General features: G+C 70.4%; 48 protein-coding genes and 1 pseudogene (2 of these 49 only partly in view). 22 read left to right on the top strand and 27 right to left on the bottom strand.

What is annotated here, in order from left to right:
• The 6 genes from ABZ833_RS29730 to ABZ833_RS29705 form a co-directional block, all read left to right on the top strand.
• On the top strand, positions 1 to 127 hold the 3' end of the coding sequence (locus ABZ833_RS29730) for a hypothetical protein (protein WP_361052655.1). 305 nt of this gene lie to the left of the window's left edge; the window shows 127 of its 432 coding nt (coding positions 306-432); the start codon falls outside the window, past its left edge; it ends in the stop codon at positions 125 to 127.
• A gap of 1 nt (position 128) precedes the next feature.
• Positions 129 to 1229: a GNAT family N-acetyltransferase gene (locus ABZ833_RS29725; protein ID WP_361052653.1), complete on the top strand. Its 1101-nt coding sequence runs from the start codon at positions 129 to 131 to the stop codon at positions 1227 to 1229.
• A 380-nt stretch (positions 1230 to 1609) separates the two neighbouring features.
• A complete protein-coding gene (locus ABZ833_RS29720; protein ID WP_361052650.1) occupies positions 1610 to 2443 on the top strand; it encodes a glycosyltransferase family 2 protein in 834 nt (277 codons plus the stop codon).
• Positions 2440 to 3474 carry a glycosyltransferase family 2 protein gene (locus ABZ833_RS29715; RefSeq protein WP_361052647.1) on the top strand — a complete coding sequence of 345 codons (1035 nt, stop codon included), beginning with the start codon at positions 2440 to 2442 and terminating at the stop codon, positions 3472 to 3474. The genes ABZ833_RS29720 and ABZ833_RS29715 overlap by 4 nt, the downstream gene beginning before the upstream one ends.
• Positions 3475 to 3529: 55 nt before the next feature.
• The gene (locus tag ABZ833_RS29710; protein WP_361053015.1) at positions 3530 to 4306 is read left to right on the top strand and encodes a polysaccharide deacetylase family protein; all 777 of its coding nucleotides are present in this window, start codon (positions 3530 to 3532) and stop codon (positions 4304 to 4306) included.
• Positions 4307 to 4454: 148 nt separating this feature from the next.
• On the top strand, positions 4455 to 8207 hold the full coding sequence (locus ABZ833_RS29705) for a lipopolysaccharide biosynthesis protein (protein WP_361053014.1): 3753 nt from the start codon (positions 4455 to 4457) through the stop codon (positions 8205 to 8207).
• A gap of 25 nt (positions 8208 to 8232) precedes the next feature.
• Here the strand turns inward: ABZ833_RS29705 and ABZ833_RS29700 are convergent, their stop codons facing one another.
• Positions 8233 to 9657 carry a xylan 1,4-beta-xylosidase gene (locus tag ABZ833_RS29700; RefSeq protein WP_361052645.1) on the bottom strand — a complete coding sequence of 475 codons (1425 nt, stop codon included), beginning with the start codon at positions 9655 to 9657 and terminating at the stop codon, positions 8233 to 8235.
• A 173-nt stretch (positions 9658 to 9830) separates the two neighbouring features.
• Between ABZ833_RS29700 and ABZ833_RS29695 the strand changes: the two genes are divergently transcribed.
• Positions 9831 to 10925 (top strand): DUF5925 domain-containing protein, encoded by a 1095-nt coding sequence (locus tag ABZ833_RS29695; RefSeq protein ID WP_361052642.1) that lies wholly within the window; start codon positions 9831 to 9833, stop codon positions 10923 to 10925.
• 144 nt (positions 10926 to 11069) lie between these two features.
• Here ABZ833_RS29695 and ABZ833_RS29690 read toward each other — a convergent pair whose 3' ends face one another.
• Positions 11070 to 11447 carry a GntR family transcriptional regulator gene (locus tag ABZ833_RS29690; protein WP_361053011.1) on the bottom strand — a complete coding sequence of 126 codons (378 nt, stop codon included), beginning with the start codon at positions 11445 to 11447 and terminating at the stop codon, positions 11070 to 11072.
• Positions 11448 to 11541: 94 nt separating this feature from the next.
• On the opposite strand from ABZ833_RS29690, the gene ABZ833_RS29685 reads away from it, so the two are divergent.
• Complete coding sequence (locus ABZ833_RS29685; protein ID WP_361052639.1) at positions 11542 to 12471, top strand: GNAT family N-acetyltransferase; 930 nt, start codon at positions 11542 to 11544, stop codon at positions 12469 to 12471.
• On the top strand, positions 12452 to 12991 hold the full coding sequence (locus ABZ833_RS29680; RefSeq protein WP_361052637.1) for a DUF402 domain-containing protein: 540 nt from the start codon (positions 12452 to 12454) through the stop codon (positions 12989 to 12991). Before ABZ833_RS29685 ends, ABZ833_RS29680 begins: the two co-directional genes overlap by 20 nt.
• Before the next feature lie 52 nt (positions 12992 to 13043).
• On the opposite strand, the gene ABZ833_RS29675 is transcribed toward ABZ833_RS29680, so the two are convergent.
• Positions 13044 to 14144, bottom strand: coding sequence for a methyltransferase domain-containing protein (locus tag ABZ833_RS29675; RefSeq protein ID WP_361052634.1), 1101 nt, complete (start codon positions 14142 to 14144; stop codon positions 13044 to 13046).
• Positions 14145 to 14252: 108 nt separating this feature from the next.
• Between ABZ833_RS29675 and ABZ833_RS29670 the strand changes: the two genes are divergently transcribed.
• Entirely contained in the window at positions 14253 to 14393 is a 141-nt protein-coding gene (locus ABZ833_RS29670; RefSeq protein WP_361052632.1) for a hypothetical protein, read from the top strand.
• A 45-nt stretch (positions 14394 to 14438) separates the two neighbouring features.
• Here ABZ833_RS29670 and ABZ833_RS29665 read toward each other — a convergent pair whose 3' ends face one another.
• Genes ABZ833_RS29665 through ABZ833_RS29650 form a run of 4 tightly spaced genes read right to left on the bottom strand, consistent with a single transcriptional unit; the run spans position 14439 to position 17917 of the window.
• On the bottom strand, positions 14439 to 14882 hold the full coding sequence (locus ABZ833_RS29665; RefSeq protein ID WP_361052629.1) for a GNAT family N-acetyltransferase: 444 nt from the start codon (positions 14880 to 14882) through the stop codon (positions 14439 to 14441).
• Positions 14879 to 16387, bottom strand: a complete 1509-nt coding sequence (locus ABZ833_RS29660; protein WP_249590847.1) for a tripartite tricarboxylate transporter permease — start codon at positions 16385 to 16387, stop codon at positions 14879 to 14881. The genes ABZ833_RS29665 and ABZ833_RS29660 overlap by 4 nt, the downstream gene beginning before the upstream one ends.
• 1 nt (position 16388) lies before the next feature.
• Positions 16389 to 16937 carry a tripartite tricarboxylate transporter TctB family protein gene (locus ABZ833_RS29655; protein WP_361052626.1) on the bottom strand — a complete coding sequence of 183 codons (549 nt, stop codon included), beginning with the start codon at positions 16935 to 16937 and terminating at the stop codon, positions 16389 to 16391.
• A complete protein-coding gene (locus ABZ833_RS29650) occupies positions 16934 to 17917 on the bottom strand; it encodes a tripartite tricarboxylate transporter substrate binding protein (RefSeq protein ID WP_361053008.1) in 984 nt (327 codons plus the stop codon). The genes ABZ833_RS29655 and ABZ833_RS29650 overlap by 4 nt, the downstream gene beginning before the upstream one ends.
• A gap of 224 nt (positions 17918 to 18141) precedes the next feature.
• On the opposite strand from ABZ833_RS29650, the gene ABZ833_RS29645 reads away from it, so the two are divergent.
• The 3 genes from ABZ833_RS29645 to ABZ833_RS29635 all read left to right on the top strand — a co-directional run bounded on the left by ABZ833_RS29645 (position 18142) and on the right by ABZ833_RS29635 (position 20685).
• Positions 18142 to 18828 carry a response regulator gene (locus ABZ833_RS29645; protein WP_361052623.1) on the top strand — a complete coding sequence of 229 codons (687 nt, stop codon included), beginning with the start codon at positions 18142 to 18144 and terminating at the stop codon, positions 18826 to 18828.
• 158 nt (positions 18829 to 18986) lie between these two features.
• Positions 18987 to 19373, top strand: coding sequence for a peptidase inhibitor family I36 protein (locus tag ABZ833_RS29640; RefSeq protein ID WP_361052620.1), 387 nt, complete (start codon positions 18987 to 18989; stop codon positions 19371 to 19373).
• A 316-nt stretch (positions 19374 to 19689) separates the two neighbouring features.
• Positions 19690 to 20685 (top strand): lytic polysaccharide monooxygenase, encoded by a 996-nt coding sequence (locus tag ABZ833_RS29635; protein WP_361052617.1) that lies wholly within the window; start codon positions 19690 to 19692, stop codon positions 20683 to 20685.
• Between the two features lie 65 nt (positions 20686 to 20750).
• Here ABZ833_RS29635 and ABZ833_RS29630 read toward each other — a convergent pair whose 3' ends face one another.
• The 3 genes from ABZ833_RS29630 to ABZ833_RS29620 all read right to left on the bottom strand — a co-directional run bounded on the left by ABZ833_RS29630 (position 20751) and on the right by ABZ833_RS29620 (position 23765).
• Positions 20751 to 21617 (bottom strand): alpha/beta fold hydrolase, encoded by an 867-nt coding sequence (locus ABZ833_RS29630; protein ID WP_361052615.1) that lies wholly within the window; start codon positions 21615 to 21617, stop codon positions 20751 to 20753.
• 163 nt (positions 21618 to 21780) lie between these two features.
• Entirely contained in the window at positions 21781 to 22449 is a 669-nt protein-coding gene (locus ABZ833_RS29625; RefSeq protein ID WP_361052612.1) for a response regulator transcription factor, read from the bottom strand.
• Positions 22446 to 23765, bottom strand: coding sequence for a sensor histidine kinase (locus ABZ833_RS29620; protein ID WP_361052609.1), 1320 nt, complete (start codon positions 23763 to 23765; stop codon positions 22446 to 22448). The genes ABZ833_RS29625 and ABZ833_RS29620 overlap by 4 nt, the downstream gene beginning before the upstream one ends.
• Positions 23766 to 23898: 133 nt before the next feature.
• Here ABZ833_RS29620 and ABZ833_RS29615 point away from each other — a divergent pair, with 133 nt between their 5' ends.
• Both ABZ833_RS29615 and ABZ833_RS29610 read left to right on the top strand, forming a co-directional pair.
• On the top strand, positions 23899 to 24807 hold the full coding sequence (locus ABZ833_RS29615) for an ABC transporter ATP-binding protein (protein WP_361052606.1): 909 nt from the start codon (positions 23899 to 23901) through the stop codon (positions 24805 to 24807).
• Positions 24804 to 25655, top strand: coding sequence for an ABC transporter permease (locus ABZ833_RS29610; protein ID WP_361052603.1), 852 nt, complete (start codon positions 24804 to 24806; stop codon positions 25653 to 25655). Before ABZ833_RS29615 ends, ABZ833_RS29610 begins: the two co-directional genes overlap by 4 nt.
• A 15-nt stretch (positions 25656 to 25670) precedes the next feature.
• Here ABZ833_RS29610 and ABZ833_RS29605 read toward each other — a convergent pair whose 3' ends face one another.
• Positions 25671 to 26645 (bottom strand): hypothetical protein, encoded by a 975-nt coding sequence (locus ABZ833_RS29605; protein WP_361052600.1) that lies wholly within the window; start codon positions 26643 to 26645, stop codon positions 25671 to 25673.
• Positions 26642 to 30154, bottom strand: a complete 3513-nt coding sequence (locus ABZ833_RS29600; protein WP_361052597.1) for a DNA polymerase III subunit alpha — start codon at positions 30152 to 30154, stop codon at positions 26642 to 26644. The genes ABZ833_RS29605 and ABZ833_RS29600 overlap by 4 nt, the downstream gene beginning before the upstream one ends.
• Before the next feature lie 186 nt (positions 30155 to 30340).
• Here ABZ833_RS29600 and ABZ833_RS29595 point away from each other — a divergent pair, with 186 nt between their 5' ends.
• Both ABZ833_RS29595 and ABZ833_RS29590 read left to right on the top strand, forming a co-directional pair.
• Entirely contained in the window at positions 30341 to 31396 is a 1056-nt protein-coding gene (locus ABZ833_RS29595) for an ABC transporter permease (RefSeq protein WP_361052594.1), read from the top strand.
• A gap of 48 nt (positions 31397 to 31444) precedes the next feature.
• On the top strand, positions 31445 to 32593 hold the full coding sequence (locus tag ABZ833_RS29590) for an AAA family ATPase (RefSeq protein WP_361052591.1): 1149 nt from the start codon (positions 31445 to 31447) through the stop codon (positions 32591 to 32593).
• 93 nt (positions 32594 to 32686) lie between these two features.
• Here the strand turns inward: ABZ833_RS29590 and adhE are convergent, their stop codons facing one another.
• From adhE to ABZ833_RS29545, 9 genes are all read right to left on the bottom strand, one after another.
• On the bottom strand, positions 32687 to 35293 hold the full coding sequence (adhE, locus tag ABZ833_RS29585; RefSeq protein ID WP_361052588.1) for a bifunctional acetaldehyde-CoA/alcohol dehydrogenase: 2607 nt from the start codon (positions 35291 to 35293) through the stop codon (positions 32687 to 32689).
• A gap of 200 nt (positions 35294 to 35493) precedes the next feature.
• Positions 35494 to 36579: a S1 family peptidase gene (locus ABZ833_RS29580; protein WP_361052585.1), complete on the bottom strand. Its 1086-nt coding sequence runs from the start codon at positions 36577 to 36579 to the stop codon at positions 35494 to 35496.
• 275 nt (positions 36580 to 36854) lie between these two features.
• Positions 36855 to 37787, bottom strand: a complete 933-nt coding sequence (locus ABZ833_RS29575) for a slipin family protein (RefSeq protein ID WP_361052583.1) — start codon at positions 37785 to 37787, stop codon at positions 36855 to 36857.
• 157 nt (positions 37788 to 37944) lie between these two features.
• On the bottom strand, positions 37945 to 38844 hold the full coding sequence (locus ABZ833_RS29570) for a S1 family peptidase (RefSeq protein WP_361052580.1): 900 nt from the start codon (positions 38842 to 38844) through the stop codon (positions 37945 to 37947).
• Between the two features lie 257 nt (positions 38845 to 39101).
• On the bottom strand, positions 39102 to 39920 hold the full coding sequence (locus tag ABZ833_RS29565; protein ID WP_361052577.1) for a DUF1684 domain-containing protein: 819 nt from the start codon (positions 39918 to 39920) through the stop codon (positions 39102 to 39104).
• Positions 39921 to 39989: 69 nt separating this feature from the next.
• Positions 39990 to 40961, bottom strand: a complete 972-nt coding sequence (locus ABZ833_RS29560; RefSeq protein WP_361052575.1) for an ABC transporter substrate-binding protein — start codon at positions 40959 to 40961, stop codon at positions 39990 to 39992.
• 36 nt (positions 40962 to 40997) lie between these two features.
• A complete protein-coding gene (locus ABZ833_RS29555; protein WP_361052572.1) occupies positions 40998 to 41759 on the bottom strand; it encodes an amino acid ABC transporter ATP-binding protein in 762 nt (253 codons plus the stop codon).
• A complete protein-coding gene (locus ABZ833_RS29550) occupies positions 41756 to 42631 on the bottom strand; it encodes an amino acid ABC transporter permease (protein ID WP_361052569.1) in 876 nt (291 codons plus the stop codon). The genes ABZ833_RS29555 and ABZ833_RS29550 overlap by 4 nt, the downstream gene beginning before the upstream one ends.
• The gene (locus ABZ833_RS29545) at positions 42628 to 43485 is read right to left on the bottom strand and encodes an amino acid ABC transporter permease (RefSeq protein ID WP_361052566.1); all 858 of its coding nucleotides are present in this window, start codon (positions 43483 to 43485) and stop codon (positions 42628 to 42630) included. The genes ABZ833_RS29550 and ABZ833_RS29545 overlap by 4 nt, the downstream gene beginning before the upstream one ends.
• 447 nt (positions 43486 to 43932) lie before the next feature.
• Between ABZ833_RS29545 and ABZ833_RS29540 the strand changes: the two genes are divergently transcribed.
• Positions 43933 to 44892 carry an ABC transporter substrate-binding protein gene (locus ABZ833_RS29540; RefSeq protein ID WP_361052563.1) on the top strand — a complete coding sequence of 320 codons (960 nt, stop codon included), beginning with the start codon at positions 43933 to 43935 and terminating at the stop codon, positions 44890 to 44892.
• A gap of 91 nt (positions 44893 to 44983) precedes the next feature.
• Here ABZ833_RS29540 and ABZ833_RS29535 read toward each other — a convergent pair whose 3' ends face one another.
• The gene (locus ABZ833_RS29535) at positions 44984 to 46246 is read right to left on the bottom strand and encodes a DUF5685 family protein (RefSeq protein WP_361052560.1); all 1263 of its coding nucleotides are present in this window, start codon (positions 46244 to 46246) and stop codon (positions 44984 to 44986) included.
• Between the two features lie 289 nt (positions 46247 to 46535).
• On the opposite strand from ABZ833_RS29535, the gene sepF reads away from it, so the two are divergent.
• A complete protein-coding gene (gene sepF / locus ABZ833_RS29530; RefSeq protein ID WP_249590824.1) occupies positions 46536 to 46979 on the top strand; it encodes a cell division protein SepF in 444 nt (147 codons plus the stop codon).
• A gap of 13 nt (positions 46980 to 46992) precedes the next feature.
• On the opposite strand, the gene ABZ833_RS29525 is transcribed toward sepF, so the two are convergent.
• Positions 46993 to 48189: an acyl-CoA dehydrogenase family protein gene (locus ABZ833_RS29525; RefSeq protein WP_361052556.1), complete on the bottom strand. Its 1197-nt coding sequence runs from the start codon at positions 48187 to 48189 to the stop codon at positions 46993 to 46995.
• Between the two features lie 107 nt (positions 48190 to 48296).
• On the bottom strand, positions 48297 to 49967 hold the full coding sequence (locus tag ABZ833_RS29520; protein ID WP_361052553.1) for an MFS transporter: 1671 nt from the start codon (positions 49965 to 49967) through the stop codon (positions 48297 to 48299).
• A 230-nt stretch (positions 49968 to 50197) separates the two neighbouring features.
• On the opposite strand from ABZ833_RS29520, the gene ABZ833_RS29515 reads away from it, so the two are divergent.
• Both ABZ833_RS29515 and ABZ833_RS29510 read left to right on the top strand, forming a co-directional pair.
• The gene (locus tag ABZ833_RS29515) at positions 50198 to 51358 is read left to right on the top strand and encodes a glycosyltransferase family 39 protein (RefSeq protein WP_361052551.1); all 1161 of its coding nucleotides are present in this window, start codon (positions 50198 to 50200) and stop codon (positions 51356 to 51358) included.
• Between the two features lie 236 nt (positions 51359 to 51594).
• On the top strand, positions 51595 to 52611 hold the full coding sequence (locus ABZ833_RS29510) for a phosphatase PAP2 family protein (protein WP_361052548.1): 1017 nt from the start codon (positions 51595 to 51597) through the stop codon (positions 52609 to 52611).
• Positions 52612 to 52726: 115 nt separating this feature from the next.
• Here ABZ833_RS29510 and ABZ833_RS29505 read toward each other — a convergent pair whose 3' ends face one another.
• Positions 52727 to 52951, bottom strand: coding sequence for an I78 family peptidase inhibitor (locus ABZ833_RS29505; RefSeq protein ID WP_361052545.1), 225 nt, complete (start codon positions 52949 to 52951; stop codon positions 52727 to 52729).
• A gap of 418 nt (positions 52952 to 53369) precedes the next feature.
• Here ABZ833_RS29505 and ctaD point away from each other — a divergent pair.
• Positions 53370 to 55028 (top strand): annotated as a pseudogene (gene ctaD, locus ABZ833_RS29500) (cytochrome c oxidase subunit I); the annotation flags it as partial.
• Here the strand turns inward: ctaD and ABZ833_RS29495 are convergent.
• Positions 54943 to 56013, bottom strand: coding sequence for a YafY family protein (locus ABZ833_RS29495; protein ID WP_361052543.1), 1071 nt, complete (start codon positions 56011 to 56013; stop codon positions 54943 to 54945). The pseudogene ctaD and the gene ABZ833_RS29495 sit on opposite strands and share 86 nt — an antisense overlap.
• Before the next feature lie 64 nt (positions 56014 to 56077).
• Positions 56078 to 56778, bottom strand: the 3' portion of a protein-coding gene (locus ABZ833_RS29490; RefSeq protein WP_361052540.1) for a hypothetical protein. Its footprint extends 175 nt past the window's final position; only the last 701 of its 876 coding nucleotides appear in the window; its start codon lies beyond the right edge, outside the window; its stop codon occupies positions 56078 to 56080.

Here is a 56778-nt window from a genome sequence, read left to right as displayed (position 1 = left end):
GCTGGCGCTGCACCTGTGGTCGGTACGCGGCGGGGTCGCCGCCCTCACCGTGATCGGCTCGCTCATCTATCTGCTGGTACTGGTACGGCGGCTGCGAAGTCGTACCCCGACGAGGCGGACCTCCTGACGTGGACATCACTGTGCACCGCCCCGGAGAACTCACCGCCGCGGACCGGTTGGCCTGGACAGCACTGCAGTCCAAGGCCCACCTGAACGGCTCGCCCGAGCTGGCCAATCCGTTCCTCTCCCCGGAGTTCACCCTTTCGGTGGGCCAATGGCGGCGCGGGGTGCGGATCGCGGTCGTACGCGAAGCCGGTGAGCCCGCGGCGTTCTTCCCGTTCGAGAGATCCATCACCGGCATCGGCCGGGCCATCGGCCTGGGTGTCTCCGACTGCCAGGGCCTGGTGCACCGGCCCGGCTTCACCTGGGACGCACGGGAGCTGTTGCGGGCCTGCGGGCTCGCGATGTACGAGTTCGACCATCTGGCCTGTGGCCAGGAGCCGTTCGAGGCAGGCGCCTCCGGCTCCTTCGCCTCCCCCGTCATGGACATCGACCAGGGGTACGAGGCATATCTGCGCCAGCTCAAGGCGAAGTCGCCGAAGTTCGCCCGCACGACACTCGCCAAGGAGCGCAGGCTCAGCCGCGACCACGGCACCGTTCGCTACGTGCACGACGAGCGCGACCCGGCGGCCCTGCGCACCCTGATGGGGTGGAAGTCGGCCCAGTACCGCAGGACCGGCCGCAGCGACCGCTTCGCGCACTCCTGGATCAGCCAGCTCGTGCGGCAGCTCTTCCACACCAGGTCCGATCAGTTCGCCGGCATCCTCTCCGTCCTGTACGTCGAGGACGTGCCGGTCGCCGCGCACTTCGGACTGCGCTCCGAGCGGGTCTTCGCCCAGTGGTTCCCGGCCTACGACCCGGCGTTCGCCAAGTACTCGCCCGGCCTGATCCTGCATCTGCGCATGGCCGAGGCGGCCGCCGCCGACGGCATCGCGTACATGGATCTCGGGCGGGGCCAGAAGCAGTACAAGGACTCCCTCAAGACGCGCGAACTCACCGTGTCCGAGGGGTGGGTGGCTCTGCGCCATCCGGCAGCGATCGGACACCGGGCGCGGCGCGCTCCGGTACGGGCACTGCGCAACACCGTCTTGTCACGTCCGGAATTATTCGAACCGGCCGACAAGCTGCTGAAACGCATGGGCCAAATTCGATCAAGAAAGAAGGAATAAGGGGGCGGAGCAAGGAACGGGGCACTCCATATGTGTCCACCAAGACCGGCCAAATCATCAAAAGGGTGAGGCCACGTTCCAGGTCTTGCCATACGGTCTCAATCATCAATACCGTCGTACATCCACCCGCATCGGTCCATCACGCAGTGCGATCTAGGGGAGGGCTCAAGATCGCGGTGGTACCGGCACGGGGCGCGGTAGGGGGGTGCCGTGCTCGGCGACTGAATTCTTGCCGGGTCACGTCCCGCGCGATGCCAGCTCACTCGGCATGCACGGAGATCCATTTCGTCATGCGCAAGTGAGAACCCCCCTTTCGAACCGGATACATAGCCGGACCGCCCGGGGGTGGGCGATCCACCGGACGAGAGGGATCAGACTCAATGAGTTCTTTTGTGCGCCCGGCCGCAGAGCCCGGGCAAGACCCGTTAAACAAGCCGATGCTGTCCGGAAACTACCGGGCGATTTCCACGCACCTGGCGATCACACCGCCGGTGAGTGTCGTGATTCCCGCGATGAACGAAGCGGAGAACCTTCCCTACGTCTTCAAGACACTGCCCGACTGGATCCACGAAGTCGTCCTCGTCGACGGCAATTCCACCGATGACACGGTGGCCGTGGCACGCGAGCTGTGGCCGGACGTGAAGGTCGTAAGACAGCTCGGCAAGGGCAAGGGCGACGCCCTGATCACCGGATTCGAGGCGTGCACGGGCGACATCATCGTGATGGTCGACGCGGACGGCTCCGCCGACGGGCACGAGATCGTCAGCTATGTCTCCGCCCTCGTCTCGGGCGCGGACTTCGCCAAGGGATCGCGGTTCGCCAACGGCGGCGCCACGGACGACATGACGCCGATCCGCAAGCTCGGCAACCACGTCCTGTGCTCCGTCGTGAACGCCAAGTTCGGCGCCCGCTACACCGACCTGTGCTACGGCTACAACGCCTTCTGGAAGCACTGCCTCGACAAGATCGACCTCGACTGCACGGGCTTCGAGGTGGAGACCCTGATGAACATCCGGGTGGTCAAGGCCGGGCTCAAGGTGCAGGAGATCCCCAGCCACGAGTATCTGCGCATCCACGGCGTCAGCAACCTCAGCGCCGTGCGCGACGGCCTGCGGGTCCTGAAGGTGATCCTCACGGAGCGCTCCAACCGCCGCGGGCAGCGCCGCCGCACGCGCGGGGTCCCCTTCCGCACGCGCCAGGGAGAGGTGTCTTGAGCGTTTCCGGACGCCACGGGGGAAGCACGGTCGCGGGCATCTCCGTCGTCATCTGCGTCTACACCGAAGACCGCTGGGAGGACATCCTCGCGGCGGTCGCCTCGGTGCGGGCGCAGTCACTGACGGCACGGGAGACGCTTCTCGTGGTGGACCACAACGCCTCGCTGCTCGACCGGCTCGCCAAGGAGTACAAGGAGACCGAAGGGGTGCGGGTGCTCGCCAACGCGGGCCCCCGCGGCCTCTCCGCGGGCCGCAACACCGGCATCGCCGCCTCCAGCGGCGAGGTCATCGCGTTCCTCGACGACGACGCCGTCGCCGAGCGGGACTGGCTGCACCACTTCGCCGAGGGGTACGCCGACCCGAAGGTCTTCGCGGTCGGCGGGCGCACCATGCCCGTCTGGGAGTCCCGGCGCAGGCCCGCCTGGTTCCCCGAGGAATTCGACTGGGTCGTCGGCTGTACGTACAAGGGGCTGCCCGAGGGCCGTGTGCGGGTGCGCAACGTCCTGGGCGGCAACGCCTCCTTCCGCCGTACCGCGTTCGAGGCGGCGGGCGGCTTCGCGACCGGTATCGGACGCGACGGCGACAAGCGTCCGCTGGGCTGCGAGGAGACGGAGCTGTGCATCCGGCTCACCCGGGCGAGGCCGGACGCGATCCTGCTCATCGACGACCGCGCGGTGATCCACCACCGCGTCCCCGCGGCGCGGGAGCGCTTCCACTACTTCCGCACCCGGACGTACGCGGAGGGCCTCTCCAAGGCGCTCGTGGCCCGAAGCGTCGGTGCGGACAAGGGACTTGAGTCCGAGCGGCGCTATGCCACGCGCGTCCTGCCCGCCGGTGTCGGGCGAGGGCTGCGTGACGCGCTGCTCGCCCGGCCGGGCGGCGCGGGCCGCGCGGGAGCCATCGTGGCGGGCGTGGTGACGGCGGCCGGGGGGTACGTCCTGGGCAGCGTCCGCGCGCGCAGGGGAGGCGCCACTTTCTCGGTCGTGGAGATCGAGAAGGATGCGGACGGTGAGAAGGGGGCTGCCGCATGAGCACGGCACCGATCGGGCGAGGGGGGCCGCCGTGAACGCTCCCGTCCCGATACTCATGTATCACTCGATCGCGCATGAACCGACCCTGGAGACACGGGAGTTGTCCGTTTCTCCAGGGGCGTTCACCGAGCAGCTCGAGCTGCTCGGTGAGCGCGGGTTCACGCCGCTGAGCACGGCCGGGCTCGCCGCGATCTGGCGCACCCCCGGCCGGACGCTGCCCGCCAGACCTGTCCTGATCACCTTCGACGACGGCTACGAAGGCGTGCACCGGCACGCCCTGCCCGTGCTCGCCAAGCACGGCTTCGCCTCGACGCTCTTCGTCTCCACCGGCTGGCTGCGCGGCGCGCACGACACCGGGGGCGGTCTCGACGTGATGCTCGGCTGGGACCAGGTGCGCGAACTGGCCGCCACGGGCACGGAGATCGGCGGGCACAGCCACACGCATCCGCAGCTCGACCAGCTGGACGACGACGACCTCTGGTTCGAGCTGCGCCGCTGCAAGGAGATCGTCACCGACGAACTCGGCACCGCCCCCGCCTCCTTCGCCTACCCGTACGGCTATTCGAGCCGCCGGGTGCGCCGGATGGTGCGCGGCGCCGGATTCGCCCAGTCGCTCGCGGTCGGCAACGGCCTCGCTCGGCGCACCCAGGGGCCGTACGCCCTCCAGCGGGTGACCGTGCGCCGCTCCACCGGCATCGAGGAGTTCGAGCGGCTCGTCGAGGGCCGCGCGATCGCCCGCAATTTCGCCAGGGACCGCGCCCACACCAAGGGATACGCCGTGGTCCGCAGAGCCCGACAGGCCCGCCGGAAGGCAACTCGTACCCGTGTCTGACACGTCGACCGCCCAGGCAGACGTCTCTGGGACTCCGAGCACCGAACAGCAGCCGCCGTCCGGCAAGTCGGGCAGGCCGCGCAGATTGCGCCTGCCCGGCGGCGGCTCCGGCGGTGGGAGTCCGCTGTTCCGCAATGCCTACGCCCTGATGCTGAACACCGGCATCTCCGGCGTGCTCGGCCTCGGGTTCTGGCTGGCCGCCGCTCGGTACTACTCCGAGTCGGCCGTCGGCCAGGGCTCGGCGGCGATCGCCGCCATGAAGTTCCTGGCGGGACTCACCGCCCTCACGCTGATGGGGGCCCTCGCCCGCTTCATCCCCGTCGCGGGACGCGCCACGGGCAGGCTCATCTTCCGTACCTATGCGGGAAGTTCACTGGTCGTGGCGTTCGCCGCGCTGATCTTCCTGTTCACGCTCGACCTGTGGGGACCCTCGTACAAATTCCTGCACGGACCGCTGAACGGCCTCGGCTTCATGGCCGCGGTCGTCGCCTGGTCCCTGCTCACCCTCCAGGACGGGGTGCTCACGGGGCTGCGCAGCGCGCTGTGGGTGCCGGTCGGCAACACCATCTTCTCGGTCGTCAAGCTGGGGCTGCTTATCGCGTTCGCCGCGGCGATCCCGACGGCCGGCGTGTTCGTGTCGTGGGTCGCCGCGATCGCCCTGTCGGTCATCCCGCTCGGCTATCTGGTGTTCCGGCGGCTCGTGCCACGGCACGTGAAGGCCACCCAGGACAAGGCGCAGCCGCCGACGCTGCGGGAGATCGGCCGCTTCCTGGCGGGCGACTACACCGGCTCGCTCTTCTCGCTCGCCGTGGTCTATCTCGTACCGGTGATCGTCGCCTCACAGGTCAGCTCGGTCGACAACGCGTACTTCTACATCACCACCACGATCGGCGGCACGGTCAATCTGCTCGCCATCAACATGGGGGCCTCGCTGACCGTCGAGGGCGCGCACGACCCGGCGCGGCTCGCGGCCAACACCCGGGCCGCGCTGCGCCGCATGGCGCGCATCATGCTGCCGGTGTGCGCTCTGCTCTTCATCGGCGCGCCCTTCATCCTGCGGGTCTTCGGCCAGGGGTACGCGGACGCGGCGACGCCGCTGCTGCGCTGGTTCGCGGTGGGCGCGGCGCTGCGGGTCGTCATGGAGACGTACTTCGCGGTGCAGCGCGCGCAGAGCCGTACGTCCGGGATCGCCTGGATGCAGGGCCTGTTGTGCGTCCTCGTGCTCGGCCTGACGCTGATCCTGCTGCCGCGGATGGGGCTCACGGGCGCGGGCGTCGCCGAGATCTCCAGCCTCGCGGTGATCGTGGCGATCGCGGCGCCGAAGCTGTACCGGGTGGCGCGGGGGGTGCCCGCCTCCGCGTCGGACGACGGCGGTGCGCCGGACGGCGACCTCGCCGATCTGGGGACGCCCGAGGCACCGCACCCGGCCGCCGCCCAGGAGCCGGAGCAGAAGAAGGAGCGGCGCGGTCCCGCCTGGGCGCTGCGCGAGACACTGGACTCGGAGACCCTGCAACTGGCCGTGCAGACCGACTTCGAGCATCCGGAGCGCAGGCCCGACATGCGTCCCGGACCCGGAACACCGGCGTCCGGAACGCCCGTGTCCGGGACGCCCGTGTCCGGAACACCGGCCTTCGGGAAGGCCGCTTCCGGCGGGTCTGCTGCCGGGAAGCCCGCTTCCGAGAGGTCCGCGGGCACGGGGGACGAGGGGGACGACATGGAGCACCGGCCGACCTGGGCGCTGAGAACACCGCTCAAGCCACGCGAGACGGGACCGTCCTCACCGATCCCCGCCTCCGTCTCCTCCGCCGTCACCGCGCCCGCCGAGGAGGCGGGCACCGACGCACGCGCGGTGGAGCCGTCGACCGGGTCCGCCGCCCCGCCCGAACCGCTCCCCCGCCGCCGCACCCTCTTCATGGCGCTGCTCCTCGCCTTCGCGCTCGCCCTCTACTGGCTGCCCGTCGTGGGCTTCGCCGAGGCGGACCTGGACGCGATGGGCGGCCTCGGGCTCATCTCCGTCCTGCCCGTGCCGACCCTCCTCGGGGCCGCGCTGCTCGCCGTCGTCTTCGCCTCGCTGCTCTGGGTGGAACGGCCTCACAAGGCACTGCTCCTGGTGACGCTGGTCGCCACGGTGGTGTGCCTGCACGCGCTGCCCGCCGTACTCGAGGACGAGCCGCGGTTCGCGACGGCCTGGCAGCACCTGGGCTTCATGGAGTACATCGACAGGACCGGCTCCGCGGTGCCCGACCTGGACGCGCGCTGGAGCTGGCCCGGGTTCTTCGCCGCGGCCACGTTCGTGGCCAAGGCGTGCGGCGTCTCGGACATGACCGAGGTCATCCGCTGGTGGCCGCTGGCCATGCAACTGCTCTATCTGGCACCGATGTTCCTGCTCGTGCGCTCCATGCGGGCGTCCTGGCGCGCCAAGTGGGCAGGCCTGTGGATCTTCGCCCTGAGCGGCTGGGTCGGCCAGGACTACTTCTCCCCGCAGGGCTTCACGTACCTGCTCTACCTGGTGTTCGTCGCGGTGCTCCTGGTGTGGTTCCGCGCGCCCCACGTGCTGTGGGCCAAGCGCCGCCCCGGCGAGCTGGAGGTCGAGCCCGTCGACCGGCGCCAGCGCGCGGTGCTCCTCGTGGTCCTGGTCGCCCTGTTCGCGGCGACGGTCCCCGCGCACCAGCTCACGCCGTTCGTGATGCTCGGTGTGCTCGCCGCGCTCGTCCTGGTGGGCCGCTCGGAGCTGCGCGGCCTGCCGATCCTCTTCGCGGTCTTCGTCGCCGTGTGGGTGGGCTTCCTCGCGGAGCCGTACTGGTCGGGGCACTTCGACGAGCTGTTCGGCGGCATCGGCGGCGTCGGCGGCAATGTGTCGTCGTCGGTGTCCGGGCGGATCGAGGGCGGCAGCTCGGCCCACAAACTCGTCCTGTACGCGCGCGTGGCGCTGGCCGGCGGCGTCATGGCCCTCGCCTGCTGGGGCTGGTGGCGTCGGCGCGACCACAAATACACGGAGCGCTCGCTGCTCGTCCTGACCTTCGTGCCGTTCCTGGGCTTCGGCATGCAGTCGTACGGCGGCGAAATGGCCCTGCGGGTCTTCATGTTCGCGCTGCCGGGCGCCGCGCTCCTGGCCGGGCTCGCGCTCTTCCCGCGCGCGGGCATCACCGCGAAGGAGCGGGACCGCGACCGGGTGAGTCTGGCGCCCCTCGCCGCGCTGATGGCGGGACTCGTCCTGATGGGCGGCTTCCTGGTGGCGCGCTGGGGCAACGAACCCTTCGAGCGGACCCGGGCCGGCGAGGTCGCCGCGATGGAGTACGTGTATGAGCACGACGACCCGACGGTGCGGCTGCTGTGGATGAGCGACGACACCGTCAACAACGTGACGCCCGCGATGCCCTGGGGCACGCGGGACATGGAGAAGGTCCAGTACGTCCCGACCCTCGCCCCGGCCGACCCGGTCCTGGTCTCCAGCCTGGTGAAGGCCCTCAAGGACGCGGGCCCCAACTCGTATCTGATGATCAACAAGAGCCAGACGGTCTATCTTCAGATGGACGTGGGCTACTCAAGGACCTGGGACTCCCGGCTGATCACTAACCTCGACAACCGCCAGGAGCTGAAGAAGGTCCTCACGAACGACGACGCGACCCTCTACACGCTGCGCAAGCAGCCGAACGGCGCGGTCGAGAAGGCCGCTCCCGGCCCGATCGGCCCGCAGGTGACGTGGACTCCCTGGTCGGTGATCGGAGCGCTCGCGGCGATCGCCGTGATCCTGCTGCTCGCCACCCGTGAGGTCGTGCGGGTGGCGGTGGAGCCGAGCGTGCGGCAGCTGCGCTGGCTGCAGAGCAGCTTCTGGTTCTCGCTGCCGCTGCTCGCCGTGCTGCTCGCCTCGCTGATCCAGCGGTTCCTGACGATGGCGTGACGTGGGTGGTGGTGGCTGGGGCGGATCACCGCTTCAGCCACTTCACCCCGTACCCCTTCAGCTCGAACCGCTGCCCGTCGATCTTCGCGTCGATCGTGCGGTCGAGGGTGTTCACGACGAGCACCGTCTCCTTGTCGGCCAGGACACGGACGTTCGGTACGTCGTCGTCGGCGACGGAGACCTTCTCGAACTCCGTGCCGGGCCCGAACTCCTCGTTGAACCGGGAGAGCATCTTCAGCATCGGCAGCTCCGTGCCGCCGTCCTCGAGCTCGGTGGAGCGCCACAGGCAGCCCGCGCAGTCCTCGCCCCTGTTCTGCGGGTTCCAGTAGAAGCCGCTGCTCGCGCCGCCGCGGGCCATCGCCATCAGGCCGGACGCCTGGACGGCGACGCGGTGCGGCTCGGACCAGTCGTCGCGGTCGTCGTTGCTGTCGCCCGGTTCCACGTAGTACTCGGCCCACCACAGCGGAAGGTCGCCGGTGCGTGACCGCACCCACTTGCCGACCGCCGTGAGCTTGTCGGTGGCCTTGAACTCGTCGGGGAGCATCTCGTCGTCGACGGTGTAGCTGGAGCCGTCCACGACGACGAAGTCCGCACCCGTCTTGTTCTTGTTCCAGTAGTCGAAGGCGTCGAGGACGCGCTGGTCCATGCGGCCCCAGGCGCCCTTGACCTCTCTCGACGCCCCCTCGGTCTGGCGCGGGTCGACGCTGTCCATCACGAGGTAGGGACCGCCGACCATGATGTCCTTGTTGACCTTCTTGAGCTCTTTGTAGACCAGGTTGTAGAGCTCGGTGTAGCCCTCGTAGTCCCAGCGGGCCTTCTCGCTGTTCCAGAAGCCCTTGAATTCGTTCCAGACGATGAAGTGACGTACGTCCGGATAGCGTTTGGCGACCGTCGCCGCGAGCTTCGCGTAGTCCTTGTAGTGGGCGCGTTCCGGGGCGGTCTCCAGGGCCTGCTGGCTCCAGTCGGTGCTGTCCGCGCCGGGCTTGCCGCCCTTCATCCAGTCCGGGGCGCAGCACAGGGTGACGACCGGCGTGGCGTCGGTGGCGCGGATGAAGTCCATCCGCCGGTCCATCGCCTCGAAGTCGTAACGCCCCTTGACCGGCTCGGGGTTGCTCGCGCCCCAGCCCATGATGTGCTGGATCTGCGGCAGCGCGCGCGGCTGCTCGGCGAGCATCGTCTCGGCGCGCCGCGTGGCGGCGTCCGTGCCCTCGTCCGCGCTGTACTGGGTGTGGGTGAAGCCCCAGCCGACGGCCGGCTTGGCCTCGTCGGGCGGGACGGCCGGAGTGCCGTGCACCTTGTCCCCGTCGCGCGTGGTGCCCTCGGTGCCCGTGCCGTCGCCGGGGAGTGTGGTGATGACGGTCAGGATCAGGGCCAGTGCGGCCAGAGCAACGCCGAGCAGCGCGGTGAGCCGCCACCGCTGTGCCCCCGAATTCCACCCATGACGTCCCATCAAGGGCAAGAGTATCCGTGGCAGTTGGCGGTAGCACGGGTTCCGCGTCACGGTATTGCGGCACCCCGGCGGCTTCCGCGGGCGCACGCGGCGCGTTTGCGCACCTGAACGGAGTACGGCGGAGTACGTAAACCGGGATGCACGAGGGCACTTGTGTGCCGGATCATGGCGGCATGTCTGCGAACCCTCAGGACACCCTGCCGATCCGGCTCAACGTCGACGACAGCGACTCTCCGTCGGATGTCGTGGACGCCCTCTTCCTCGGCCGTTTCGCCACCGGCGAGCAGCCCTTCTCGCACAGCTCCAACATCGACCGCGTCAAGTCGGGCTCCACGCTGCTCCCGCCGGGTGCGACGGTGCTGCGCGCCGCCCGCGACGACGACCGCAGTGCGACGCTGGCCGAGGGCGACGGCTGGACGCTCCTGATCTCCCGCTGGAACCGCGGCGCGGACGTCACGGTGACGGCGACGACCGCCGACCTCGCGGAGAAGGTCCTGAAGCAGGCGACGGACGGCGCGCAGGACGAGCCCGAACCGCAGCCGGACAACGTGACCATGGGGTTCTGGTACGTCTCCCCGAGGCGCGGCCCGCACCGCACCACCCGGCAGATCGCCGCCGGTACGTGGGAGGAGGTGCGGGAGAACTACACCGCGCCGGTCGCCGAGGCGATGGACTCCCTGATGAAGACCACTCCCGAGGACATCTCGGGCCGCCTCCTGCTGCTGCACGGCCCGCCGGGCACGGGCAAGACGTCGGCGCTGCGGACGCTCGCACGGTCCTGGCGGGACTGGTGCCAGGTGGACTGCGTCCTTGACCCCGAGCGGCTGTTCAGCGACGTCGGCTACTTGATGGACATCGCGATCGGCGAGGACGACGGCACGGCGAAGGGCCGCTGGCGGCTGCTGCTCCTGGAGGACTGCGACGAGCTGATCCGCGGGGAGGCGAAGCACACCGCCGGGCAGGCGTTGTCGCGGTTGCTGAACCTGACGGACGGGCTGCTCGGGCAGGGCCGCAACGTCCTGGTCGGCGTCACGACCAACGAGGACCTGGAGCGGCTCCACCCGGCGGTGGTCCGGCCCGGCCGGTGCCTCGCCCGGATCGAGGTCGGCAGCCTGACCCGCGCGGAGTCGGTCGACTGGCTCGGCACGGACGAGGGGGTCTCCCGCGAGGGCGCGACGCTGGCCGAGCTCTACGCGTTGCGGCGCGGGACCTCCCCCACGTCGGTCCCGGACCCCCGGGAGGGGGCGGACGCGGGGCTTTACCTGTAGCCCGGGGGCGGGTGTTCAGCCCGCAGCCGTCCAGGCCCCCGTTGTGGGCAGGCGTTCCGCAGGGCGGAACAGGTGGGCACAACGCGAAGCTGCCGGGTGCCGAATCAGCAGGGCGTCACGTACCGCCCCGCCCGGGAGCAGCAGTCACCCCGAGTCCCCGTAAGCCGCCCGCAACGCATCCCTCGCAGCGGACAACGCCGCATCCTCGGAGAGCCCAAGCCGCCGAGCCCGCTCGGCAAAAGCCTGGGCGGCGGCCGAAGCCTCCCGCGCCGCCGCATCACCGGCCGCGGCCACGAACGTCCCATGACGCCCCCGCGTCTCAATCACCCCGTCCGCCTCAAGGGCCCGATACGCCTTGGCCACCGTATTGGCGGCAAGCCCCAGCTCCTGGGCGAGCCCCCGCACGGTCGGCAGCTTGTACCCCACCGGCAGCGTCCCGCCCCGCGCCTGCTCGGCGATCTGGGCCCGCACCTGCTCGTAGGGCGGCACGCCACTCGCCCCGGCGGCGCCCCCGCCGTCCATCTCGATCTCGATCTTCAACGTCACGCGGCGATTGTCCCGCACCCCCGGAAAATAAGAGGCACCCCGACGCGCCACGCGCGTAGCGTGCGGCCCCATGACCGTCCTAGTCCGCGCCCTGCGCCCCGGCAGCCGACCCGATGCCGAGGCCTTCGCCGTCGTCCGCCGCGCCTGCGTACCCGCCATGCTCGCCACCGCCGATTCGATCCAGTTCGACCTGGCGCACGCCCATCCCGACTCCCGCTACCGCCAGTTGGTCGCGGAGGCCGACGGAGAGATCATCGGCACGGCGCAGGTGGGCATCGCCCACGACAGCCCCGACCCGGGCCAGGGCTTCGCCAACGTCTACGTACTCCCCCAGCGGCGCGGTCTTGGCGCGGGGTCGCTGATCCTGCGGACGGCGGAGGAGTACCTGGCGGCGGAAGGCGCCACCACGGTCTTCTCCTGGGTCCTGGACGAGCCCGCGAACCGCGCCTTCGCGGCCGCACGCGGCTACCGCGCGAGCCGCTCGGCCCACTTCCTCCGCCTCGACCTGGCGGGCGGCACCCTGCCGCCGCGCCAAGAGCTGCCCGCCGGAGTGGAGTTGCGTACGGGAGCGGAGTTCGGGGAGGACCCGCGCGCCCTCTTCGACCTGGACGCGGAGACAGTGGCGGACGAACCGAGCGATGTGGCGGCGGAGTTCACGGACTACGAACACTGGCTCGCCGAGACCTGGAACCACCCCTTGGTGAACCGCGAACTGACCTCGGTGGCGATGGTCGACGGCCGGCCCGCGGCCTTCACGCTGGCCCGCACGGACGACGCGTCGCGCTACGCGAGCGGCATGACCGGCACCGGACGCGCCTTCCGGGGGCGCGGCCTTGCCAAGCTCGCCAAGAACGACTCCCTGCACCGGGCGCGGACCGTGGGCTGCACCGAGGCGTTCACCGGGAACGACGCCGGCAACGAGCCGATGCTGGCGATCAACAAATGGTTCGGCTACGAGATCTGCGCAACGGAGGTACGCCATGTCCGAGACCTCGGATGACACGGCAGTGGACAAGACGGCCGACAAGGTGGACGTCATCTTGATGAAGGCGGGCCGGACGAAGATCCGCTACCCCGCGGAGGTCGTCGCGGACGACGGCACCGTGGTGACGGTCCGCGCACCGTGGGCGGCCGCCGGGGTACGGGACTTCGGCTTCGTACGCTTCGAGCCGGGCGACGTCTTCACGGAGCACTACTGGCGTGACCGCTGGTACGCCGTGAAGGAGGTCCGCACGTCCGCGGGCGTCCTGAAGGGCTGGTACTGCGACGTCACGCGCCCCGCGGTACGGGACGGCGCGACGCTCACGGTGGAGGACCTGGACCTGGACCTGTGGTGCTCGGCGGACGGCGAGACGATCCTGCGCCTGGACGAGGACGAGTTCGCGGAGAGCGGCCTGTCCGAACGCGACCCCGAGGCCGCCTCCCAGGCCCTGTCCGCCCTGAACACCTTGGAACACCTGGCCCGCACCGGAGCCTCCCTCGCCCCGTCCTCCCCCGGGACGGACCCCACCGCACCGTAAGGCCACCGGCTCGGCCGGGCCGGACACTTCCGGCCCGGCCGACCGGGAGAGCTCAGCCGTCGGCCCGCGGCCCGAGAGCAACCGCCCTCCCGGCCCCACCCGCCTCATACCCCACCGCATCCCCCTCCTCCTGCCAGTGCAGAACGAACCGCTCCCCCACCCGCCATGCCTCGAGCCCTGCCCTGCAGTACGCCACCATGTCGTCCGGCAGCGCGTCCGCCCTGTGCCAGCTCAGGTCGTCGCACTTGTCCGGCTCCGCGTTGAAGGGCTCGCCGCCCGCGCCGTACGTCGCTTCGAAGAACCAGCCGATGCGGGGATTCCCGCCGGGTCCCCGGTGTTGGATGACCAGTTCGGCGCTCACGTCCTCGGGGGTGAGGTCGAGGCCGATCTCCTCCTTCGCCTCGCGGATCACCGCCATGCGGACGTCCTCTCCGGGCTCGACGTGGCCGGAGGGGGTGTTGAACAGGCCGTCGCCGTAACCGGTGTTGGCGCGGCGGGCGAGGAGAACCTCCTCACCGCGGCGGAGAATGAGGTGGACGTCCACCACCTCCTTGTGGCGGCGGGGCCCGGCGACGTGCGCCACGATCGCGTACCGCTCGTCCTCCACTCTCTTCCCCCACAACCGCTCGTCGCCCGACAGGCGTTCGGAGTGGAGACGGCCCGTCATCGGGGTCAGTGCGCTGATCAGGCGGGACGCGGGGATGCCGGCAGGGTTCGTCGTGCCCCATACGCCCTCGATCAGGATCAGGCGTCCGCCCCGCCGCAGCAGCCCGCACCAGCGGCGCAGCGTCGCCTCCAGGTCCGGCAGCGTCCACAGCACGTGCCGGGCCAGAATCACGTCGAAACGGCGCCCCTCCACCGGAGGCTCGGCCGCGTCGCCGACCAGCACCTCCGCCTCGTGCCCTGACAGCTTCTCGCGGGCCCGTTCCACCATGTTCGGCGACAGGTCCACCGCCGTGACGCGATGCCCCCGCCCTGCCGCCAGCAAGGAGAGGCTTCCGGTGCCGCAGCCCAGGTCAAGCACGTCGCCGGGGGCCTGTGGCAACCAGTCCCCCAGGCGCTCCGCCCACGCCTCCCGGACCACCGCGTCCCGCAGCCCGTGGTCCGGCTCGTCGTCGAAGGTGGCCGCCTCAGCGTCCCAGTCGATACTCATCCGGCGATGGTGACACTCGCCACTGACAATCCGACTCGGATGAGAAACCCTCCCCGCAGAGGTCTACAGACGTCCCACCTTGGACATCGGTAGTACAGGGAGGCAGCCATGCGCCGTGTGACCGTGCACAAGACCGTCGGTAAGCCCACCAATCGCCAGATCCGGGAGAAGTACGAGTCCGAGGACCGCCCCCGCGAGCGCCCGGAGGTCCGCAAGGACGTCCAGCGGACCTGGTGGCCCGATGGGTGAGGCCTGCCGCCCGCAGGGCAGGAGAAGTCCGCACGGCACGAACCGCTAGAGGCTCTTCCTGTAGTGGTAGCGGTCGTAAGGGCCTTCCACCCTGCGCTCCACCATCTCGTAGCCGTACCGCGGGTAGATCTTCTGGTTCTCCCACATCATCGCGTTCGTATAGAGCCTGATCTCCGGGAGACCGAGTTCCCGCGCCCGCTCGTCCACGAACGTGAGCAGGCGACGGCCCACCCCTTGGCCCGCGGCCTCGGGGTGGACCGCGATGCTGTCCAGGAACAGGTGGTCCTCGTGCGGGACCAGGACCAGGACACCCACCACCGGATTTCCGGTGACATACACCCGTCCGGCCGCCACCTCCGCCGCATGGTCCGCCTCCATGGGGACGGGCACGACACCGATGCGCTCGATGTAGGGGCGGTACGCGGCGTCCGTCACCGCCTTCACGGCGGGGACGTCGGCGGCGGTGGCGAGGCGGATGTCGGCTGTCATGCCTTTACGTCTACGTCAGTCCTCCTGCCCCGCACCAGCAGTTTCTTCAGGAGCGGCCAGAGCACGATCAGCGCGATGATCACGTACACCGTGATCGAGAAGGGCGTGTCGAACAGGCCGCTGACGCTGCCGTCGCTGATCTGCAGGGCGCGGCGCAGTTGCTGTTCCGCGTTCGGGCCGAGGATGACGCCGATGACGGCGGGCAGGACGGGCAGTCCGTAGCGTCGCATGCCGAAGCCGATCAGGCCGATGATCAGGAGGATCACCAGGTCCAGGGCCTCGCCGCCGACCGCGTAGGCGCCCACTGCCGCGAAGAAGAGGATTCCCGCGTAGAGGTAGGGCCTGGGGATGCGGAGCAGTTTCGCCCAGACCGGGGCCAGGGGGAGGTTCAGGGCCAGGAGCAGGACCATGCCCACGAAGAGGGAGGCGATCAGGCCCCAGACCAGGTCCGGTTCGCGCTCGAAGAGGAGCGGGCCCGGCTGGATCCCGTACTGCTGGAAGGCCGCGAGCATCACTGCCGCGACCGCCGTCGTGGGCAGGCCCAGTGTCAGCATGGAGACGAGCGTGCCCGCCGCCGATGCCGATGACGCCGACTCGGGGCCCGCCACTCCCTCGATCGCACCCTTGCCCCACTCGTCCTTGTGCTTGGACAGGCGCTTCTCGGTGACGTACGAGAGGAAGGTGGGGATCTCCGCGCCGCCGGCCGGGATCGCGCCGAACGGGAAGCCGATGAGCGGGCCGCGCAGCCAGGACTTCCAGGTGCGCTTGACGTCGGCCTTGCCGAGCCAGGGGCGGCCGACCGGGATCGCCTCGCCGCTGGTGCGCCGCAGGTGGGCCGCGACCCACAGGGCCTCGCCGATCGCGAAGAGGCCCACGGCGACGATCACCACGTCGATGCCGTCGGCGAGTTGGAGCGAGCCGAAGGTCAGGCGCTGCTGTCCGGTCATCTGGTCGAGGCCGACCAGGCCGAGGGTGAGGCCGATGAGGAGCGAGGCGAGTCCTCGTACGCGCGAGGAGCCGAGGACCGATGTCACGGCGATGAACGCGAGCACCATGATGGCGAAGTAGTCGGGCGCCCCGATGTCGACGGCGAGGTCGGCGACCGTCGGTGCGAGCGCCACCAGGAGGATCGTGCCGATGATGCCGCCCGCGAAGTGCCCGATGGCGGCGGCCGCGAGCGCCTGTGCGCCGCGGCCCGCCTTGGCCATCGGGTTGCCTTCCATGGCGGCCACCACCGCGGCGCTCTCACCTGGGGTGTTCAGGAGGATCGAGGTCGTCGAGCCGCCGAACATCGCCCCGTAGTAGATGCCCGCGAACATGATGAACGCGCCGGTCGGCTCCAGGCCGTAGGTCACGGGCAGCAGCAGGGCCACCGCCATCGCGGGGCCGATGCCGGGCAGGACGCCGATCGCGGTGCCCAGGAGCACGCCGACGGCGGCCCAGAGCAGGTTCATGGGGGTGAGGGCGGTGCCGAAGCCGTCCATCAGGGAGTTGAAGGCGTCCATGTCACAGCACTCCCATCAGTGGTCCGCCGGGGAGCGGCACCCCGAGCAGGTTGTTGAAGACGACGTACGTGATGAGGGAGATCCCTGCCGCGATGAGCGGGTCGCGGTCGAGGTGACGGCTGCCGAGGGCGTACGCGGCGCCCCAGAAGAGCAGGGCGCCCGCGATGGGGAAGCCGAGCGGTTCGATGAGGACGGCGGCGCCGAGGAAGACTCCGGCGAGGAGCAGGACGGTGCGCCAGTCGGCGGGTTCGGACAGGTCGATGTCCTCGCCGCCCTCGGCTTCGCCGCGGCCGCCCCGCAGGACGTCGATGGCGAGGATCACGGCGACGACGAGGAGTCCGATACCCACGGCGATCGGGACCGTCTTGGGTCCGATGGGGCCGCGCTGGGCGATCTCGACGTCCATGGTGAGCGCGTCGGTGAGGACGAGGGCGCCGAGGGCCAACAACATGACGCACACGCCGAGTTCGGAGTGCTCGCGCAGCCAGGCGCGGCGGCTGCTGCCGTTGCCGCTCTCCCCGGGCGGAGTTTCGGTGGTCGTCGTCGTCACAGTCCCAGCTCCTTCAGCACGGACACCACGCTCTTGTCCTGGGCGGCCAGGAAGTCGCCGAACTTGTCGCCGGTGAGGAAGGCGTCGTCCCAGCCGTTGGTCTTGAGGGACTTGCGCCACTGGGGGGAGTCGTGGAGCTTCCTGACCAGGCCGGTGAGCTTCTTGCGTTCCGCGTCGGAGAGGCCGGGCGGTGCGACGATGCCGCGCCAGTTGGTGAAGTCCACGTCGTAGCCGGACTCCTTGAGGGTCGGCCCGTCCAGGCCCTTGGCCCGCTTGGGCCCGGTGGTGGCGAGGAGCCGCAGCTCGCCCGACTTGATCTGGTCGAGGTACTCGCCGACGCCCGAGACGCCGAAGGCGACCTTCTTGCCGAGGATCGAGGCGAGGAGTTCGCCGCCGCCGTCGAAGGGGACGTAATTGACCTTCTTCGGGTCGATCCCGGCGGCGCGCGCCATCAGCATGGGGGCGAGGTGGTCGGGGCCGCCCGGGGATGAGCCGCCGCCGACGGGGAGCTTGCCGGGGTTCTTCTTCCAGGCGGTGACCAGCTGCTTGATGTCCTTGTACGGCGAGTCCTTGGCGACCACGACGACGTCCGGCTCTTCGGTGAGGCGGGCGATGGGGGTGGTGTCGGCGAGGGTCTTGGGCGAGTCGTTGGAGCGTGCGGCGCCCACGACGCCCAGGCCCATGGACATGGCGAGCTTGCCGTTGCCGTGCTCGCCGACGAGGCGGCTGAGGCCGACGGTGCCGCCGGCGCCGGGGAGGTTGAACACCTCGATGTTGTGGGTGAGTCCGGCGTCCTCGGCGTTCTTCGCCGCGGTGCGGGCGGTGATGTCGTAGCCGCCGCCCGGCGTGTTGGGGACCATGATGCGCAGGCCGGGGATCTGTGTGCCGGTCTCGGCGTCGCTGCCCGTGGAGAGCAGCGGCGGCCCTGCGAGCACGAGCAGCGCGGCCCCGAGCAGGGCAAGGGGTGTGCGCAGACGCACGTGTGCCACCACCTGTCGGTACGTAGTCATTGCTGGGGATACGTCGTCATTGCTGGGGAGTTGATGCGGCCGGGTTCCCCGTGGGGGCGGGAACCCGGCCGCCGTCCGCGGGGACGGGGATACCTGTGAGGTGGCCCACATGTTGCCTGCGCGTTAAGAAGCTGTCTCTCTTCCGGAATCAACGGACGTTGTGGTCGTTGTGGTCGCGCCCTTAGCCTGCGGCGATGACAAGGGTGCTGGTCGTGGACGACGACTTCATGGTCGCCAAACTGCACAGCCGTTATGTGTCCGCGGTGGACGGATTCTCGGTGGTGGGAGTGGCGCACAGCGGTACGGAGGCGCTGGCGGCGGTGGAGCGGCTGCGCCCCGATCTCGTACTTCTTGACGTCTATCTGCCCGATATGGACGGCATCGCGGTGCTGCGGGAGTTGCGTGCCGTGGAGGAGCGCGACCGGGACCGGCAGCCGCTGGACGCGCTGTTCATCACGGCGGCGCGGGACGCGGAGATCGTGCGGGCGGCGCTGCGGGCCGGTGCGCTGCATTACCTGATCAAGCCGTTCAACCAGGCGGCGCTGCGCGAGCAGTTGCTGCACGTGGCGGCGGTGCGGGCCCGCCTTGACGGCCTGGACGAGGCGCGCCAGGAGGACATCGACCAGATCTTCGGCCCCCGCCCGCCGGGCTCCCGGGAACTCCCGAAGGGCCTGGCGGCCCACACCGCCGACCTGGTCGAGCAGACACTGCGGCGACACCCGGGAGGCCTCTCCGCCTCGGAGTGCGCGCAGGAGGGCGCACTGTCACGGGTGAGCGCGCGCCGCTACCTGGAGTTCTTCGCGGACACGGGCCGGGTCGAGGTGACGCTCCGGTACGGGGGGACGGGGCGGCCGGAGCGGCGGTATCGGTGGGTGCGGTAGGGGGGCGGGCGGCGGGGCAACCACGGACGAAGTAGCACATCAACCCCCCGTCGTCACCCTCGGAGCACTGGGGTGTGCAGTGCCTGTGGCCAGGCCCTACCGTGCGACGGCGCGTTCAGCATCCAGCGCTCCAGCACGCAACCAAGGGGGAGAGCACCTTGAAGCTACGCACGCTACTGGCGAGCACAAGCGTCGCAGTCCTGAGCGGAACTCTGTTCATCGCGCCGTCCGCGTCAGCCGACTCCACCGTCCCGCGCTTCGGCACCGCCCAAGACCCCTGTCCACTGGGGCACGTCTGCTACTACTCCGGCTACAACCAGTCCGGTGACTGGTGTGGATCGTCCGGCGACCGACCGGACTCCATATGCGGACTTCGCTACTCCTACTTCAACAACGGGCGCCAGCAGACCGATTACGACCACGTGTACGTCTCCTTCAAGGAAGGAGGCAAGAAGTGCCTGCACTACGGACCGGACGAGGGCAAGGGAAACCTGAACGGCGGAAAGACGATCAAGTCCTACTACTGGGGCCCTGAGTGCCCCTGAGCACCGACCGAGTACCGCCACGCGCCGCGCTGCGTCCCGGACCCCCACGGACCGGCCCGTAGCTCACGTACTGGTCAAACCGGGTCGCGCACAGGCCCAGCCTCAGCCCCCGGTTAGCCCTCCCTTAACCGCACCATAAAGATCGCCATCACCCCCTCCCAGCAGGCGAATCCGGGGATTTCAGCGGCTAGCTTTCTCGTCGCCGGGCCGGTTACGAACCGTCGGCGCCGCACGCAATCGGGGGGCGGCACCGGCCGTTCGCAACCGTCTCGTGTCCCCCACCCCCCCCCAGAACCGCCGCTGAGGAGAACCACTCATGACCGCACGTCGCAAGGTCGCCGCGATCGCCGCCGTCGGGATCGCCCCGCTCGCCCTGACCGCCCTGTCGGCCGCCCCCGCCGCCGCGCACGGTTCGATGACGGACCCGGTGAGCCGTGTCTCCGCGTGCTTCCAGGAAGGCCCGGAGTCGCCGACGTCGGCTGCCTGCAAGGCTGCCGTGGCGGCCAGTGGCACGCAGGCCTTCTACGACTGGAACGGCGTGAACATCGCGAACGCCGCGGGCAAGTCGAAGGAGATCATCCCCGACGGCAAGCTGTGCAGCGCGGGCAACGACAAGTACAAGGGCCTCGACCTGCCGCGCGCCGACTGGCCGTCCAGCAAGATGTCCGGCGGCAACCACACCTTCCGCTACAAGGGCACCGCCCCGCACAAGGGCTCCTTCGAGCTGTACATCACGAAGGACTCGTACGACCCGAGCAAGCCCCTGAAGTGGTCGGACCTGGAGGAGAAGCCGTTCGTCGACGTCGCCGACCCGAAGATGGAGAACGGCGACTACGTCTTCGACGGCAAGGTCCCGGCCAAGTCGGGCCGCCACCTGATCTACTCGGTCTGGCAGCGCTCGGACTCCCCCGAGGCCTTCTACACCTGCTCCGACGTCGTCTTCGGCAAGGACAGCGGCGGCACCGAAGCCGCGGCTCCGGCCCCGACCGCCTCCGCGCCCTCCGAGAAGGACATCGCCGCGGGCGCCGAGAAGTCCACCGTCGAGCACCACGGCCACGGCGACAGCGACGCCAAGACGGGCGCCGAGGCCTCCGAGGCGGCCCCGGCCGCGGGTGACGACACCGCCGCCAACGAGCCCGAGGTGAACGGCGGCGCAGAGAAGCCCGTCGCCGCGGCCAACGAGAACCTCGCCGAGACCGGCGGCGACAGCAACACCCCGTACATCGCGATCGGCGGCGCCGCCGCCCTCGCCATCGGTGCCGCGGCCATGTTCGGCACGGCCCGCCGCCGGACGGCGCGCCACGGCCGCTGAACCGGCTGAGCATCGATGGGCCGCCGCCTTCCCGTGCGTCAAGGGAGGGCGGCGGCCCTCTGCCGTCAGGAGAAGCAGGTGCTCGGCGTCGCGTGCGCCGGGTCGAGCGCGTTCGCGACCTCGTGGTGCGCGACCCGGTCGAGGATCCCTATCGCCACGTGCTCCGACAGGTCGACGGGGCACAGGTCCTGGACGGTCACGTTGCGTACGCCGGGGCCGTTCAGGAATTGCGTGCGGTACGGGGTGACCACCTCGTCGTACTTGGTGGCGATGACGGTGTAGCGCACGCCGGGGACGGTGTCGCCGCCTTCGTTGAGCTTGGTCAGGAACGGTGATCCGGCCACCTGGTCGGCCAGGCTCGGGGTCTTGGTGGTGAGCAGGTCCTCGATGCCCGGGAAGTAGGGCAGCAGTCCGGTGAGGCCGAGCAGGGTCGTGCCGTGGTTGTCGGGCGCGAGTCCGACCAGGGCGTTCACCTTCTGCGCCCCGCCGAGGAACTTCAGGTAGTAGCGGGGCATCATGCCGCCCTGCGAGTGGCCGACGAGGTCGGCCTTCTCGGCGCCCGTCGAGGCGAGCACCTTGTCGACGAAGCCGTCGAGCTGCTCGGCCGACTTGTCGATCGGGCCGAGCCCGTTGAAGAACGGCACTCCGGGCAGCTGGCCGTAGTCGAGGGAGTAGACGCAGTAGCCGCGCCTGACCAAGTACGGCGCGAGGACGAGCCAGTTGTCGATGGAGTTGCCGAAGGTGCCATGGACCAGGACCACGGGGCGGGGGTGGGCGGCCGACGGCTTGCAGCCGTAGTCGTTCCAGCCGCTCGACGAGGCGGTGGCGGCGGCAGGTGCGGCGGACGCCGTGGCGGCGGGGGTGAGGGTGAGCGCGCCCGTCATGAGAAGGGCGGCGGCAAGCGCTCTGAGCGCTCGTCTCCAGGGCAGCATCGTGTGATCTCCTTGCGGCTCAAGGGAGTTGCGATGAATGAGCCCTGTGATCCGGATCACGAGGATGCCGTGCACACGCCAAATTAAGGGCCGGTCGTAGAAGTGTGAAGTTACGCGTCAGTAAAACTTCCAGCAATCACTGGCACAGTCCCCCCACAACCCCCTACCGAGGAGGCTCCACCAGCCCCAACTCATAGGCGATGATGACTAGTTGGACCCGGTCACGGGAGTCGAGCTTGGTGAAGAGCCGCGCCACGTGCGCCTTGACCGTGGCCACGGTGATGACGAGCTCGGCCGCGATCTCCGCGTTGGACAGGCCGCGGCCGACCAGCGTCAGCACCTCGCACTCGCGGTCGGTGATGCCGCCGGCCGTCCGCCGCACCGAAGGCGTGGGCTCGGGCCGCGCCGCGAACTCCTCGATCAGGCGCCGGGTGACGCTCGGCGCGATCAGGCCGTCCCCTGCGGCCACCACATGGATCGCCGCGAGGATGTCCTCCAGTGCCATGTCCTTGACGAGGAATCCGCTCGCGCCCGCGCGCAGCGCCCCGTACACGTAGTCGTCGTCATCGAAGGTGGTGAGGACGAGGACGCGCGTCGCCCCGCCGTCGGCCGTGATCAGACGGGTGGCCTCGATGCCGTCCATGCCGGGCATGCGGATGTCCATGACGACGACGTCGGGACGTACGTCCCGCGCCAGCCGGACCGCCTCGGTGCCCGTCCCCGCCTCCCCCACCACCTCGATGTCGGCGGTGTCGGCCATCAGGACGCGCAGGCCCGCGCGGACGAGGGGCTGGTCGTCGGCGAGGACGACTCTGACTGCGGGCTCGGTCATCGGATCTCCATCGGCGGCAGGGGCAGCAGGGCCGTCACCCGGAAGCCGCCCTCGGGGCGCGGTCCCGCGGTGAACCGGCCGTGCAGCAGGGCGACTCGCTCACGCATGCCGACGAGGCCGAACCCGGTGCCCGCGGGCAGACCGCCCCGGCCGTCGTCCTCTATCTCCAGGGACAGCTCGCCGTCCCGCCGCTCGACGGTCACCCGGCAGGTGTCCGTTCCCGCGTGCCGTACGACATTGGTGAGGGCCTCCTGAAGGATGCGGAACGCGGCCAGGTCGATGTCGGCGGGCAGCGGGCCGCTCTCCCCCCGCCTGCGGATCTCGGCGTGGACTCCGGCGTCCCGCGCCGAAGCCGCGAGGCGGTCGACGTCGGCGAGCCCGGGGGCGGGTTCGCGGGGCGGCGGCGCGGAGGTGTCGCGGGGTGGCGCGGAGGTGGCGCGGGCCGAGTCCGGCGTCCCGCCGGCGGCCCCCGGCTCCGACTCCGGCCTGCGCAGCGCGACCAGCGTCCTGCGCAGCCCCGCGAGGGTCTCCCTGCTGGTGGCCTCGATGGTGGCGAGCGCGTTGCGGGCCTCCGCGGGCTGGGTGTCGATGACCCGGCTGCCCACGCCCGCCTGGATGGCGATGACGCCGATGCTGTGCGCGATCATGTCGTGCAACTCCCTTGCGATGCGCAGCCGTTCGGCGGTGACGGCACGGGCCGTGGCCTGGGAGCGCAGGGCCTCGGCGTGCGTGCGGCGCTCCCGGGCCGAACTGCCCGCCATCCAGGCGGCGATGAGAAGGACGGCTACGAGCACGGCACTCTGGCCGCTGTCGTCGGCCCAGGCGGACGACGAGCAGTTGCGCATCCCGTACTCGCCGGGAAGGCACCCGGTGTCGGGCGGGAAGCCGAAGAGGGAGCCCATCTGTGCCGTGAACGCCAGGACGGCGGCGGTGACCGACGTGCGTCGCGGACGGGCGGCCGCGAGATAGCCGACGGCACAGACCCCGGCGAAGACCTGCAGATAGCTGACCTCCGACGTCCGCATCTCCATCGTGGCCGCGACCCCGCCCAGGAGCAGCGAGGCCAGGGCCGGCAGCGGACGGCGGCGCAGCAGCGAGGCGACCACGGCCGCGAGCACGAGCGACGCGAGGACCATCAGGAGGTCGAAGCCCTGCTGTCCGTCGGAGAACGTGACGTACGTGACGGCGGGGAAGAGAACGGCCCCGCTCCAGGCCAGACCCGTGCGTACGGCAGGCCACCGCCGCCCGGGGACGAGCGTGCGGCTGCCCTTGTTCCGGCCCTTCGCGGACAGCTCCTGACCTGGTGTGACGTCCATGCGCCGATCGTATGCGGCCGCCGCTCGCGGGGGTATTGGCCCGCGGTCGTACGCCCAGGGGCTACCGAGCCGCCGGCGGGTGTGGCCGATGGCCCGATGCCGGGCGGGCCCGGCCCGCGACACCGTGGTCCGCGTGATCGAAGTCAATGAGCTGACGAAGCGGTACGGCACCAAGAACGCCGTACACAACCTGAGTTTCACCGTGCGCCCGGGGCAGGTCACCGGGTTCCTCGGTCCGAACGGCGCGGGCAAGACCACGACCTTGCGGATGCTGCTCGGCCTGGTCGGACCCAGCGGCGGCAGCGCCACCATCGACGGCCGCGCCTTCGCCTCCCGGCCGCGCGGCCTGCGCCATGTCGGCGCGCTCCTCGACGCGGGCGATGTGCACGGCGGCCGCACGGCCCGCGCCCATCTGCGCGCGCTGGCCCGCTGCAACGACATCCCCCGGAGCCGGGTGACCGAGGTGCTGCACGAGGTCGGCCTCACCGAGGTGGCGGGGCGGCGCGTGGGCGGCTTCTCGCTCGGCATGCGGCAGCGCCTGGGGATCGCCACCGCGCTGCTCGGCGACCCGCCGGTGCTCCTCTTCGACGAACCCCTCAACGGCCTCGATCCGGAGGGGGTGTTGTGGGTGCGCGGGCTGTTCCGGCGCCTGGCCGCCGAGGGCCGCACCGTCTTCGTGTCCAGTCACCTCATGTCCGAGATGGAGAACACCGCCGACCAGCTCGTCGTCATCGGCCGCGGCGAACTCATCGCCGCCGAGAGCGTCACCGCCTTCGCCGCCCGCGGCACCCGTCTGAGCGTCACGGTCCGCACGCCCGACGCCCCCGCCCTGACGGAGCTCCTGACGGCCGAGGGCGCCTGTGTCCAGGCGGACGGCGAAGCCCTCACCGTCACCGGCCTGCCCGCCCCCCGGATCGGAGACCTCGCCTTCCGGCACGGGATGCGGCTCCACGAACTCGCCACCCGCTCCGCGTCCCTGGAAGAGGCGTTCATGGAACTCACCGCCGACAGCGTCGAATACCTCGCGGGAGACCCCCGATGACGACCGTCGCCCTCCCCTCCGTCACCGGGGCCGCCGAACCCCGGGCCCGCTTCCGCCACCTCGTCGCCGCCGAGTGGATCAAGCTGTGGTCGCTGCGCTCGACCTACTGGGTCCTCGCGGTGGGTGCGCTGGCCGTCACCGGGATCAACGTGAACTCCGCGCTGTCCAACCTCAGCTGGCTCTCGCGTCAGGATCCGGCCGTCCCGGCCGGGCAGGGACCGGAGTTCGACACCCTGTCGAGCGCGTTCGTCGACCCCGCCTGGCAGATCCTGATGGTCGTCGCGGGAAGCGTGGGCGCTCTCACGGTCTTCGGCGAGTACACCAGCGGCCTGATCCGGACGACGTTCACGGCCGTCCCCGACCGGCGTGCGGTGATGCTGGCCAAGGCGGTCGTCATGACGGTGGTGATGTCCGCGCTCGGCACGATCGTCTCCGTGGCCTCGTTCGGCGTGACGCAGGCGATCCTGCGCGAGCACGGGGGTCTGTCCATCGGCGATCCGGGCGCGCTGCGGGCCGTCGTGGCGTCCGCGCTGCTCGTTCCGTTGAGCGCGCTGGTGGGCATGGCCGTCGGTGCGCTCGTCCGGCACGCCACGGGCAGCATCGTCACGTCCCTCGTGACGCTGATCCTGGTCCCCGCCTTCCTCCAGGGCGACACGTACCGGTGGGTTAAGGAACTCGGCAACACGATGCCGGTCACGGCGTGGAACGCCCTCATCGAGAATCCCTCGATGGGCTTCCCGCAGGGCAGGTACCCGGCGTCGGTCACCGAGGCGTGGATCGTGTTCGCGGCGTGGCCGGTGGCCGCGGTGGCCGTCATGGTGGCGGCCGTGCACCGCAGGGATCTGTGACCCCGGAGCACGGTGCTACGCCGCCAGCGTCCCCGGCACGATCGCGCCGGGACCGAACTTCGCCCGCGCCCGGTCGGCCACCGCCTCGATTCTGCGGGCCCTGTCGTCCACCGGGTCGAACATCAGCTGGTGGGCGGCGTGTTCGGCGGGGCCGAGCCCTTCGGCGCGCAGCGAGATGCCGCGCACCCGGGCCCGCTGGAGGCCGAGCGCGTCGTACATGCGGTACGCGGATCCGGTCAGCGCGCCGGAGTGCGCGGTCGGCTCGGGCAGCGTACGGGTGCGTGTCGTGGTGGAGCGGTCGGCGTACCGCACGGTGAGGGTCAGGGAGCGGCACACCTGGTCCTCGTCGCGCATCCGCGCACCGAGTTCGTCGGTGAGCGAGAGCAGCGCCCTGCGGTGTCGCGCGGGGTCCAACTCGTCGCGGGCGAAGGGGCGTTCAGAGGCGAGAGAGCGGGCGGCGGCGTTCGGCACGACGCGTGCGCGGTCGATGCCGTGCGCCTTCTCGCGCAGCTCGCGGCCCGCGCGGGCGCCGACGAGGCGCTGCAGGGTGGACAGCGGCGCGGCGGCCACCTTGCCGACGGAGTCGAGGCCGTACGAGCAGAGGGTGCGGGCGGTGGCGCGGCCGACCCCCGGCAGTTCGGCGACCGGCTTCGGCCCGAGGAACTCCGCGACGGCGTCGGGCTCCGGGCCCACGGCCAGGGTCACCCCCGGTGCGGCTCCCCGCACGGCCATCCGCGCGAGCATCGGTCCAGGACCGGCGCCGATCACGCAGTCCACCCCGTACAGGGCGAGCGCCCGTACCCGTATCACCGAGGCGAGTTCGACGGCGTCGCGCCCGAAGTAGCGCATCGCTCCCCGTACGTCGACGAGCGCGGCGTCGGGCGGCAGGGCCTCGACGACAGGGCTGAACTCGCCGAGCAGCAGGAGCAGTCGGGGCAGGGCAGCCTCGTACATGGGCGGCAGGAGGAACCGTACGCACAGGGTGCTCATCCCGCGCTCCCCGGGCTCTGGTGCCACAACTTCCGCCCTGTGGCCGCCCGTTCGCCGGGCGGCTGGAGGTCGGCCCAGGGGTGCATCTCGTACCCCGTGGACATCCGGATGCGACGGCCGCCGTCCGCCGGAGTCGAGGAACCGCCGTCCGGATGCGGGGCGCCGCCGTCCGCCGGGGTCCCGCCGCTCTCGCTCTCCCCCTCGGGTCCCGGCTCGGCAAGGCGCGCGCCCACCGCGTCGAGTCCGCCCTCCTGGCGCAGCTCCACCAGTTCCGCCAGGTTCCATGCGGCGGCGCCGACCACGCTGAGGCTGCGCGGGCCGCGCCGCTGCACCACGCCCCGGACCAGGAGCAGCCAGGAGTGGAAGACGGTGTGCGCGCACCGTTCGTGGGCGTCGTCGAAGAAGGCCAGGTCGACCAGGCCGGTGCCGTCGTCCAGGGTGGTGAAGATGACCCGCTTCCCGGAGCGGATCGGCGGGGTCTGGGTGGCCGCCTTGGCGCCCGCGACCAGGACGGTCGCCCCGTGTTCGGCCTCCCGCAGGCGGCGGGCCGTCAGGACGCCGAGCTCGCGCAGGAACTCCGCATGGTCGCCCATGAGATGGCGCGAGGAGTCCATGCCCAGGACGCCGAGCTCGGCGCTGAGCCGTTCCGCGTCGTCCAGGTCGGGCAGCCCGGCGGGGGCCGTCTTCCGCCCGCCGGACAGCGGGAGTTGGGCCCCGGAGGAGCCCCGCGAGCCCCGCCGCAGCTCCGTCAGGTGCAGTTGCAGGTCACGGCGGTTGGCGCCGAACGCGTCGAGCGCGCCGACCTGCGCGAGCCGCTGCGCGACCGGTTTGCCCGGCCTTGCCCGCTCCCAGAAGTCCAGGAGCGAGGCGTAGGGCTGGGCGTCGGCGATCCGCGCCGCCTCGGCCTCGCTGATGCCGTGGACGTCACAGAGCGCGAGGCGCAGGCCCCACCGGTCCGGAGCGCCGGGAGAGCCCTCCGAACCCGCAGAACCGGACACCAGTTCGATACGGTGAGCGACCGCGGACCGGTTCACGTCCAGCGGAAGGATCGGCACCCCCCGCCGCCGCGCGTCCGCGAGCAGCAGCCGCTTCGGGTACATGCCGGGGTCGTGCGTGAGCAACCCGGCGTAGAACGCGGCCGGGTGATGGGCCTTCAGCCACGCCGACTGGTAGGTGGGCACGGCGAAGGCCACCGCGTGCGCCTTGCAGAAGCCGTACGAACCGAAGGCCTCGATGATCTCCCAGGTCCGCCCGATGGTCTCGGCGTCGTACCCCTTCGCCGCCGCCTGCTGCGCGAACCAGAACCGGATCCGCCCCTGCGATTCGGGGTCGGAGAGACCGCGCCGCACCCGGTCAGCCTCGCCGCGTCCGCAGCCGGTCATGATGTCCACGATCTCGATGATCTGCTCGTGGAAGACGACGACGCCGTACGTCTCCTTGAGCGGCCCCGCCAGGTCCGGGTGCGGATAGCGGATGGGCGCGCGGCCGTGCCGGGCCTCGATGAAGGGCCGCACCATGTCGGCGGCGACAGGACCAGGCCGGAAGAGCGAGATGTCCACGACCAGGTCGTGGAAGGTCGCGGGCTGAAGGCGCCCGACCAGGTCACGCTGGCCCGGCGACTCGATCTGGAAACAGCCCAACGTCTCTGCGGACCTGATGAGTTGATACGTCGCCGGATCCCCCGGCGGCACCGCGTCCACGTCCACCCGCGCGCCCGTGGCCCGCTCGACCTCCCCCACCGCGTGCGCCATCGCCGACTGCATCCGCACGCCGAGCACGTCGAGCTTGAGCAGCCCGAGGTCCTCCACGTCCTCCTTGTCGAACTGGGACATGGGGAAGCCCTCGCCGCTGGTGGGCACGACGGGCGTACGTTCGAGCAGCGAGGCATCGGAGAGCAGCACACCGCACGGGTGCATGGCGATCCCGCGCGGCAGCGCGTCCAGGGCCTCGACCAGCTCCCACAGGCGCCCGTGGCTCTCCGCCTCCCCCGCCACCTCGCGCAGTTCGGGCAGTTCCTCCATCGCCGAGCGTGCGTCCCGCGCGCGGATGTGCGGGAAGGCCTTGGCGATCCTGTCGATCTCGGCCGGGTCCATGGAGAGGGCGGCGCCCACGTCACGGATGGCGTGGCGGACGCGGTAGGTCTCGGGCATGGCGACGGTCGCGACCCGCTCGGTGCCGAAGCGGCCGATGATCGCGCGGTAGACCTCCAGGCGGCGGGCCGACTCCACGTCGATGTCGATGTCCGGCAGGACGGCACGCCGCGTGGACAGGAACCGCTCCATGAGCAGGCCGTGCTCGACGGGATCGGCGTGCGCGATGCCGATGAGGTGGTTGACCAGGGACCCCGCGCCGGAGCCGCGCGCCGCGACCCGGATCCCCAAGTCGCGTACGTCGTCGACCACTTGGGCCACGGTGAGGAAGTAGGAGGCGAAGCCGTGGTACGCGATGACGTCCAGCTCGTGGTGCATCCGCTCCCAGTAGCCGTGGGCGCCCGGGGAGCGGTCGTACCCCCGCAGCACCATCCCCGCCGCCGCCCGCGAGGCGAGCACGCGCTGCGCGGTGCGGCGCCCCGCGCCGACGAGGTGCGGCTCGGGGAAGCGCACGGAGCCGATGCCGATGTCGTCCTCGGGGTCGACGAGGCACTGGGCGGCTGCCGCCTGGGTCTGCTCGACCAGGCGGTGGGCGGTGTCGCGGCGGAAGCCTGCCGCCTCCACGATCCGCTCGGCGTTGCCCAGCATGGCGTCGGCGCCCTTCAACCACCGCTCCCCGCCGTCGAGTTCCTTGGTCGGGTCGACGGGGACGAGGCGGCGCGCGGCGTCGAGCACGTCGGCGACCGGGCCGAGCCCCGCGTCGGCGTAGCGGACGGCGTTGCTCAGGACGGGGCGCACCCCCTGCTCGGCGGCGAAGCCGACGGTGCGCGCGGCGAGGCGCAGCGAACCGGGTCCGGTGCCTTCGCGGCCGTGCCACACGGACTCCAGGCGCAGCGCGTCTCCGTAGCGCTCGCGCCAGGGGGCCAGGAGGCGGGCGGCCCGGTCCGGGCGTCCGGCGGCGAGCGCGCGCCCCACGTCGGAAGCGGGGCCGAGCAGCACGGTCATGCCGTCGCCGTGGTTCTCCTCCCACGGGAGCACGGGCTGCCCCTCGCCGCTCCGGTGCGCGGCGGTGATCAGGCGGCACAGCGCGGCCCAGCCGGTGGCGCCGTCGCGGGCGAGGAAGGTCACGCGCGGGGTCGACTCGTCGATGAAGGCACCTCCGCGCACCGGGGTCCGCCGCCGCGCACCGCTCGCGGGCGCCGGCTCCCCCACCGCGAGCTCGGTGCCGAACAGCGGCCGCACCCCCGCCTTCGCGCAGGCCTTGGCGAACCGGACGGTGCCCGCGAGGGTGTCCCGGTCGGTGAGCGCGAGGGCGTCCATGCCCCGCTCGGCGGCGCGCTCGGCGAGCCGCTCCGGGTGCGAGGCGCCGTAGCGCGGGGAGAACCCGGAGACGGTGTGCAGATGCGTGAACCCTGGCACACGCACCTCCTGAAACCCTGAACCGATCCGACCTCACATCCCCCGCCTCCACCATAGACCAAGTTTCGAACGTACGTACGACACTCGATCCGCACCCGATCCGGCATCCGGGTCGGCCCGCACCCCTCTTCGCCCATTCGGCCCCGCCCACCTGCGGGAACGACAGGGGCCACGGAGCGTGGGGGCATGAGTTTCACCGATGAGTTGAAGAGCGCCGTCACCCCGCGAGCAGCCCTGCTGGTCATCGGTGTACTGGCCCTGCAGCTGCTGTTCATCGCCTCCTACGTAGGGGCCCTGCACGACCCCAAGCCGAAAGACGTGCCCTTCGGAGTCGTCGCTCCGGGGCCCGCGGCCAAGGAGACCTCGGACAAGCTCGGGAAACTCCCCGGTGAACCGCTCGACCCGCGCGTGGTCGAGGACGAGGCCGAGGCCCGGCACCAGATCATGAACCGCGACATCGACGGCGCCCTGATCGTCGACCCCCGGGGCACCACCGACACCCTGCTGGTCGGCTCGGGCGGCGGCACCGTCCTCGCCACCGCCCTTGAGAAGATCGCCACCGAGGTCGGCATGGCCGAGAAGCGGGGGGTCAAGACCGTGGACGTGGCCCCGGCGTCCACCAAGGACTTCGACGGGCTCTCGTCCTTCTACCTGGTCGTCGGCTGGTGCGTCGGCGGCTATCTGTGCGCATCGATCCTGGCGATCAGCGCGGGCTCCCGGGCCGCCAACGGCCCGCGCGCACTGATCAGGACCGGCGTCATGGCGCTCTACTCGATCGCGGGCGGCCTCGGCGGCGCGCTCATCATCGGGCCGATCCTGGGCGCCCTGCCCGGCAGCATCATGGGCCTGTGGGGCCTCGGCTCGCTGGTCGTCTTCGGGGTCGGCATGATCACGCTCGCCCTGCAGTCACTCACCGGCATCGTGGGCATCGGCCTCGCCGTCCTGCTCGTCGTGATCGCGGGCAACCCGAGCGCGGGCGGCGCCTTCCCGCTGCCGATGCTGCCGCCGTTCTGGAAGGAGATCGGCCCCTGGCTGCCGCCGGGCGCGGGCACCTGGGTGGCGCGCTCGATCGCGTACTTCAAGGGCAACGCGATCACCGGACCGATGCTGGTGCTCGCCGCCTGGGCGGTCGTGGGCACCGCCGTCACCCTGGTCATGTCCGCGCTGCGCGGGGACCGCCAGCCGGGCCAGAAGCCCGCGATGCAGGACACGGAACCGGACGGCGGCGCCCACCGCGGGTGACGGCCCGCTCCCCCGGCCGTTGTCAGACCCGGGTGCGAGGCTTGAGCGATGATCACCACCCTGGCAGTCGAGAACTACCGCTCCCTGCGCAAACTGATCGTCCCCCTGGACCGCCTGAACGTAGTGACGGGCGCGAACGGCACCGGCAAGTCCAGCCTGTACCGCGCACTGCGGCTGCTCGCGGACTCCGCGGCCGGCGGCGCGGTCGCGGCCCTGGCCCGCGAGGGCGGCCTGCCCTCCGCGATGTGGGCGGGCGAGCGCAAGGCGGAGCCCGCCGCCCTGCGCCTGGGCTTCGCGGGCGACGAGTTCGGGTACGCGGTCGACTTCGGCGTCCCCCAGTCCAGCGGCGCGGGCCCCGGCGGCGCCCCCTCCATGTTCGGCCTCGACCCGGAGATCAAGCGCGAGTCCACCTGGGCCGGACCCGTGCTGCGGACCGCCGCGCTGCTCTGCGACCGCGCGGGGCCCGCCGTGCGCACCCGCACCGCCGACGGCGGCTGGCACCGCACCCAGGGCATCCGGCCCTACGACAGCATGCTCAGCGAGTTCGCCGACCCGCAGCTGGCCCCCGACCTGCTCAGGCTGCGCGAGCTGATCCGCTCCTGGCGGTTCTACGACCATGTGCGCACCGACGCCGACGCACCGGCCCGCGCCGCCCGCATCGGCACCCGCACCCCCGTCCTCGCCCACGACGGCGCGGACCTCGCGGCCGCCCTGCAGACCATCCGGGAGATCGGCGACGACCGTGCGCTCGACGAGGCGGTGGACGACGCCTTCCCGGGCAGCAGCGTGCGGATCGTCGACAACGGAGGGCGGTTCGAACTCCAGCTGCACCAGCGCGGGCTGCTGCGCCCGCTGGGCCCCGCCGAACTGTCCGACGGAACACTGCGCTACCTGCTGTGGACCGCGGCCCTGCTCACGCCCCGGCCGCCGTCCCTCCTCGTCCTGAACGAACCGGAGACGAGCCTGCACCCCGACCTCCTGCGCCCGCTCGCGGACCTGATCCTGACCGCGACGAAGGACACGCAGGTCGTCCTGGTGACCCACGCCCGCCCCCTCGCCGAAGCCGTGGCCAAGGGGGCGGTGCGCCACCGGATGGACGTCAACTCCATAGAGCTGGTGAAGGAGTCGGGCGAGACGACGGTGGCAGGCCGGGAGAGCCTCCTGGACGAGCCGCTGTGGTACTGGCCGAAGCGCTGAGCCGCGCCCCTTAAGGGGCGCGGGGCTGTGACATATGCGGCTCCGCCGCGTGGGCGCGACAAGCCACACACAACCCGCGGACGGCAAACCGGATCAAGCACCCGCCCCGTTGCCGTAGTACGCCTGCCGCATCAACCGCTCCATCTCATCGATCATCGGCATCCGCGGGTTGGCAGGCGCACACTGATCCGCGTACGCGTTCATCGCCTGCTCCGGCAGCGCCTCCAGGAAGGCGGCCTCGTCGACACCCTCCTCCTGGAAGGAAGCGGGGACACCGCACTTGGCGCGCAGTTCCTCGACGGCGGCGGCATAGGACTCCACCCCCTGCTCCGGGGAAGCCGCCGCCAGGCCCAGCATCCGGGCGATCTCCTGGAACCGCTCCGGCGCCCGGTAGACCTCAGCCTTCGGCCAAGGCGTCGCCTTGGCCGACACCGTGCCGTTGTGCCGGATGACGTGCGGCAGGAGCAGCGCGTTGGTGCGGCCGTGCGAGACGTGGAAGGTGTTGCCGAGGGTGTGCGCCATCGCGTGCACCAGGCCCAGGAAAGCGTTGGCGAAGGCCATGCCCGCCACGGTCGAGGCGTTGTGCATCTTCTCGCGCGCCTCGGGGTCCTTCGCCCCGTTCACGACACACCGCTCCAGGTTCTCGAAGATGAGCCTGATGGCCTGGAGGCAGAGCCCGTCGGTGTAGTCGTTCGCGTACACCGAGACGTACGCCTCGGTGGCGTGGGTCAGCGCGTCGAAGCCGGAGTCGGCGGTGACCGTCGCGGGGAGCCTCATCGGCAGGGTCGGGTCGACGATCGCGACGTTCGGGGTGAGGGCGTAGTCGGCGAGCGGGTACTTCTGCGCGGCCTTCGGGTCGGAGATGACCGCGAAGGGGGTGACCTCGCTGCCCGTGCCCGATGTGGTCGGGACGGCCACCATCTGCGCCTTCTCGCCCAGACCCGGGAACTTGAAGGCCCGCTTGCGGATGTCGAAGAACTTCTCCTTGGTGTCCGCGAACTCGATCTCGGGGTGCTCGTACATCAGCCACATGATCTTGGCGGCGTCCATCGGCGAGCCACCGCCGAGCCCGATGATCGTGTCCGGCTCGAAGTCCCGCATGCGTGCCGCCCCGGCCTGCACGGTCGCGAGCTCCGGGTTGGGCTCGACGTCGTCGATGACCTGGACGGTGACAGCTTCGGGGCGCGCCGCGAGGATGTCGGTCACCTTCTGGACGAAGCCGAGCGTCGACATCGTCTTGTCCGTCACGATCGAGACCCGCCGGATGCCGTCCATCTCGCCCAGGTAGCGCAGGGAGTTGCGCTCGAAGTAGATCTTCGGCGGGACCTTGAACCACTGCATGTTGGTGTTGCGCCGTCCGATCCGCTTGACGTTGATGAGGTTGACCGCGGAGACGTTGTTCGACACCGAGTTGTGCCCGTAGGAGCCGCAGCCGAGGGTGAGCGAGGGCAGGAACGCGTTGTAGACGTCGCCGATGCCGCCGAAGGTCGAGGGCGCGTTGACGATGACGCGCACCGCCTTGACGCGCCTGCCGAACTCCTCGGCGAGCTCCTCGTCCTCGGTGTGGATGGCGGCGCTGTGGCCAAGACCGTTGAACTCGACCATCCGGGCCGCCAGTTCGAGGCCCCGCTCGGTGGACTCGGCCTTCAGCGCGGCCAGGACCGGGGAGAGCTTCTCGCGGGTCAGCGGCTCACCCTCGCCGACCTCCGCGCACTCGGCGACGATGACCGACGTGCCCTCGGGGACCTCGAACCCGGCCTGCTCGGCGATCCACCGCGGGGACCTGCCGACGACGGCCGCGTTGAGCTTCGCGCCCGAGCAGTCGGCGCCGAAGGCCGTCGTCCCGAAGACGAACTCCTCCAGCTTGGTCTTCTCGGCCGCCGTGACGACGTACGCACCGAGCCGCTCGAACTCCGCGATCCCCTCGTCGTAGATCTCCTTGTCGAGGATCACGGCCTGCTCGGAGGCGCAGATCATGCCGTGGTCGAAGGCCTTGGAGAGCACGATGTCGTGCACCGCGCGCCGCAGCTTGCCGCTGCGCGTGACGTACGCGGGTACGTTGCCCGCGCCGACGCCGAGCGCGGGCTTGCCGCAGGAGTAGGCGGACTTGACCATGGCGTTGCCGCCGGTGGCGAGGATGGTGGAGACGCCCTCGTGGTTCATCAGGAGGCCCGTCGCCTCCATCGAGGGCTCCTCGATCCACTGCACGCAGTCCGCGGGGGCGCCGGCCTCGATCGCGGCGTCGCGCACGATGCGGGCGGCCTCGGCGGAGCAGCGCTGGGCGCTGGGGTGGAAGGCGAAGACGATCGGGTTGCGGGTCTTCAGGGCGATGAGGGCCTTGAAGAGGGTCGTCGACGTCGGGTTGGTCACCGGGGTCATGGCGCAGACGACGCCGACCGGTTCGGCGATCTCGGTGATGCCGTTCAGCTCGTCGCGGGAGATGACGCCCGCGGTCTTCAGGCCGCGCATCGAGTTGACGACATGCTCGCAGGCGAAGAGGTTCTTGACGGCCTTGTCCTCGAAGAGCCCGCGGCCGGTCTCCTCCACGGCCAGCTTCGCAAGGTCCCCGTGCCGGCCCAGTGCGGCGAGTGAGGCCTTCTTGACGATGTGGTCGACCTGCTCCTGGTCGTACGACGCGAACCGGCCGAGCGCGGTCAGCGCCCTCTCGACCAGTCCGTCCACCATCTCGCTGGCCTCCATGGCGGGGCTCCTTCACTGAGACGTTTTCGCTTATGCCTCAATTGCACACCCGCACATCCCGCCCCAGGCGCCGAAAAGGGCCTCTGGGGGCAGGCCGAAGGTCCTTTTGTGAAAACTTTCACAAGGCTCGCGGAAAGGGGCCGGTCCGCCCGTCGGCGGACCGGCCCCAAGTCCCGCTGCCCCCTGCCGGGGGCCTGTCGTCAGCCGATTTCCGCACCGAACGCGGAGAGCGCCTCGGGAACCGGCTGGAAGAACGTCTCCCCGCCGGCGGAGCAGTCACCGCTGCCGCCCGAGGTCAGGCCAAGGGCGGTGTCGCCCGCGAAGAGCGCGCCGCCGCTGTCGCCGGGCTCGGCGCAGACGTCGGTCTGGATGAGCCCGTTGACGATGTCGCCGTTGCCGTAGTTCACGGTGGCGTCCAGGCCGGTGACCGAGCCGTCGTGCAGCTTCGTGGTCGAGCCGCTGCGCTGCACCTTCTGGCCCACGGTCGCGTCGCCGGCCTTGGTGATGGCCTGCGTCGAGCCGTTGTAGAGGTTCACCTCGCTCGGGTGCGCGGTGTCGCCGCTGTACTTGACGATGCCGTAGTCGTTGTCGGGGAAGCTGGAGCCCGCGTTCTCACCGATGACCGGCCCGCCCTGCTCCTCGGACCAGCTGGTGATCGACTCGGTGCAGTGGCCCGCGGTCAGGAAGTGCGGCGCACCGTCCTTGACCACGTTGAAGCCGAGCGAGCAGCGGCCGCCGCCACCCCAGATGGCGTCGCCACCTGCGATGAAGGGCTTGAACTCCCCCTTGCTGTGCTGGAGTTCGGCCTTGGAGCCGAGCCCCTTCACGACCGCGCCGAGCTTGTCGAGCTGAGCGCCCTTGACCGTGCGGTCCGCCGTGACGACGACCTTGTTGGTGGCCGGGTCGACCGCCCACGAGGTGCCGGGGATGGACGCCTTGTCGCTGAGCGTGGAGCGCGCGCTCTTCAGCTCGGCGAGGGAGTTCTCGACGATTCTCGCCTTGGCGCCCGCCGACTCGACGGCGTCGGCCGCACTCTGGTCGAGGACGTTCACGACGAGGTTCTTGGCCTTGGCGTCGTAGTACGTACCGGCCGCGTCCAGACCGAGGTCCTTGCCGAGGGACGAGGCGAGCTTTCCGGCCTTCGCGACCGAGAGGGTGTCCGGCGTGGGGGTCGGGGCACTCTCACTCGCGTTCGCAGTCTGGAAGGTGATTCCGGCGGCGATCAGTGCGGTGATGCCCGCACCTGCCACGGCTGCACGTCGCTTGGATATGCGTCGGTGCTTCAAGTCACGTCCTCCTGTGGGGGGTCGGCCCGTTCGGTGTGGGGACCTGGGGACCGGAAGGCGTACCGGCACGGAGTCGCACACGCTGCGATAGCCGCGTCCATGCCAAATGGTGCGGCCCACTATCCCGATACCGCCTGGTAGCACACAAGGTCTACTTCAGGACGCGCACGCGACGGTCACCGCGCACCCCCCGCGTCTTCACCGGCGCCGGTCTCACCACGTCGGTTCCCGCTGCAAACACCGCGTGCGAGCGGGTGATCGGCAGCGGGTAAGGACTAGTCCTGTCCGGTTTTCGACGCTCCTGGCGCGTCCGGCTCTCCGGCTTCCGAATCCGCCGTACCGAATTCCGGGAGTGCGACAGCGGGAGAACCGGACACGGCGGCCGGTGGTGTCATTGACTCGGACACGGCGGCGGGCGGCTGCGGCTGCGGCTGCGCCGGTGGCTGCGCCTGCGTGGCCCGCTCCAGGAAGCGCAACAGCTCCACGGGGAAGGGCAGTACGAGCGTCGAGTTCTTCTCGGCGGCGACCGCCACCACCGTCTGCAGGAGCCGCAGCTGGAGGGCGGCGGGCTCCTCCGCCATCTCGTGCGCCGCCTCGGCCAGCTTCTTGGAGGCCTGCAGCTCGGCGTCCGCGTTGATCACGCGGGCCCGCCGCTCACGGTCCGCCTCGGCCTGCCGGGCCATGGAGCGCTTCATCGTCTCCGGGAGCGACACGTCCTTGATCTCGACCCGGTCGATCTGCACGCCCCACCCGACGGCGGGCGAGTCGATCATCAACTCCAGGCCCTGGTTGAGCTTTTCCCTGTTGGAGAGCAGATCGTCGAGATCGCTCTTGCCGATGATCGAGCGCAACGACGTCTGCGCCATCTGCGAGACCGCGAAGCGGTAGTCCTCCACCTGGATGACGGCGTCGGTGGCGTCGATCACCTTGAAGTAGATGACCGCGTCCACGCGCACCGTGACGTTGTCCCGGGTGATGCCGTCCTGCGCCGGGACCGGCATCGTCACGATCTGCATGTTCACCTTACGGAGCCGGTCCACGAACGGCACGATCATCGTGAACCCGGGCCCGCGCACCGAACGCTGCAGCCGTCCGAGCCGCAGCACGACACCCCGTTCGTACTGTTTGACCACACGCGCCGCGGCCATCACATAGACCGCTCCGGCACATCCGACGGCCACTCCCGTCGCCACCAGCTCCTCGACCATGCCGGCCCCCCAGGGTCCGAATTGGGCGTGTTGGGCGTGCACTTCGAAGGTAGCGCCGCACGGCGCACAAAGGGAGACGGGAGACAGGAGAGAGCCCCCGCCCGGAACTCCGGGCGGGGGCTCTCCTGCTGCTGGCTGCAGGTCGGCCGTACGTCGGTCAGTAGACGCTCACGCCGTACGCGCTCAGCGCTTCGGTGACCGGCTGGAAGAAGGTCGTGCCACCCGATGAGCAGTTGCCGCTGCCGCCCGAGGTGAGGCCAAGTGCCTTGGTCCCCGCGTAGAGCGGGCCGCCGCTGTCGCCGGGTTCGGCGCAGACCGTCGTCTTGATCATGCCGTAGACGATGTCGCCGCCGCCGTAGTTCACGGTCGCGTTCAGGCCGGTGACCCTGCCGCTGTGGGTACCGGTGGTCGAGCCGCGCCGGGTGACGTTCTGACCCACGGTGGCGTTGCCCGCGCTGGTGATGTCCTGGCTGCCGACCGTGCCCGACTTGGTGATCGACGTGTTCGAGTACTTGACGATGCCGTAGTCGTTGGTCGGGAAGCTGGATCCCGTCGTGGAGCCGAGGACCGTGGTCTTCGCCGAGTTGGCCCACCAGGTGCCCGCACCGTCGGTGCAGTGACCGGCAGTGAGGAAGTAGTAGGTGCTGCCGCTGCGGACGTTGAAGCCGAGCGAGCAGCGCCAGCTGGACGCGTAGATGGCGTCGCCGCCGGAGATCAGCTTGCTGAACTTGCCGGGAGTGCGCTCGACCTTGAGGGCGCCGGCGGTGCTGCCCGCCGCCTCCTTGATCTTGGCGATCTCGGCCTGGGAGACGGTGCTGTCGGCGGTGACGACCAGACGGTTCGTCGCCTTGTCGACACTCCATGCGGTGCCTGCGACATCCGCGTCGAGCACCGCGCCACTCGCCTTGGTGAGCTGCGCCGAGCTGAAGGTGGTGACGTCATTGGCGTTCGCAGCGGGGACGGCGAGCGCGCCGACGGCCACAAGTCCGGTGGCCACGGCGAGCAGACGAGTACGTCTCGCTATGCCGCTGCGGGGGGTGGTGCGCTTGTTCCTCACTTGTTGTTCCTCCCGGGGGGAAGTCAGTGGGCCCGTGTGGGTTGGGGCCCGTGAGGCGCAGCCAATGAGCAAAAGGCAAGCCGGATTCCGGATACGCCGTGCTCCTGACAAGCGCTGCTCGGGAGTATTCGGGCCGGGGACACCGCGCACAAGGGCGCCTTTCGGCCGTCAGCCGGATACACGGCAGCCGGCCCCGGCGGCTGTCGTACCTGTCGTACGCCGCCGGGGCTTGGGTCATCGGCTCTGTTTCTGACGTGTCAGCGGTCGATAAGGTTCCGCTCTCCCGCGGCGATCTCGGCGTCAAGGGTGTTGCCCGGGGGCGGGAAGGGGCAGATGAAGTGGTCGGCGAAGGCGCACGGCGGCAGCAGCGCGCGGTTGAAGTCGACCGTCGTGCGCCCCTCGGCGTCCGGCGCGGCGGGCCGCAGGAACCGGAAACGGTAGCTGGACACCCCACCGGTCGCATCGCCGAACACCGCCCACAACGAGCCGTCACCTTCGACGGACACCTGGAGCGTGTGGTCCTTTCCGGCCAGGCGGAAGGCCAGCTCACCGCCGAGGCCGAGCCCCCGCTCCACCCCGTCCGCGTTGCCGACCCGGACGGTGCGCACTCCATCGACGGTGCTTTCGGCGGCGTACGGCGTGAAGCGCCCCGGCACCGCCCAGCGCGCGTCGTACTCGGTGGCCTCGATGCCCTGGAAGGCGCGGCGCGTGGCGGAGTCCGGGTCGAAGTCGCGTACCGCCCAGAGCCCTTCGCGCCGCAGCACGACGAAGCGGCGGTCGCCGTGCCCGACGCGGGCCGCGGCGACCGGCCCCGGGTCGGCGGCGAGACGGGCCTCTCGGGTGAAGAGCTGCCCGTCGAGGGTGAGCCCGTCGCCGGTCTCCGCGGTCAGGACGATCTCGTCGCCCGCCTCGGTCCAGCGCCCGGGGATGTCCGGAAGCGATCCGTCCGGGTAGTCCGCGAGCCAGTGCGTGCCGGTGAGGGAGAGCGGGCCATAGGGCGCCGACACCGTCTCCGTCCGCTGCTCGTGCCAGTGCTTCCAGTCGCGTGAAGCGTCCGTCGTTCCGTCCGTCGTCATGTGATCAACCCTTTCATACCGGTATGTGCGGCATACGGTCATCCCCCTGCGGCTTTCCGCTGACGGTCCCTACGGCTTGGGCAGACCCTTGGGGTTGATCTGCGACTCCTTCACGGCCTCGCTCGTCAGATCCCAGCGCGCCAGGACCTTGGCGTAACTGCCGTCCTTGATCACGTGGTTGAGCGCGGCGGCGTACGCGTCGACGAGCCCGCTGTCCTTCTTCGTGGTGGCGGCGATCTCGCCCTGGATGCTCGGGCCGCCGCCCGAAAGGGTGCCGATGATCTTCGTCTGCCCCGACGACGCGACGTGGTAGGCGGCCGACGGATTCGGGCCGAGGTAGGCGTCGATGCGGCCCGACTGGAGGGCCAGGTAGTAGTCGGAGTCCTTCTGGAAGTACTTGATGTCGACCGGCCCCCGCCCGGCCTTCTCGTTCTGCTCGCTCCAGTCGACGAGGATCTTCTCCTGGTTGGTGCCGGAGGAGACCGCGATCGCCTTGCCCGCGACGTCGGCCGGCTTCTGCGCCGTCCAGTCGGCGTCCTTGCGGGCCTCGAAGGCGATGTTGTCGTGGCGGTAGGTCGCGAAGTCGTACTTCTCCTTGCGCTCCTCGGTCACCGTGACGTTCGAGAAGACGCCGTCGAACTTCCCGCTGTCCAGACCGACGAAGAGGTTCTCCCAGGAGACCTGCTCGAACTTCGGCTTCAGGCCGAGCGTGTCGGCGACCAGGCTCGCGATGTCGACCTCGGAGCCGATCCGCGTCTTGTCGTCGGTGGCGTAGAAGCCGAGCGGCGCGACCGAGTCGGCGCTGCCGCCGAGCCGCAGCGTGCCGCGCTCGCGCACCTTGGCGGGCAGGAGTTTCGCGAGCGCGTCGACCTTCTTGCCGCGTACGCGGTTCTGGTCGGGCCCGATGTTGATGTTGCCGACCTTCTTGGTGCCGGGCTCGCCTTTGCCGGTCGCGGCGTCGCTGTCCCCGCCGCAGGCGCCGAGCAGGGGCATCAGGGCCAGGACGGCGACGGAGGCGGAGAGGGTACGTCGGGAAAGCATGCGGGAGCTCCTGGAGAATCTTGGGGCGGGGAGGGGCTAGAGAACCTTGGAGAGAAACGCGCGGGTGCGGTCGTGCCGCGGCCGGTCGAGTACGTCGCCGGGGACGCCCTGCTCGACGATGAGCCCCTCGTCCATGAAGACGACCGTGTCGGCGACCTCACGCGCGAAGCCGATCTCATGGGTGACGACGATCATCGTGGTGCCCTGGCTCGCCAAGTCCTTGATGACGTCGAGGACTTCTCCGACAAGTTCGGGGTCGAGGGCCGACGTCGGCTCGTCGAAGAGCAGCAGCTTCGGCTCCAGGGCGAGCGCACGGGCGATGGCCACGCGCTGCTGCTGCCCGCCGGAGAGCTGCTTGGGGTAGGCATCCGCCTTGTCGGCGAGCCCGACCCGGTCGAGCAGGGTCCCGGCGTGGGCGACGGCTTCCTTGCGCGGGCGCTTCAGCGCCGAGACCGGTGCCTCGACGATGTTCTCCAGGACGGTCAGATGCGGGAAGAGGTTGAAGTTCTGGAAGACGAAGCCGATCTGGGTGCGCTGCTTGAGCACGTCACGTTCGCGCAGCTCGTACAGCTTGTCGCCGGAGCGCCGGTAGCCGACGAGCGCGCCGTCCACGCTGATCCAGCCCTTGTCCACCTTCTCCAGGTGGTTGATGGCGCGCAGGAGCGTGGACTTGCCGGATCCGGAGGGCCCCAGGATGACGGTGACCTCGCCCTTGCGGACCTCCAGATCGAGGCCCCGCAGGACTTCCAGGGATCCGAAGGACTTGTGTACGGACCGGAGTTCGACCATCGCGCTCATCGCGATGCCCCCTTCGAGAAGTGACGTTCGACGTAGTGCTGGAGGACGGAGAGGGCGGTGGTGAGCAGGACGTACCAGGCGGTGGCGACCATGAGGAGCGGCACGACACGGCCGTTGCGGCCGTAGATGACCTGGACCTGGTAGAAGAGCTCGCCGATCGCCATCACGGAGACGATCGAGGTGCCCTTGAAGAGGGAGATGATCTCGTTGGCCGCGTTGGGCAGGATCGAGCGCATCGCCTGCGGCAGGACGATGCGGCGGATCTGCCGCAGCCGGGGAATGCCGAGCGCGGCCGCCGCCTCCAACTGGCCGCTGTCGACGGACAGTACGCCCGCGCGCACGATCTCGGCGGCGTACGCGGCCTGGTGCAGGGCGAGTCCGAGGACCGCCGCGCTCATCGCCCCGACGAGCCCCATCGTGTCGAAGGAGAAGAACCCGGGACCGAACGGGATCCCGAACTGCAACTCCTTGTACAGATAGGCCAGGTTGAACCAGAACAGCAGCTGCACGATGAGCGGGATCGAGCGGAACGCCCAGATGTAGGCGAAGGCCACCGCCTTCAGGAAGGGGCTCGCGGAGAGCCGCATGAAGGCGAGCACGATGCCGAGCGCGAAGCCGAGAGCCGTGCCGTAGAAGGTGAGCTGGAGGGTGACCCAGACCGCCTTGAGGATCACGTCGGCGGTGAAGAACTCGGCGAACACCTCCCATTCCCAGCCGGAGTTGGTGGTGAGGCCGTGCGCGAACTGGGCCACGAGGACGGCCGTGGCGACGACGGCCGCCCAGCGCCAGGGGTGGCGCACGGGGACGACCTTCAGCGCGCCGAAGTCGTCCTTCACGAGGTCACTGACCGGCTCGCGCTCCGTCACGCTCATCGGGTGCGCTCCGAACCGCGCGCGTAGTGCCGCTCCACGTAGTACTGGCCGACGCTGAGCAGCGAGGTGATCACGACGTACCAGATGGTGGCGACCAGGAGCAGCGGGATGACCTGGTAGGTGCGGTGGTAGACGAGCTGCACGGAGTAGAGCAGGTCCTGCACCGCGATCACGCTGACGATCGAGGTGCCCTTGAGCGTGCCGATCAGCATGTTCCCGGCGGGCGGCACGATGGAGCGCATGGCCTGCGGGAGGACGATCCGCCGCCATCTGCGCCACCGGCTGAGCCCGAGCGCCTGCGCGGCCTCGATCTGCCCCCGGTCGACGGAGAGGATGCCGCCGCGCACCACCTCGGCGGCGTACGCGGCCTCGTGCAGGGTGAGCCCGATGACGGCGATGGTGATCGGCCCGAGGAGGTTCACCGTCTTCACGCCGAAGAGGTACGGGTACAGCGCCCCGATGTTGAACCAGAACAGCAGCTGCACCAGGATCGGCATCGACCTGAAGAGCCAGACGTAGCCCCAACTGACCCCGCGCAGAACGGGGTTGGACGAGAGTCGCCCCATGGCGAGCACCGCGCCGAGCGCGAAGCCGAGCGCCATGACGACGGCGGTGAGCCAGAGCGTGAGCCACAGGCCGCGCAGCACGGACGCGGAGGTGAAGTAGTCGCCGACCACGTCCCACTGGAACGCTTCGTTGCGGACGACCGAGTTGACGGCGAGCGCGAGGAGCACGAGGACCGCGGCGGCGGCCACCCACTGTCCGGCGCGGCGCTGCGGAACGATGCGCGGGACATCGGGAGGTGGGTCGTGAGGAGGGGCGGTCGCGGCTTTGGCGAGCGTGTCGGAAGACATGGCGAAGGCTCCGTGGATACGGGAGGTGATGCCTTCACACGGACCGAGCCCCTCAGCACGATCCGCCTTGAGAGTAAGGGGCGGTTCACGCGGCCTGTCAAGGCCGTCCAGGATGTGAGCGTTACGTCTCAGGGCAGTTGACGCGCAAACGGATGCCTGTTCCACTTGCCCCATGCATTCGCAGCAGTGGCTGGTCACGCGCTCCCACATCGACTTCGGTCGAGTGTGGTCCGCGTCGTGTTCGACGACTCTCTGAGCCGACCCCCTGCGCGCTGAGCCCTTCTCTGTTCCCGGGTCTCTCCCGCCTTGCATCTCCCGTGCGCTCGCGCGCCGTTGACCTCGCCTTCACACGCGTACGCCGCTGCTGTACCGCCATGAGCAGCGGCACCCCCTCCCCTCGCACGTCCGCTTCGCCCTGCCCTGCTGCCTGATGGAGACCGTCACGCCATGAGCAAGCCCCTGTACTCCCGCCGCATCCCTGCGGCCTTCGCCCTGATCACCGCCGCCACGCTCACGCTCACCGCCTGCGGCTCCGGCGACTCCGCCGACACCACGGGCGGTGCGGCGCCCGCGGGCAAGAGCAACAAGATCCCCACGCAGGACGTGGTCTCCTCGGTCAAGAAGGACGCGGCGGCCGCGAAGCTCCTGCCGGCGGACGTGCGCGAGCGGGGCACCCTCAGTCTCGCGACCGCCGTCGGCGGCAGCCCGCCCGGCAACACCTACCTGGAGGACGGGAAGACGATCGTCGGCCAGGACGCCGACTTCGCGGAGGCCGTCGCCAAGGCGCTCGGCCTGAAGCTGAAGCGTGAGGCCGCGAGCTTCGAGGCGATCCTGCCCGCCCTGGACAGCGGGAAGTACGACCTGGGCACCGGGAACTTCGGCGTCACGGAGGAGCGGCGCAAGACCATCGACTTCGTCACGTACATCAACGACGGCCAGGGCTTCGCCGTCCGTGAGGACAGCAAGCTGAAGAAGGTCACCGACTTCCGCCAGCTGTGCGGCCTGAACGTGGCGACCGGCGCGGGCACCACCTTCGAGGTCACCCTTGAGGACAACAAGCACGTGTGCGAGGACGCGGGCAAGAAGCCGTACAGCGTGAAGACGTACGCGGAGCAGGGCGCGATCTGGGGCTCGCTCCAGCAGGGTCGCACCGATGTGGTGATGTCCACGATCAACGGCCTGCGCTATGCGGTCGAGCAGCAGGAGGGGCTGAAGTTCCTCGGCGAGTACCACCGCCTCGACGTCGGCTTCGCCTTCAAGAAGGGCACGAAGCTGGCGCCGGCCTTCCAGGCAGCGGTGAATCAGCTGATCGAGGACGGCACCTACGACCGCATCCTGAAGAAGTGGGGCACCAAGGACTCGGCGATCAAGGAGTCCCGGATCTCCCCGCCGGAGATCAAGGACTGACTGCCCATCAGGGTGGGCGCCCCGAAGGGGCGCGGGTAACTGCGCGACCAGCCACGATGAGCCCGCAGACGAAGCAGGAACCGCCGGGTGCCTAGAGGCCGCAGTCGCAGCACTGGCAGCACTCGCAGATGCCGCAGCAGCCGCAGTCGCCGCAGTTGTTGCAGCAGCCCTCGCGCTTCTTGCGGGACCAGGGGCCCTCGTACGAATCGGCGCAGCACAGCTTGCAGGTGCAGCAGAGCCCGATGGCGACCGCGCACCCTGCCCAGAACCCCCGCTTGCCCGGCTTCGGCGGCTGCGGCTCGAAGGCGGGCCCGCCACCGGGCCCGCCAGGACCGCCCGGACCGCCGGGCACCCCGCCTCCGTACGGATTGCCACCTCCGTACGGGGACTGCGGGCCGTACGGACCGCTGGAGGGAGGTCCGTACGGCCCGCCCTGGTCCGGCGGCGGCCCGAAGGAACCGCCCTGATGGGCCGTCACCTCGTGGGCGTGCCCGCAGGCGTCGGTCCCGAAGGCGCGGTCCACCGAGCGCCCCAGCTCGTGCGCGAGCAGCATGTGGGCGAGCTTGCCGTCGGTGAATTCGGCGTCGCGCAGCGCGAGGCGTATGCCGTGCAGCGCGTCGTCGGCCAGGCGCCGGGCCTCGGCGAGGCCGGTGCCCGTGGCCGTCAGCGGGTTCCACGCACCCGACGCGGCGTCAGCTTCCTTGTCCTCCACGGCATCCAGGAGGTGCGCGAGCCTGCCGAAGAGCCGCCCCGCCTCGGCGAGCGGCTCGGCGTTGCCCGGCCTGCCCGCGATGACGGCGGTGTGCGCGAAGGCCGCGGCGGTCGCGGTCTCCGTCGGCTCGGTGACCGTGAGCAGGGAGGTGCCGGGGCCCGCCAAGGTCTCGATGCCGACCTGCCGTTCGACGGCGTCGAGCAGGACCGCCGTGTCGAAGCCCACATCGGCGCCGGTGCGCGCACCCGCCCTGTCCCAGCTCTGTGCCACTTTCCGGGCAGCGGCGGCCACCGGCCTGCGCGCCAAGAGGCCGTCCCCGTCGACGACGTGATCGCGCACCTTCGCCGACGCGAGCACCAGCGAGACGGCGGCGGCGAGCCGCGCCCCCTCGCCCTGCGCGACGGACGCGGTGCGCATCCCGCGCAGCGGACAGGGTCCCGCGGTGCGCCGCCAGCCGGTCGACTTGGCGGCCTGAGCCTCCGTCAGAACCGAGATGATCAGGCCGTCGTAGTTGGTCACGACCCGGGCGAACTGCCCGTGATCACTGCGCAGCGCGAGGCAGAGCCCGCACAGATGCGCCATCCATTGCGTCTTGAGCCCCTCACCGAGACGATGACTGCAGGGCCTGACGATTCCGAACATGCGACTCCCCCGTGAGCCTGTCGCCGATCAACTCGGGCATCGTATCGAGGGGTCCGTTCACCCGGACGCACCGGTCGTCACCCATACGCCGTGAAGAATCATATTTCACTCACTGTCAGCAGCCGTACACAGCAGGACCCTTGGGGAGCCACGTGAAACACGGTGTTGACTGTGCACCAGTACCGTCACGAAAACCCCGCGCGGCGACTATCCACTTGGCGCACTATCCGCATCATGGACGAACATGGGGATAGGGACTGCAGAAAGCCCGCTGCGAGAGGAGGCGTCCATGGGATCGGTGCGCAAGGCGAGTGCCTGGCTTGGCCTCGTCGACGACAACAACAATGACGAGCGTTACTACGACGGCTACGACGACGACGGGGCCGAGGGGCCCGGCGATGCCTGGGTGACCGACCCGCGGGTGCGGGTGGTGGCCGAGGCCGCCGAGGAGGAAGGGCGCCGGATCGGGACCGTGACCCCGGACAGCTTCCGGGACGCCCGCGGCATCGGCGAGCTCTTCCGGGACGGCGTCCCGGTCATCATCAACCTCACGTCGATGGAGCCCGGCGACGCCAAGCGCGTCGTGGACTTCGCGGCGGGCCTGACCTTCGGTCTGCGCGGCTCCATCGAGCGCGTGGCGACGCGGGTCTTCCTGCTCACCCCCGCCAACACGCAGATTGTCAACGGGGAGGCCACGAGCCGTCCGTCGGACGGCTTCTTCAACCAGAGCTAGCGGGCGAGGCCGCTCACCGGAAGGCGTCGAGACCGGTGAGCGCCTTGCCCAACACGAGTTGATGCATCTCGACGGTGCCCTCATAGGTGAGCACCGATTCGAGGTTCGTGGCGTGCCGCATCACGGGGTACTCCAGCGAGATCCCGTTCGCGCCCAGGATCGTCCGGGACGTGCGGCAGATCTCGATCGCTTCTCGTACGTTGTTGAGCTTGCCGAAGCTGACCTGTTCGGGGCGGAGCCTGCCAGCGTCGAGGCGCCGGCCGAGGTGGTGCGCGAGCAGGATGCCCTTGTGCAGCTCGACCGCCATGTCGGCGAGCTTGGCCTGGGTGAGCTGGAAGCCGCCGATGGGCCTGCCGAACTGCTCGCGGGTCTTGGAGTACTCGACGGCTGTCTCGAAGGAGGAGCGGGCGGCGCCCATGGCTCCCCAGACGATGCCGTAGCGCGCGTGGGAGAGACAGCTCAGGGGGCCCTTGAGCCCGGTGACCTCGGGAAGCACGGCGTCGGCGGGCAGCCGCACCTCGTCCATCACCAGCTCGCTGGTGACGCTCGCGCGCAGCGACCACTTGTGCTTGATCTCGGGCGCCGAGAAGCCGGGGGTCTCGGTGGGGACGACGAAGCCCCTGATCCCCTCGTCGGTGTGCGCCCAGACCACGGCGACACCGGCCACGGATCCGTTGGTGATCCACATCTTGCGGCCGGTGAGCACCCAGTCCGTGCCGTCCCTCTTCGCGAAGGTGCGCATGGAGGCCGGGTCGGAGCCGTGGTCGGGCTCGGTCAGGCCGAAGCAGCCGATGATCTCGCCCGCGGCCATGCCGGGCAGCCAGCGCTGCTTCTGCTCCTCGGAGCCGAAGCGGTGGATGGCGTACATGGCGAGGGAGCCCTGCACGGAGACGAGCGAGCGGATGCCGGAGTCGGCGGCCTCCAGCTCCAGACAGGCCAGGCCGTACTGGACGGAGCTGGCGCCCGCGCAGCCGTAGCCCTCCAGGGACATGCCGAGCGCGCCGATCGAGCCGAGCTCGCGGGCAAGATCACGGATGCCGGGCAGCTCGCCCTTCTCGTACCAGTCGGCGATGTGCGGCAGGACGCGGTCGGCCGCCCAGGTGCGGACGGTCTCCCGGATCGCGAGGTCCTCCGGCTCCAGGAGGTCGTCGATGCCGAGCGGGTCGGTGGGGTCGAAGGGCGGCAGGGGCGTACGGCTGCGTGCGGACATCTCGGGCCTCCGGCGGCGCAAAAACTAGCAGTGGTAGTTACTTACGGCTAGCTGTGACGTTACGGCGCGGCGGTCGCGCACGTCCAGAGTGGCCCGGAGCGCCCGCGTCAGCGGACCGACGACTCCACGCGGACGCCCGCTCCGTCACGCGGTGCGGGTATCCCGGCATCCGCATCCGCGTCCGGCTTCGGCTCCTGGTCCTGGTCCTGGTCCTGGTCCTGCGAGGCGGCCCCACACTCCATGGTCCGCGGCAGCTTCAGCGCCATCAGCGCGCCGAGCAGCAGCAGCCCCGCGCTGACCAGCAAGGTCACATGCAGCCCGTGCACGAAGGACTCCCGCGCGGCGCTGCGGAGCGCCTCGCCCGCCCCGCCACCGAGCCCCGAAGCGACTTCGTACGCCTCGCCCAGCGAGTGGCTCGCGGCGGCGCTCTCCTTGGCGGGGACGCCCTGCACGGACGAGAGGCCCGGCGCGTACGCCGCGTTCATGACGCTGCCGAGCAGCGCGATGCCGATGCCGGCGCCCAGCTGGTACGAGGTCTCGCCGATCGCGGCTGCGCCGCCCGCCTGCGACTGGGGGGCCTCGCTGAGCATCGACTCGTACGAACCGAAGAGCGTGGTCTGCAGGCCGAGGCCGAGCAGTACGAAGCTGGTGATCATCAACGGGTCGTTGAGCTGGTCGCCCATCCCGGTGAGCACCACCACGGCCACCGCGGTCAGGGTGAAGCCGGAGGCGACCATCGTGCGCGGGCCGAAGCGGTGCAGAAACTTCGATCCGGCGAGGCCCGCCACCATCGCGGCGACGGTGAGCGGCACGAGCCGCATGCCGGTCTCCAGCGGGGAGAGGCCGAGCACCAGCTGGAGATACTGCGCGGCGACCAGTTCGAGGCCCACCAGGGCGAGCATCGCGAGCACGATGCAGCCGAGCGAGGTGCTGAAGGCGGGCCGCGAGAACATCGACAGGTCTATGAGCGGGTGCTTGCGCCGCCGCTGCCTGCGGACGAAGCCGACCAGGAGGGCCGCGCCGAGGAAGAACGAGAGGAGGGTCGTCATGCCGAACGGCGACTCTCCGCCACCGGCCCGCTTCACCGCGAACACGAGGCCGAAGAGACCGCCCGCGGCCATCAGCGCGCCGACCACGTCCCACGGCCCGTCGCGGTCGCCCGTCGACTCGGGAAGCAGCAGCCGCCCGATGGGCAGGCTGACCAGCATCAGCGGGATGTTTATCAGGAAGACCGAGCCCCACCAGAAGTGCTCGAGCAGGAAGCCGCCGAGCAGCGGTCCGCCCGCGGCGCCGATTCCGGCCACCGCGCTCCACACGCCGATGGCGACGGCACGCTCACGCCGGTCGGGGAAGACCTGGCGGAGGATCGAGAGCGTCGCGGGCATGATCATCGCGCCGCCGACGCCGAGCAGGGCGCGGGCCGCGATCAGGACCTGGGCGTTGTCGGCCATGGCCGCCACGGCCGATGCCACGCCGAAGAGGGCGTAGCCGAGCAGCAGCACGCGTCTGCGGCCGACGCGGTCACCGAGGGTGCCGAAGAGGATGAGCAGCGAGGCGCAGACCAGTGGATAGACGTCCACGATCCACAGCAGCTCGATGCCGCCGGGCTTGAGGTCTTCGGTGACGGCGGGCACCGCCACGTGCAGGACGGTGGCGTCGACGGCGACGAGCAACAGGCTTACGCAGAGAACGACGAGCACCAGCCAGCGGTTGGCGCCACCCTGCGACCCGGGTACCCGACGGCCGGAAGGAGCGGTGGCCGTGGTTGAACCCGACATGTGCGATACCTCCCAGTGATCCCTCGCATCGGCGGCCCTGCGGGACGTGATCTCCCAGCTGGCGGCGGCGAAAGGCGAGTGAGCCGTCAGAGTACGCGAGTTCACGGCTGTGGCGCGTGGCGGACCTCTCACGGTTGCACGGAGACGGTGTGGCGTACGCCACGCTGCCCACGCATGGACCACGCACCCGGGCGGGCGCCCGGTTCCCCACTGCGCCGATAATCGAGCCCGTGACCGATCTTGATCAACGCCTGCCGCCGCCCTCGTACGGCGCCCGTGCGAGCGCCGCGCTGCGCCGTGCGGCGCCCGCTCTCCTGGCCTACGCCGGGGTGCGCGCCCTGGGCGTCGCGGTGCTCGCGGCATGGAGCGCGGCGGCGGGCAAGAGCCCGCACACGCTGCTCACCGCCCGCTGGGACTCGCTCTGGTACACCCGCGTCGCCGAGTTCGGCTACGGCTGGGAGGTGCGGCTCCCGGACGGCAGCGTGCACTCGAACCTCGCGTTCTTCCCGCTGCTGCCCTGGCTGGAGCGCCTCGTCTCGGCGATCAGCCCCTTGTCGTACGCCGACGCGGGCCTCGTGGTGAGCTGGCTCGCCTCGCTCTGCGCCGCCGCGGGGATCTTCGCGATCGCCGATCACCTCTACGGGCGACGTGCGGGTATCTGCGCGGTCGCGCTGTGGGCGGTCCTGCCCGTGGGGATCGTGCAGTCGATGGCGTACAGCGAGTCCCTCTTCACGGCGCTCGCGGCCTGGTCGCTGTACGCGGTGCTCACCGGACGCTGGGTGTGGGCGGGGGTGCTCGCCTCCTTCGCGGGCCTGACCCGGCCCGTGGGCGCCGCGGTCGTCGCGGCACTCTGGGTGACGGCGGCGCTGCGGATCCACAGCGAGCGCAAGGCGGACCGGCGCATGATCCTCGGGGTGGTCCTGGCCCCGCTCGGCGCTGCGGGCTACGTCCTGTGGGTCGGCCACCGCACCGGGGACGGCCTCCTCGGCTATCTCGACGTCCAGGCGGGCTGGGGCAACGGCTTCGACTTCGGCTACGCCTTCGCCCGCTTCATCGGCGACAAGTTCACCGCCTTCCCCGCGGCCCTCGCGGGCGTCGGCCTGATCGTCGGGGTCGCCCTCGTGGTCTGGCTGTACGTCATCGGCGTACGGAAGAAGCAGCCGCTGCCGCTGCTCGTCTACAGCGGGATCGTCGTGGCGCTCGCCCTGTGCGCGGCGGGCTATTTCGGCTCGAAGCCGCGCCTCCTGCTGCCCGCCTTCCCGCTGCTCCTGCCCCTCGCCGTGGCCCTCGCCCGGCTGCGTACGTCCAGGTCGGCGCTGGTGCTCGGGGGTGTGGCGGCGGCGAGCGCGGTGTACGGGGCGTTCTGGCTGAACGGCTCGGGTCCGCCATGATCATTTCCTGGGCCCCGGTGAGCGCGGGGGAAATTCCGCACCAGGCCCCGGTGAACGAATTTATAAGCGCCATAAAACGGCCACACTAATGATCAACGAATTCTGTAAGGGGCTCTTCGCGGAATAGGGAAGCCGCAGGAATAAACCCCCGTCTGAGATCAATGCCACATCACATCGTCATCACAAAGCCACTGATTCGGCCTAGTGGTGCACTCACTCGCTGTAACGTCGATTGGGTGCGTACCGAACGAAACCTCACCCGTCTGGACCGGGTCTTCGCCCGTCTTGACCGTGAGCCGGAACGACCGGCCGGCCTCGATGTACCGAGGATGAGCAGGCACAGGATCGTGCTCTTCAGCGCGACCCTGGCCTTCTACCTCGCCATCGTGGTCGCCGTCCTTGCCACCTCGTGGCTGGTGCGGTTCGACTGGCAGGTCATGTTCTTCCGGCCCTACCAGCAGTGGCCCGAGATCCACGCCTTCCTCGACTACTGGGTGGTCCTCGGCCAGCGCGGCCCGACCGCCGTGATGGTCGCGGCCTGGCTGGGCTGGCGCTCCTGGCGTCAGCACACCATCCGCCCGCTCCTGACGTTCGGCGCCGCCCTGCTGCTCCTGAACGTCACGGTCGGCGCCGCCAAGATCGGCATGGGCCGCCTCGGCCCGCACTACGCCACCACGATCGGCGCCAACGAGATGTGGCTCGGCGGCGATATATTTCCTTCCGGCCACACCGCCAATGCCGTGGTGACCTGGGGAATCCTGGCCTACATGGCCTCCACCCCGCGCACCCGCCGCTATCTCTCGGCGCTCTCCGCCGTGGTCTCCCTCAGCGTCGGCCTGACCACCGTGTACCTCGGCACGCACTGGCTGAGCGACGTCTTCCTCGGCTGGGCCGCGGGTCTGCTCGTCCTGCTCGCGCTGCCGTGGGTGGAGCCGCTGCTCACCCGGGTCGAGGGCTGGATCTTCAGCCTGCGGGACCTCTGGCGCGACCGCCGCGCAGGCGCCGGACTCCCGGCCCCGGTCACCCCGGTCCCGGCGATGTCGCCGCAGCCCGCCGCACCGGCCGACGAGCCCCAGGTCCGCGAGCCGGTCGGCGCCCCGCGCCCCGCCCGCGCCCCGGCCTACCTCGCGCCGGGCCCGCACACACCGCGCTCCGAGCGCAGCCCGGTCACCCCGGCGGGCAGCCGCCGCCCGCCGCACTCCGAGCGCGCCTCACGCGCCGCCACGTCGCCCCGCCCCGTCGCGGGCGGCTAGCCCCAAGGACAGCGGGGGTCGGTACGCACAACCCATCCCCCGCATCGCGAAGGCCCCGGTTCCGTCCAGGAACCGGGGCCTTTCGCCGTGCCGTCGCCATGCGCCGCCGGGGCGGTCAGCCCTTCCAGCAGCGGATCACGACGCCTTCCTTGACCTCGAAGTTGAGCCGCCCCGCGAGGTACTCCATCGTGATGATCGCGCCCGGCGGCAGCGACCTGACCGTGGACCAGCCGCGCTCGCGGGCCTGCTGCTCGGCGCCGTCGGCCGCGAGGCCGACGTAGGCGTCCATGCTGCCCTGGGGTTCCTGGGGTTCGGCGGGAGGAGTCGGAATAGGTGCCATGGCCACCACGTTAGGCGGCGCGGCCCGGCCGGGGAAGGCCGTAGCCGGACACCATGCGTCACCGGTCCCTCTCCGGTCACGCTTTTGTCACAGCATCACGACCGTCGTTTCGCCTTAACTCCGTCACACGTACGGGCGGTTGTGGAGTTGTTCCGACGTGATTCCTGGATTTCCCGCGAGCCTCACGACGGCGCCCGGAAACGACCGTAATAGCAGGGCGGAAAAGTGGACGAGGTGCCTTTGCGGACCCTACGTAATTCCCGAATCCTGGCCGCCCGTCGGGATGTGACGCCACATAGGGAATTCACGGTTCCAGCACAGCGGTCCGGTACGCCCCCTGTCGGAGCCGGGTGTGACGCGAGCATCATGGCGGGTGCTTCAGGCAGGCCCAGGGCGCACGACGGCGAAGGGGCGAGCAATGGGGACCGAGACCGCAACGGCGGCGGCACCGCCGGCCCGGCAGAAGAGTCCGGGCCGGGTCCTCGTGGACTGGCTGACCACCACCGACCACAAGAAGATCGGCCACCTGTACCTGATCACGTCCTTCGTGTTCTTCCTGGCCGCGGGGCTGATGGCGCTGATGATGCGGGCCGAACTCGCGCGCCCCGGGCTGCAGCTGATGTCGAACAACGAGTTCAACCAGATGTTCACCATGCACGGCACGATCATGCTGCTGCTCTTCGCGACGCCGACCTTCGCGGGCTTCGCCAACGAGATCATGCCGCTCCAGATCGGCGCGCCCGACGTGGCCTTCCCGCGGCTCAACATGCTGTCGTACTGGCTGTTCCTGTTCGGCGGCCTGATGGTGCTCGGCTCGTTCCTGGTGCCCGGCGGCCCCGCCAACTTCGGCTGGTTCGCCTACGCGCCGCTCAACAGCATGGAGCGCTCGCCCGGGATCGGCGCCGACCTGTGGATCATGGGGCTCGCGCTCTCCGGGTTCGGCACGATCCTCGGCTCGGTGAACTTCCTGACGACCATCATCGGGATGCGGGCGCCGGGCATGACGATGTTCCGTATGCCCGTCTTCACCTGGAACGTCCTGTTCACTTCGATCCTGGTCCTGATGGCGTTCCCGGTGCTCGCCGCCGCGCTGCTCGTCCTGGAGGCGGACCGGCGCTTCGGCTCCATGGTGTTCGCCCCGGAGAACGGGGGCGCGCTGCTGTGGCAGCACCTCTTCTGGTTCTTCGGGCATCCGGAGGTCTACATCATCGCGCTGCCGTTCTTCGGGATCATCTCCGAGATCATCCCGGTGTTCAGCAGGAAGCCGATCTTCGGCTATCTGCCCCTGATCGGCGCGACGATGGCCATCACGGGGCTCTCGGTCGTCGTGTGGGCGCACCACATGTTCGCGACGGGCGCGGTGCTCCTGCCCTTCTTCTCCTTCATGTCCTTCCTCATCGCGATCCCCACCGGCGTGAAGTTCTTCAACTGGACGGGGACGATGCTCAAGGGCTCGCTGTCGTTCGAGACACCGATGCTGTGGGCGGTCGGCTTCCTGGTGAGCTTCCTCTTCGGCGGGCTCACCGGCGTCATCCTGGCCTCGCCGCCACTCGACTTCCACGTCACCGACTCGTACTTCGTCGTGGCGCACTTCCACTACGTGGTGTTCGGCACCGTCGTCTTCGCGACTTTCGGCGGCTTCTACTTCTGGTGGCCCAAGCTCACCGGGAAGTTGCTCGACGAGCGGCTCGGCAAGATCCACTTCTGGACGCTCTTCGTCGGCTTCCACGTGACGTTCCTCGTCCAGCACTGGCTGGGCGCCGAGGGCATGCCACGGCGCTACGCGGACTATCTGGCGGCGGACGGCTTCACGGCGCTCAACACCATCTCGTCCATCGGGGCGTTCCTGCTCGGCATGTCCACACTGCCGTTCCTCTACAACATCTGGAAGACCGCCAAGTACGGCGAGAAGGTCGACGTCGACGACCCCTGGGGCTTCGGCCGCTCCCTGGAGTGGGCCACCGCCTGCCCGGCGCCGCGCCACAACTTCGTCACGCTGCCCCGGATCCGCTCCGAGTCCCCGGCGTTCGATCTGCACCATCCCGAGTACGCGGCGTTCCAGCCGCCGGGGACACAGCGCCCGGATCCGCAGACCGAACACCCCGGTCCAGGGCCCGGCTCAGGAGGTCCCTCGCCGAGCTGATCCGTTCGGTGAAGTCCGCGGGCTCGACGACCTCGAACTCGAAGCCCATCAGAAGCACGTGGATCACCATGACGTCCAGGCTCATGGCGCCCGTGCGCAACAGACAGCTGCTCTCGGTCTCGGCCTCCAGCGTCCCGTCCGACGGGGTGACCCGCTGGGCCGCCTCCTCCAGGGGCACCAGGAGCCGGAACACCGCCTGGGCGGCGTACGCACGGGTGGAGACGCCCTTGGAGACGTACGCGGCGAGATCGTCGGCGGGCGGGGTGCGCGGCGCGAAGCGCGGTCCGTGCGGCGGCCTCGGGGTGATGCGGTCCGCGCGGAACGTGCGCCAGTCGTCGCGGTCGACGTCCCACGCGACCAGGTACCACCGGCGCTCGGTGCAGACGATGCGGTGCGGTTCGACGGTGCGGCGGGTCGGACTTCCGCCGTGGTCGCGGTAGTCGAAGCGCAGCCGCTCCGAATCCCGGCAGGCATGGGCGAGTTCGGTCAGGACCGAGGGGTCGACGGCCTGCTGCTGCGGGGTTCTGAGCATCGGCACGGTGAACGCCGTCAGCGCGCCGACCCGGCGCCGCAGCCTGCTCGGCAGGACCTGCTCCAGCTTGGTCAGGGCGCGTACGGAGGTCTCGCCGATGCCCTCGATGCCCTGCCCCGCGGCGGTGCGCAGGCCGACGGCCACGGCGACCGCCTCGTCGTCGTCCAGGAGCAGCGGCGGCAGCTCCGCGCCCGCGCCCAGCTGGTAGCCGCCGCCCGTGCCGGGGCTCGCGTTGACGGGGTAGCCGAGCTCGCGGAGCCGGTCCACGTCACGGCGTACGGTGCGCGGGGTGACGCCGAGCCGGTCGGCCAGGTCCGCGCCCGACCAGTCGCGGTGGGCCTGCAGCAGCGAGAGCAGGCGGAGCAGTCGTGCGGAGGTCTCCAACATGGGGCCGATTGTGCCCGGCGTCGCGGACAGCCACGGTCCGCGATGACGTCAGCCTTCGGTCACGTCAGTCCTCGATCGCGTTCGCCTCGCGGATCCGGACCGAGAGGTCGTTGTCGTTCGTGTAGTACGGCCCCGCGTCGAGCGGTCCGTGCACCGTGGTGTCGAGCCGCACCGACGGGTAGGTGAAGATCTGCTTCTTGTCCGGCACGTCGTCCAGGAGCCTGGCGAGCCGGATCCGCGGCCCGCTCTCCCCCGCCGGGCGCAGCCAGAGGTCCCAGGGGCCCGGGCCGCTGTCGGCGAGTACGTCGCAGTGCAGTCCGAAGCTGAACTCCACGCCGTCCGCGGTCAGTTCGGAGCGCTCCACCCGGTCGGGCTCGGCCCGCAGGGACGCCTCGGCGTAGGCGGCGCCGGTCAGCACCGTGCCGTACACGCGGCCCTGCGCGGTCACCGCGGTGCCGGAGATCCGCAGCTCACCGATCTCCGCGTGCGGGGCGCGCAGCCAGCTGCGTACGGAGAGGTTGCCCTGCTTGGTCGCGTACGGAATGCGTACGGCGATGTGGCCGCGGGCCCCGCTGGGGGCGCGGTCGACCAGCGAGCGCAGGTCGTTGACGCCGGGCGCGAGGCGGCGGGGGGTGCCGCCCCCGACCTCCGCGTAGGCGTTCCAGCGTCCCTCGGCCAGTTCGACGCTGCTGGGCAGTGCGGCGCGCAGCCTGCCGTCGGCGGCCGGGGACAGCGGCAGGCGCACGTCCTCGTCGGCGGACGCGG

Origin of the sequence: Streptomyces sp. NPDC047525 (assembly GCF_040643025.1) — a bacterium.
Lineage (GTDB): Bacteria > Actinomycetota > Actinomycetes > Streptomycetales > Streptomycetaceae > Streptomyces > Streptomyces durmitorensis.
This window is presented reverse-complemented; position numbering and strand designations above follow the sequence as displayed.

Excerpts from the sequence above, each read along its gene's own strand:
- ABZ833_RS29550 (WP_361052569.1), bottom strand. The coding sequence starts at position 42,631 with ATGAGCGTGACGGAGCGCGAGCCGGTCAGTGACCTCGTGAAGGACGAC.
- ABZ833_RS29685 (WP_361052639.1), top strand. The coding sequence starts at position 11,542 with ATGACCGTCCTAGTCCGCGCCCTGCGCCCCGGCAGCCGACCCGATGCC.
- ABZ833_RS29575 (WP_361052583.1), bottom strand. The coding sequence starts at position 37,787 with ATGGTCGAGGAGCTGGTGGCGACGGGAGTGGCCGTCGGATGTGCCGGA.
- ABZ833_RS29710 (WP_361053015.1), top strand. The coding sequence starts at position 3,530 with ATGTATCACTCGATCGCGCATGAACCGACCCTGGAGACACGGGAGTTG.
- ABZ833_RS29675 (WP_361052634.1), bottom strand. The coding sequence starts at position 14,144 with ATGAGTATCGACTGGGACGCTGAGGCGGCCACCTTCGACGACGAGCCG.
- ABZ833_RS29535 (WP_361052560.1), bottom strand. The coding sequence starts at position 46,246 with ATGTTCGGAATCGTCAGGCCCTGCAGTCATCGTCTCGGTGAGGGGCTC.
- ABZ833_RS29695 (WP_361052642.1), top strand. The coding sequence starts at position 9,831 with ATGTCTGCGAACCCTCAGGACACCCTGCCGATCCGGCTCAACGTCGAC.
- ABZ833_RS29520 (WP_361052553.1), bottom strand. The coding sequence starts at position 49,967 with ATGTCGGGTTCAACCACGGCCACCGCTCCTTCCGGCCGTCGGGTACCC.
- ABZ833_RS29660 (WP_249590847.1), bottom strand. The coding sequence starts at position 16,387 with ATGGACGCCTTCAACTCCCTGATGGACGGCTTCGGCACCGCCCTCACC.
- ABZ833_RS29525 (WP_361052556.1), bottom strand. The coding sequence starts at position 48,189 with ATGTCCGCACGCAGCCGTACGCCCCTGCCGCCCTTCGACCCCACCGAC.
- ABZ833_RS29495 (WP_361052543.1), bottom strand. The coding sequence starts at position 56,013 with ATGTTGGAGACCTCCGCACGACTGCTCCGCCTGCTCTCGCTGCTGCAG.
- ABZ833_RS29705 (WP_361053014.1), top strand. The coding sequence starts at position 4,455 with ATGCTGAACACCGGCATCTCCGGCGTGCTCGGCCTCGGGTTCTGGCTG.
- ABZ833_RS29540 (WP_361052563.1), top strand. The coding sequence starts at position 43,933 with ATGAGCAAGCCCCTGTACTCCCGCCGCATCCCTGCGGCCTTCGCCCTG.
- ABZ833_RS29590 (WP_361052591.1), top strand. The coding sequence starts at position 31,445 with ATGATCACCACCCTGGCAGTCGAGAACTACCGCTCCCTGCGCAAACTG.
- ABZ833_RS29625 (WP_361052612.1), bottom strand. The coding sequence starts at position 22,449 with ATGACCGAGCCCGCAGTCAGAGTCGTCCTCGCCGACGACCAGCCCCTC.
- ABZ833_RS29560 (WP_361052575.1), bottom strand. The coding sequence starts at position 40,961 with ATGCTTTCCCGACGTACCCTCTCCGCCTCCGTCGCCGTCCTGGCCCTG.
- sepF (WP_249590824.1), top strand. The coding sequence starts at position 46,536 with ATGGGATCGGTGCGCAAGGCGAGTGCCTGGCTTGGCCTCGTCGACGAC.
- ABZ833_RS29505 (WP_361052545.1), bottom strand. The coding sequence starts at position 52,951 with ATGGCACCTATTCCGACTCCTCCCGCCGAACCCCAGGAACCCCAGGGC.
- ABZ833_RS29595 (WP_361052594.1), top strand. The coding sequence starts at position 30,341 with ATGAGTTTCACCGATGAGTTGAAGAGCGCCGTCACCCCGCGAGCAGCC.
- ABZ833_RS29700 (WP_361052645.1), bottom strand. The coding sequence starts at position 9,657 with ATGGGACGTCATGGGTGGAATTCGGGGGCACAGCGGTGGCGGCTCACC.
- adhE (WP_361052588.1), bottom strand. The coding sequence starts at position 35,293 with ATGGAGGCCAGCGAGATGGTGGACGGACTGGTCGAGAGGGCGCTGACC.
- ABZ833_RS29680 (WP_361052637.1), top strand. The coding sequence starts at position 12,452 with ATGTCCGAGACCTCGGATGACACGGCAGTGGACAAGACGGCCGACAAG.
- ABZ833_RS29610 (WP_361052603.1), top strand. The coding sequence starts at position 24,804 with ATGACGACCGTCGCCCTCCCCTCCGTCACCGGGGCCGCCGAACCCCGG.
- ABZ833_RS29720 (WP_361052650.1), top strand. The coding sequence starts at position 1,610 with ATGAGTTCTTTTGTGCGCCCGGCCGCAGAGCCCGGGCAAGACCCGTTA.
- ABZ833_RS29690 (WP_361053011.1), bottom strand. The coding sequence starts at position 11,447 with ATGGACGGCGGGGGCGCCGCCGGGGCGAGTGGCGTGCCGCCCTACGAG.
- ABZ833_RS29665 (WP_361052629.1), bottom strand. The coding sequence starts at position 14,882 with ATGACAGCCGACATCCGCCTCGCCACCGCCGCCGACGTCCCCGCCGTG.
- ABZ833_RS29565 (WP_361052577.1), bottom strand. The coding sequence starts at position 39,920 with ATGACGACGGACGGAACGACGGACGCTTCACGCGACTGGAAGCACTGG.
- ABZ833_RS29635 (WP_361052617.1), top strand. The coding sequence starts at position 19,690 with ATGACCGCACGTCGCAAGGTCGCCGCGATCGCCGCCGTCGGGATCGCC.
- ABZ833_RS29630 (WP_361052615.1), bottom strand. The coding sequence starts at position 21,617 with ATGCTGCCCTGGAGACGAGCGCTCAGAGCGCTTGCCGCCGCCCTTCTC.
- ABZ833_RS29605 (WP_361052600.1), bottom strand. The coding sequence starts at position 26,645 with ATGAGCACCCTGTGCGTACGGTTCCTCCTGCCGCCCATGTACGAGGCT.
- ABZ833_RS29620 (WP_361052609.1), bottom strand. The coding sequence starts at position 23,765 with ATGGACGTCACACCAGGTCAGGAGCTGTCCGCGAAGGGCCGGAACAAG.
- ABZ833_RS29645 (WP_361052623.1), top strand. The coding sequence starts at position 18,142 with ATGACAAGGGTGCTGGTCGTGGACGACGACTTCATGGTCGCCAAACTG.
- ABZ833_RS29545 (WP_361052566.1), bottom strand. The coding sequence starts at position 43,485 with ATGTCTTCCGACACGCTCGCCAAAGCCGCGACCGCCCCTCCTCACGAC.
- ABZ833_RS29555 (WP_361052572.1), bottom strand. The coding sequence starts at position 41,759 with ATGAGCGCGATGGTCGAACTCCGGTCCGTACACAAGTCCTTCGGATCC.
- ABZ833_RS29670 (WP_361052632.1), top strand. The coding sequence starts at position 14,253 with ATGCGCCGTGTGACCGTGCACAAGACCGTCGGTAAGCCCACCAATCGC.